Origin of the sequence: Pauljensenia sp. UMB9872 (assembly GCF_030212665.1) — a bacterium.
GTDB classification, from domain to species: Bacteria; Actinomycetota; Actinomycetes; order Actinomycetales; family Actinomycetaceae; genus Pauljensenia; species Pauljensenia turicensis_B.
The window spans coordinates 1-57,671 of the sequence record NZ_JASOER010000001.1 but is presented as its reverse complement, the minus strand read 5'-3'; the positions used below and the strand labels follow the sequence as shown (position 1 = coordinate 57,671).

General features: G+C 60.8%; 52 protein-coding genes and 2 tRNA genes (1 of these 54 running past the window's edge). 18 read left to right on the top strand and 36 right to left on the bottom strand.

All coding sequences use genetic code 11. The features are described 5' to 3' along the window. Positions 1–384, top strand: partial view of a phosphohexomutase domain-containing protein gene (locus QP109_RS00270; RefSeq protein WP_285022572.1) — the 3' end only. 726 nt of this gene lie to the left of the window's left edge; 384 of the gene's 1,110 nt are visible here — the last part of the coding sequence; its start codon lies beyond the left edge, outside the window; it ends in the stop codon at positions 382–384. A gap of 72 nt (positions 385–456) precedes the next feature. Here the strand turns inward: QP109_RS00270 and QP109_RS00265 are convergent, their stop codons facing one another. The 5 genes from QP109_RS00265 to QP109_RS00245 form a co-directional block, all read right to left on the bottom strand. Beyond that, positions 457–1,041 carry a hypothetical protein gene (locus QP109_RS00265; protein ID WP_133122002.1) on the bottom strand — a complete coding sequence of 195 codons (585 nt, stop codon included), beginning with the start codon at positions 1,039–1,041 and terminating at the stop codon, positions 457–459. Positions 1,042–1,339: 298 nt separating this feature from the next. Further along, positions 1,340–1,933, bottom strand: coding sequence for a 50S ribosomal protein L25/general stress protein Ctc (locus QP109_RS00260; RefSeq protein WP_285022571.1), 594 nt, complete (start codon positions 1,931–1,933; stop codon positions 1,340–1,342). Positions 1,934–2,094: 161 nt separating this feature from the next. Then, a complete protein-coding gene (locus QP109_RS00255; RefSeq protein WP_101627987.1) occupies positions 2,095–3,066 on the bottom strand; it encodes a ribose-phosphate diphosphokinase in 972 nt (323 codons plus the stop codon). Between the two features lie 37 nt (positions 3,067–3,103). Then, positions 3,104–4,144, bottom strand: a complete 1,041-nt coding sequence (locus QP109_RS00250) for a bifunctional UDP-N-acetylglucosamine diphosphorylase/glucosamine-1-phosphate N-acetyltransferase GlmU (RefSeq protein WP_285022569.1) — start codon at positions 4,142–4,144, stop codon at positions 3,104–3,106. A 39-nt stretch (positions 4,145–4,183) separates the two neighbouring features. Further along, positions 4,184–4,254: transfer RNA gene (locus QP109_RS00245), tRNA-Gln, on the bottom strand. Positions 4,255–4,376: 122 nt separating this feature from the next. Between QP109_RS00245 and QP109_RS00240 the strand changes: the two genes are divergently transcribed. Genes QP109_RS00240 through QP109_RS00230 form a run of 3 tightly spaced genes read left to right on the top strand, consistent with a single transcriptional unit; the run spans position 4,377 to position 5,859 of the window. Beyond that, entirely contained in the window at positions 4,377–5,012 is a 636-nt protein-coding gene (locus QP109_RS00240) for a TetR/AcrR family transcriptional regulator (RefSeq protein WP_270771555.1), read from the top strand. Next, a complete protein-coding gene (locus QP109_RS00235) occupies positions 5,009–5,542 on the top strand; it encodes a MarR family winged helix-turn-helix transcriptional regulator (protein ID WP_285022568.1) in 534 nt (177 codons plus the stop codon). Before QP109_RS00240 ends, QP109_RS00235 begins: the two co-directional genes overlap by 4 nt. 2 nt (positions 5,543–5,544) lie before the next feature. Continuing rightward, positions 5,545–5,859 (top strand): DUF4298 domain-containing protein, encoded by a 315-nt coding sequence (locus QP109_RS00230; protein WP_285022567.1) that lies wholly within the window; start codon positions 5,545–5,547, stop codon positions 5,857–5,859. A gap of 85 nt (positions 5,860–5,944) precedes the next feature. Here the strand turns inward: QP109_RS00230 and QP109_RS00225 are convergent, their stop codons facing one another. From QP109_RS00225 to QP109_RS00175, 11 genes are all read right to left on the bottom strand, one after another. Beyond that, positions 5,945–7,876 (bottom strand): ABC-F family ATP-binding cassette domain-containing protein, encoded by a 1,932-nt coding sequence (locus QP109_RS00225; protein ID WP_285022566.1) that lies wholly within the window; start codon positions 7,874–7,876, stop codon positions 5,945–5,947. Next, positions 7,877–8,857: a 4-(cytidine 5'-diphospho)-2-C-methyl-D-erythritol kinase gene (locus tag QP109_RS00220; protein ID WP_285022565.1), complete on the bottom strand. Its 981-nt coding sequence runs from the start codon at positions 8,855–8,857 to the stop codon at positions 7,877–7,879. After that, entirely contained in the window at positions 8,850–9,941 is a 1,092-nt protein-coding gene (gene rsmA / locus QP109_RS00215; RefSeq protein ID WP_285022564.1) for a 16S rRNA (adenine(1518)-N(6)/adenine(1519)-N(6))-dimethyltransferase RsmA, read from the bottom strand. Before rsmA ends, QP109_RS00220 begins: the two co-directional genes overlap by 8 nt. Positions 9,942–10,046: 105 nt before the next feature. Then, positions 10,047–11,462, bottom strand: coding sequence for an aggregation-promoting factor C-terminal-like domain-containing protein (locus tag QP109_RS00210; protein WP_285022563.1), 1,416 nt, complete (start codon positions 11,460–11,462; stop codon positions 10,047–10,049). Between the two features lie 247 nt (positions 11,463–11,709). Beyond that, positions 11,710–12,834 (bottom strand): resuscitation-promoting factor, encoded by a 1,125-nt coding sequence (locus tag QP109_RS00205; RefSeq protein ID WP_350224198.1) that lies wholly within the window; start codon positions 12,832–12,834, stop codon positions 11,710–11,712. A 216-nt stretch (positions 12,835–13,050) separates the two neighbouring features. Further along, the gene (locus QP109_RS00200) at positions 13,051–13,959 is read right to left on the bottom strand and encodes a TatD family hydrolase (RefSeq protein ID WP_101627997.1); all 909 of its coding nucleotides are present in this window, start codon (positions 13,957–13,959) and stop codon (positions 13,051–13,053) included. A 1-nt stretch (position 13,960) separates the two neighbouring features. Next, on the bottom strand, positions 13,961–15,400 hold the full coding sequence (locus tag QP109_RS00195; protein ID WP_285022562.1) for an alpha-amylase: 1,440 nt from the start codon (positions 15,398–15,400) through the stop codon (positions 13,961–13,963). A gap of 1 nt (position 15,401) precedes the next feature. Next, positions 15,402–16,064 (bottom strand): DJ-1/PfpI family protein, encoded by a 663-nt coding sequence (locus QP109_RS00190; protein ID WP_285022561.1) that lies wholly within the window; start codon positions 16,062–16,064, stop codon positions 15,402–15,404. Between the two features lie 159 nt (positions 16,065–16,223). Beyond that, on the bottom strand, positions 16,224–18,065 hold the full coding sequence (locus tag QP109_RS00185) for a cation:proton antiporter (protein ID WP_285022560.1): 1,842 nt from the start codon (positions 18,063–18,065) through the stop codon (positions 16,224–16,226). A gap of 43 nt (positions 18,066–18,108) precedes the next feature. Beyond that, positions 18,109–21,759: an efflux RND transporter permease subunit gene (locus QP109_RS00180; protein ID WP_285022559.1), complete on the bottom strand. Its 3,651-nt coding sequence runs from the start codon at positions 21,757–21,759 to the stop codon at positions 18,109–18,111. A 245-nt stretch (positions 21,760–22,004) separates the two neighbouring features. Then, positions 22,005–22,919 (bottom strand): immunoglobulin domain-containing protein, encoded by a 915-nt coding sequence (locus tag QP109_RS00175; protein WP_285022558.1) that lies wholly within the window; start codon positions 22,917–22,919, stop codon positions 22,005–22,007. Positions 22,920–23,427: 508 nt separating this feature from the next. On the opposite strand from QP109_RS00175, the gene QP109_RS00165 reads away from it, so the two are divergent. The 6 genes from QP109_RS00165 (at position 23,428) to QP109_RS00140 (ending at position 32,392) form a co-directional block, all read left to right on the top strand. Beyond that, the gene (locus tag QP109_RS00165) at positions 23,428–25,098 is read left to right on the top strand and encodes a choice-of-anchor M domain-containing protein (RefSeq protein ID WP_285022557.1); all 1,671 of its coding nucleotides are present in this window, start codon (positions 23,428–23,430) and stop codon (positions 25,096–25,098) included. Further along, positions 25,095–26,741: an anchored repeat ABC transporter, substrate-binding protein gene (locus QP109_RS00160; protein WP_285022556.1), complete on the top strand. Its 1,647-nt coding sequence runs from the start codon at positions 25,095–25,097 to the stop codon at positions 26,739–26,741. The genes QP109_RS00165 and QP109_RS00160 overlap by 4 nt, the downstream gene beginning before the upstream one ends. Further along, positions 26,738–27,736, top strand: coding sequence for a choice-of-anchor M domain-containing protein (locus QP109_RS00155; protein WP_285022554.1), 999 nt, complete (start codon positions 26,738–26,740; stop codon positions 27,734–27,736). Before QP109_RS00160 ends, QP109_RS00155 begins: the two co-directional genes overlap by 4 nt. Beyond that, positions 27,733–28,455, top strand: a complete 723-nt coding sequence (locus QP109_RS00150; RefSeq protein WP_285022553.1) for a metal ABC transporter ATP-binding protein — start codon at positions 27,733–27,735, stop codon at positions 28,453–28,455. Before QP109_RS00155 ends, QP109_RS00150 begins: the two co-directional genes overlap by 4 nt. Continuing rightward, positions 28,452–29,330 carry an anchored repeat-type ABC transporter permease subunit gene (locus QP109_RS00145; protein ID WP_285022552.1) on the top strand — a complete coding sequence of 293 codons (879 nt, stop codon included), beginning with the start codon at positions 28,452–28,454 and terminating at the stop codon, positions 29,328–29,330. The genes QP109_RS00150 and QP109_RS00145 overlap by 4 nt, the downstream gene beginning before the upstream one ends. Positions 29,331–29,632: 302 nt before the next feature. Beyond that, the gene (locus tag QP109_RS00140; RefSeq protein WP_285022551.1) at positions 29,633–32,392 is read left to right on the top strand and encodes a choice-of-anchor M domain-containing protein; all 2,760 of its coding nucleotides are present in this window, start codon (positions 29,633–29,635) and stop codon (positions 32,390–32,392) included. 521 nt (positions 32,393–32,913) lie between these two features. Here QP109_RS00140 and nagB read toward each other — a convergent pair. From nagB to QP109_RS00095, 9 genes are all read right to left on the bottom strand, one after another. Continuing rightward, positions 32,914–33,687: a glucosamine-6-phosphate deaminase gene (gene nagB, locus QP109_RS00135; protein WP_270771531.1), complete on the bottom strand. Its 774-nt coding sequence runs from the start codon at positions 33,685–33,687 to the stop codon at positions 32,914–32,916. 57 nt (positions 33,688–33,744) lie between these two features. Beyond that, complete coding sequence (locus tag QP109_RS00130) at positions 33,745–35,154, bottom strand: alpha/beta hydrolase fold domain-containing protein (protein ID WP_285022550.1); 1,410 nt, start codon at positions 35,152–35,154, stop codon at positions 33,745–33,747. 80 nt (positions 35,155–35,234) lie between these two features. Continuing rightward, positions 35,235–35,912: an N-acetylmannosamine-6-phosphate 2-epimerase gene (locus tag QP109_RS00125; RefSeq protein ID WP_101628008.1), complete on the bottom strand. Its 678-nt coding sequence runs from the start codon at positions 35,910–35,912 to the stop codon at positions 35,235–35,237. A 64-nt stretch (positions 35,913–35,976) separates the two neighbouring features. Continuing rightward, the gene (locus QP109_RS00120) at positions 35,977–36,918 is read right to left on the bottom strand and encodes an ROK family protein (protein WP_285022549.1); all 942 of its coding nucleotides are present in this window, start codon (positions 36,916–36,918) and stop codon (positions 35,977–35,979) included. Continuing rightward, entirely contained in the window at positions 36,915–37,829 is a 915-nt protein-coding gene (locus QP109_RS00115) for a dihydrodipicolinate synthase family protein (RefSeq protein WP_101628010.1), read from the bottom strand. The genes QP109_RS00120 and QP109_RS00115 overlap by 4 nt, the downstream gene beginning before the upstream one ends. After that, positions 37,826–38,644, bottom strand: coding sequence for an ABC transporter ATP-binding protein (locus tag QP109_RS00110; protein WP_101628026.1), 819 nt, complete (start codon positions 38,642–38,644; stop codon positions 37,826–37,828). The genes QP109_RS00115 and QP109_RS00110 overlap by 4 nt, the downstream gene beginning before the upstream one ends. Beyond that, positions 38,644–40,674 carry a dipeptide/oligopeptide/nickel ABC transporter permease/ATP-binding protein gene (locus tag QP109_RS00105; RefSeq protein ID WP_101628011.1) on the bottom strand — a complete coding sequence of 677 codons (2,031 nt, stop codon included), beginning with the start codon at positions 40,672–40,674 and terminating at the stop codon, positions 38,644–38,646. Before QP109_RS00105 ends, QP109_RS00110 begins: the two co-directional genes overlap by 1 nt. Before the next feature lie 2 nt (positions 40,675–40,676). After that, positions 40,677–41,630, bottom strand: coding sequence for an ABC transporter permease (locus QP109_RS00100; protein WP_101628012.1), 954 nt, complete (start codon positions 41,628–41,630; stop codon positions 40,677–40,679). Between the two features lie 195 nt (positions 41,631–41,825). Beyond that, on the bottom strand, positions 41,826–43,394 hold the full coding sequence (locus tag QP109_RS00095; protein WP_285022548.1) for an ABC transporter substrate-binding protein: 1,569 nt from the start codon (positions 43,392–43,394) through the stop codon (positions 41,826–41,828). 187 nt (positions 43,395–43,581) lie between these two features. On the opposite strand from QP109_RS00095, the gene QP109_RS00090 reads away from it, so the two are divergent. Then, a complete protein-coding gene (locus QP109_RS00090; RefSeq protein ID WP_285022547.1) occupies positions 43,582–44,307 on the top strand; it encodes a FadR/GntR family transcriptional regulator in 726 nt (241 codons plus the stop codon). Positions 44,308–44,978: 671 nt separating this feature from the next. On the opposite strand, the gene QP109_RS00085 is transcribed toward QP109_RS00090, so the two are convergent. Further along, positions 44,979–45,497: a ClbS/DfsB family four-helix bundle protein gene (locus QP109_RS00085; RefSeq protein WP_101628028.1), complete on the bottom strand. Its 519-nt coding sequence runs from the start codon at positions 45,495–45,497 to the stop codon at positions 44,979–44,981. Between the two features lie 721 nt (positions 45,498–46,218). Then, on the bottom strand, positions 46,219–46,953 hold the full coding sequence (locus QP109_RS00080; RefSeq protein ID WP_101628014.1) for a hypothetical protein: 735 nt from the start codon (positions 46,951–46,953) through the stop codon (positions 46,219–46,221). A 317-nt stretch (positions 46,954–47,270) separates the two neighbouring features. Between QP109_RS00080 and QP109_RS00075 the strand changes: the two genes are divergently transcribed. The 3 genes from QP109_RS00075 to nhaC are packed head-to-tail and all read left to right on the top strand — an operon-like array spanning position 47,271 to position 50,663. Beyond that, positions 47,271–47,945, top strand: coding sequence for a helix-turn-helix transcriptional regulator (locus tag QP109_RS00075; protein WP_285022546.1), 675 nt, complete (start codon positions 47,271–47,273; stop codon positions 47,943–47,945). Beyond that, positions 47,942–49,165: a MalY/PatB family protein gene (locus tag QP109_RS00070; RefSeq protein ID WP_285022545.1), complete on the top strand. Its 1,224-nt coding sequence runs from the start codon at positions 47,942–47,944 to the stop codon at positions 49,163–49,165. Before QP109_RS00075 ends, QP109_RS00070 begins: the two co-directional genes overlap by 4 nt. Positions 49,166–49,181: 16 nt before the next feature. Then, the gene (nhaC, locus tag QP109_RS00065; protein WP_285022544.1) at positions 49,182–50,663 is read left to right on the top strand and encodes a Na+/H+ antiporter NhaC; all 1,482 of its coding nucleotides are present in this window, start codon (positions 49,182–49,184) and stop codon (positions 50,661–50,663) included. A 467-nt stretch (positions 50,664–51,130) separates the two neighbouring features. Here the strand turns inward: nhaC and QP109_RS00060 are convergent, their stop codons facing one another. Next, positions 51,131–52,384, bottom strand: a complete 1,254-nt coding sequence (locus QP109_RS00060) for an LCP family protein (RefSeq protein WP_101628016.1) — start codon at positions 52,382–52,384, stop codon at positions 51,131–51,133. Between the two features lie 242 nt (positions 52,385–52,626). Between QP109_RS00060 and QP109_RS00055 the strand changes: the two genes are divergently transcribed. Then, positions 52,627–53,361, top strand: a complete 735-nt coding sequence (locus QP109_RS00055; RefSeq protein ID WP_285022543.1) for a hypothetical protein — start codon at positions 52,627–52,629, stop codon at positions 53,359–53,361. 274 nt (positions 53,362–53,635) lie between these two features. On the opposite strand, the gene QP109_RS00050 is transcribed toward QP109_RS00055, so the two are convergent. The 3 genes from QP109_RS00050 to relB are packed head-to-tail and all read right to left on the bottom strand — an operon-like array spanning position 53,636 to position 54,262. Continuing rightward, the gene (locus QP109_RS00050) at positions 53,636–53,764 is read right to left on the bottom strand and encodes a hypothetical protein (RefSeq protein ID WP_279352835.1); all 129 of its coding nucleotides are present in this window, start codon (positions 53,762–53,764) and stop codon (positions 53,636–53,638) included. A gap of 11 nt (positions 53,765–53,775) precedes the next feature. Next, positions 53,776–54,045, bottom strand: coding sequence for a type II toxin-antitoxin system RelE family toxin (locus QP109_RS00045; RefSeq protein WP_101628362.1), 270 nt, complete (start codon positions 54,043–54,045; stop codon positions 53,776–53,778). Beyond that, positions 54,029–54,262, bottom strand: a complete 234-nt coding sequence (gene relB / locus QP109_RS00040; RefSeq protein ID WP_101628363.1) for a type II toxin-antitoxin system RelB family antitoxin — start codon at positions 54,260–54,262, stop codon at positions 54,029–54,031. The genes QP109_RS00045 and relB overlap by 17 nt, the downstream gene beginning before the upstream one ends. Before the next feature lie 259 nt (positions 54,263–54,521). Between relB and QP109_RS00035 the strand changes: the two genes are divergently transcribed. Both QP109_RS00035 and QP109_RS00030 read left to right on the top strand, forming a co-directional pair. After that, positions 54,522–54,713, top strand: a complete 192-nt coding sequence (locus QP109_RS00035) for a hypothetical protein (RefSeq protein WP_101628364.1) — start codon at positions 54,522–54,524, stop codon at positions 54,711–54,713. 188 nt (positions 54,714–54,901) lie between these two features. After that, positions 54,902–55,075: a hypothetical protein gene (locus QP109_RS00030; RefSeq protein ID WP_165778234.1), complete on the top strand. Its 174-nt coding sequence runs from the start codon at positions 54,902–54,904 to the stop codon at positions 55,073–55,075. A gap of 90 nt (positions 55,076–55,165) precedes the next feature. Here QP109_RS00030 and QP109_RS00025 read toward each other — a convergent pair whose 3' ends face one another. Next, entirely contained in the window at positions 55,166–55,432 is a 267-nt protein-coding gene (locus QP109_RS00025) for a helix-turn-helix domain-containing protein (protein ID WP_101628365.1), read from the bottom strand. Between the two features lie 79 nt (positions 55,433–55,511). Between QP109_RS00025 and QP109_RS09225 the strand changes: the two genes are divergently transcribed. Further along, positions 55,512–55,853 carry a helix-turn-helix domain-containing protein gene (locus tag QP109_RS09225; RefSeq protein ID WP_133122019.1) on the top strand — a complete coding sequence of 114 codons (342 nt, stop codon included), beginning with the start codon at positions 55,512–55,514 and terminating at the stop codon, positions 55,851–55,853. Here the strand turns inward: QP109_RS09225 and QP109_RS00020 are convergent. From QP109_RS00020 to QP109_RS00005, 4 genes are all read right to left on the bottom strand, one after another. After that, positions 55,813–55,886, bottom strand: a tRNA-Ile gene (locus QP109_RS00020). The two genes, QP109_RS09225 and QP109_RS00020, sit on opposite strands and share 41 nt — an antisense overlap. A gap of 78 nt (positions 55,887–55,964) precedes the next feature. Continuing rightward, the gene (locus tag QP109_RS00015; protein ID WP_285022542.1) at positions 55,965–56,138 is read right to left on the bottom strand and encodes a hypothetical protein; all 174 of its coding nucleotides are present in this window, start codon (positions 56,136–56,138) and stop codon (positions 55,965–55,967) included. 135 nt (positions 56,139–56,273) lie between these two features. Next, positions 56,274–56,528, bottom strand: coding sequence for a hypothetical protein (locus QP109_RS00010; protein ID WP_285022541.1), 255 nt, complete (start codon positions 56,526–56,528; stop codon positions 56,274–56,276). A gap of 577 nt (positions 56,529–57,105) precedes the next feature. Next, on the bottom strand, positions 57,106–57,671 hold a 566-nt coding region (locus QP109_RS00005), incomplete at its 5' end, for an LPXTG cell wall anchor domain-containing protein (protein WP_285022540.1).

Here is a 57,671-nt window from a genome sequence, read left to right as displayed (position 1 = left end):
GTTGGACTCCCTTTTGGTGGGGATAATCCGCACTGGGAGTACCTCGACAACGATATGGTCGCCTACCTGTTGGCATCCGAAGTCGCGCGACGCCACGCGATGGATTCCGACGCCGTGCTGGTTGCCGCCGAGTCGTGTTCGGATGCGCTTGAGCGTGTTGCTACGCGTTTCCACGTGAGCGTGGCTCGTAGTGCCGATTCGATGTCGCACGTTGCGCGCACGCCAGGCATCGTGTTCGGGTGCGATGAAGCTTTCGGCTATTGTTTGGATCCGGCGATGGTGCGTGACGCCGACGGCCTGGCAGCCGCTACCACTTTCGCGTTACTCACGGAAAAGTATGTGTCACGAGGCCGCCTTCTCTCAGACGCGCTCCCAACTTTCTAAAAGGGCAAAGCTTCTCGGTCTCGCATGTGCCTGATACAACCCGCACTCCGTTTAGTACAACCCACACTCTGTTTACTCAGTCGGCGCAACCGCGCAGAGTACGTTCTTCCAGTGCCCCATCGAGGCGCGAGCGCTTGGGGCTCCGGCGTAGAAATCGTCCGCATTCACGCGGAACACCGTGCCACTTGAAGGCTCAAACACCGCGTACATTCCCCTATCCGTGCCACCCGCAAGCAAAAGCACCACATGCCGTGGGATCCACGCCGACCCGGGCGTATCCCCGCCACCGGTGAAAACCAAGACATCCCGGCCTCGGCAAAGAGCGGAATCGACAGCCACACGAAGGTGCTTCCCGCGCACAACAATACGGTGGCGCTCCCCCGTCGCTTTCGAAGCCAACTTCGCCAGCGCCCACGGCGACGTACCCAGCGCCTGAGGCCACGGCACACCCACGCGCGACGCAACACGATGCAGATGAATTTGCGCGCGCTCACGCTTATCAGGTGGCAAAGACAAGTACACGGGATCCGCGTTCGCACGGGCAGCAAGCACAGCAAGCGTCGCAATCCCACACGTCGTTGGATCAGCCTGCTTGGGGTACGAGGCCGGGATCTTCACACCACCCACCGCCGGACATGGCCCGGATGTTTCACTCACTCGTGTTCTCGCTTCGACTCGCAGGATTTAGTTTCACGATTCTTTCAGGCTGTAGCTCGCACTCAATCACTCGCAGTGGGAGTGTGCCCTCGCTTCATAGTCTACGCAGACGTTGAAGGCGGGCGAGGCGACAAAAACAGCCCCAAGAACGTCGCCTCACACGATAAAACTAGACACCCGCCTTCTGGGGCCACTGCTTACCCCGGCAACGATCCGCTCCATGTTCCCCTGGACACAGCAAGGCGGGCGAGCCGCACATACGACCCGCCCGCCTTGAAAGAAAACGCTACGCGCTAGTTCACTCAGCGTCGCCTTCTTCTTCAGCTTCTGCCGGAGCTTCTTCTTCAGGTTCTGCAGCGAGCTCGGAGATAATGACGACATCCTGCTCGGCGTCGAGTTCGCACTCAACGTTGGCCGGCAGAACTAGGTCGGAGACGCGGACAACGGTGCCAGCTTCGAGGCCGGTCACGTCAACCTCGATAGACTCGGGGATGTCGGTTGCCGGAGCCTTGACGGTCACGGTGTGCTCTTCGACATTGTGGGTGGTGCCGGGGACTGCTTCGCCGACGACGACGATTGCGACCTCGACGTCAACCTTTTCGCCAGCCTTGACGGCCAGGAAGTCAACGTGGAGCAGGTTGCGCTTGACCGGGTGACGCTGAACGTCCTTGACAAGTGCGAGCTGCGACGTACCGTCGATTTTAAGCTCAACAAGAGCGTTCTTGTTACCACGAACGATCAGGAACAGGTCGTGTCCGGGAAGGTCAAGGTGGGTGGTTTCGCCGTGGCCGTAAACAACGCCCGGAACCATCTGCGCACGGCGAGCACGACGCGCGGCGCCCTTACCGAACTCGGTGCGGGTGGTGGCGACAAGGATCGGGTTATCGCTCATAAGAAATGTCCTCCTGAGTATTAATGTTTCACGCTCAAGCGTCGAAGAACCCAGGCGACCGGTAAAGATCCGAAAGGCCCTGTCGATAACGGCGGAATAGAGAAACCGCCCTCGCCGGAGCAACTCAATCAGAGTACCCGACGAGGGCGGTGAAAAGCGAGTCAGTCGAACAGTGATGTGACCGATCCGTCGTCAAAGACCTCGCGGATGGCGCGTGCCAACAGCGGTGCGATCGACAGAATGGTCAGAGTCGGGAAGCGCTTCTCGGGCGGAATCGGCAGGGTGTCGGTGACGACGACCTCGGTTGCTCCACATTCAGAGAGGCGACGAGTTGCCGGATCAGAGAGGATGCCGTGCGTTGCGGCGATGACAACCTTCTTGGCGCCTGCGTTGTTGAGGACCTTGACGGCCTCGGTGATCGTGCCAGCAGTGTCGATCATATCGTCGACCAGAACACATTCCTTGCCTGCAACTTCACCGACGACACGGTTGGCGATGGCAACGTTCGGGCGGGTGGTATCGCGGGTCTTGTGGACAAATGCCAGCGGGCAACCGCCGAGCTTCGAAGACCACTTTTCGGCGACGCGAATACGGCCAGCGTCTGGGGACACCATGACGGTGTTGGAAAGGTCGAGGCGCGAACGGACGTAGTCAACCAAAACCGGCATTGCGAAGAGGTGGTCGACCGGCCCGTCGAAAAAGCCCTGTTCCTGCGAGGCGTGCAGGTCAACGCTCATGACGCGGTCAGCGCCGGCGGTCTTGTACAGGTCAGAGACCAGGCGAGCCGAGATCGGTTCACGACCCTGGTGCTTCTTGTCCTGCCGCGAGTAGGGGTAGAACGGCGAGACAGCGGTAATGCGCTTTGCTGAGGCACGCTTGGCAGCGTCAATCATGATGAGCTGTTCCATCAGCCACTTGTTGATATCGCCTGTGTGTGACTGAAGGACAAAGACGTCTGCGCCACGAACGGATTCATTGAAGCGGACGTAGATTTCGCCGCTCGCAAAATCGTAGGCGGTCACTTGCGAAAGCCCGCACCCGATTTCTTTGCCGACCTCTTCGGCAAGTTCCAAGTGCGCTCGACCCGAAACGAGGACGAGGCTCTTCTCTCCACTGGTGACCAATCCGCTCATGCGGCGTTCCTCCCCTTGCTTAAAGAACCCGGATCGGTCAGTCCCGACTGGACTGTCCGATGACGCTGAATGGTGTAACCATCGTATCGGGTGCAACCGATACGTTGAACACGCATGCGTTGTGGATAACCGCACGATTCCCGACAATCGCGGTATCGAGGGTCACTGAGGGACCGATCTCACACTCGGATCCGATCACCGTCGCACCACGCAACACGGTTCCTGGCCAGATTGTTGTGTCGTTTCCGATCTCGACATCAACGCCGATCCACGTGGAATCGGGGTCGATGATGGAAACGCCTTCGCGCATGTGCTTTTCGCAGATGCGTCGGTTGAACTCAGCGCCGAGTTCTGCAAGCTGGACGCGGTCATTGCACCCCTGTGCTTGCCATTCATCGAGAAGTTCCATGGCGCCCGCGCGCTTTCCAGCGGGGGTGGCCGCCGCGAGGACGTCGGTCAGGTAGACCTCGCCCTGGTCGTTGTTGGTTCCTACGTTGGCGAGGGATTCGCGCAGGTAGTCAGCGTCGAATGCGTAGATACCAGCGTTGATTTCGTTGATGAGGGCCTGTTCTTCGGTGGCGTCACGCTGCTCGACGATGGCGGTCACGCGACCGCCGGCATCGCGAATAATGCGACCGTAGCCCGTGGGATCATCGACGCGCGAGGTCAGGACGGTGACGACATTTGCCTGTTCGACATGGGCATCGACAAGGTCTTTCAGAGTCTCGGTACTCAGCATGGGGACGTCACCGTAGGTGACGACAACAATGCCGTGGATCTGGCCAACCTGGCGTTCCAGCTCTTCCAGGCCACATTGAACGGCTCGTCCGGTGCCGGGGATTTCATCCTGATCGGCGATGATAGCGGTGGGGCTGACGCGCTTAATTTCAGCTTCGACAAGCTCACGCTGGTGGCGCACAACAGCAACTAGGTGCGCGGGGTTCAGGCCTTCGCCTGCTTTCAGGGCATGTCCAATCATGGAACGACCGGCAACGGGGTGCACAACCTTGGGAAGAGAGGACTTCATACGAGTGCCTTGACCTGCGGCGAGGACAATGACAGCTGCAGGAACGGTCATAATTTACCTTCCAAAATCGTGGCGGCGACCCACTTGTAGCTCCGCCCCCAGGACTCGAACCCGGACCAAAGGCACCAAAAACCCATGTGCTGCCGTTACACCAGGGCGGAAAACGCCTTTTGATTCTGCCATATTTACCCCTTGCCTCGCCACGTCGGCCAGGTGCAGAAGGCTCGTTCGCGCCACACCTCACACCTTCCGCGCGACCCGATTCAGATGACATACTGACCGTATGAGTGAAAAACGCACGCGAATGAGCGGGTTCGAACGGCGCGAACAACTAGTTGAAATTGGACGCTCACTTTTCGCTCAAAAAGGCTTTGATGCTTCGAGCGTTGAAGAGATCGCATCGAAGGCAAAAGTGTCGAAGCCGGTCGTCTATGAGCACTTCGGTGGCAAGGAAGGCCTGTATGCGGTCATCGTGGACCGTGAAGTTCAGGCGCTTGTGACGAAGCTTCACACGTCGTTGGAGTCCAGCGCCCGGCCTCGTATCCTTTTAGAAAACGCGACACTCGCCCTTTTGGACTACATCGAATCGCACACGGACGGCTTCCGCGTACTGGTTCGCGACGCACCCACCGATCGCACGCAGGGCTCGTTCTCTTCCGTGCTCGGCGATGTCGCGTCGCGCGTCGAATACCTGTTGGCCGAGCAGTTCTCGCACACGGACATCAACGCGAACCTCGCTCCCCTGTACGCGCAGATGCTGGTCGGCCTCATTGCGCAGGTTGGACAGTGGTGGTTGGACGATCGGCGAATGAAGAAGGACGAGGTCGCCGCACACGTTGTGAACCTAGTCTGGAACGGCATTCGCAATATGCGTCCCAGCCCATCGCTGGTCGTCCGATCGGAGGATTGTGTGCAATGACTTCAGCTGATCGCACTTCCTGTCCGGCTTACGAGGCGCACGATGAGGTCGCTCGCATTGTCGAAGCGTGGACGAACGAGCGCCCAGATCTGGATCCCACGCCGATGTTCGTTCTGTCGCGAGTAACTCGTCTGGCCAAGCACCTCGACCGCGCCCGCCGAGCCGCATTCGCCAACCACGGCTTAGAAACGTGGGAATTCGACGTTCTTTCGTCCCTGCGTCGCGCGGGGGAACCCTATGTGCTGACTCCGGGTGATTTGATCGCCGAACACTTGGTGACAAGTGGCACGATGACGAACCGTATTGACCGCCTACAGGCAAAAGGCCTGGTCACACGCTCTTCCACACTTGAAGATCGTCGCATCGTTCAGGTGAAACTGACCGAGGAGGGCAAGACGAAAGTTGATACCGCGCTTGCGTCCCTACTCGATTCTGAACGCAGAATCCTGGCTCCTCTGTCATCTGGCGAGCGCGAAAAACTCGCTGATCTTCTGACAGTTCTACTGGCTCCCTTCGAAACTGAGGAATGACTGTGACCCGAGAATCTGAAGCGCTGGAGCGCCTGCGCCACATGGAAGAGCGCTACAACGAAGCGTGCGCGCTGATGGATCAGGCAGAAGTTGCGCTGGCCACTATTGAGGCACTGGAACAGACAATGATTCCGCTGATGGATCAGTATTCGTCGTCGTGGATGAACGACCGCGAGATCGCAATCGAAGCTGGTGAACACCTTGTTGTGACCGGCGAAGACGAAGTGTGGAACCTCTATGGCCGCCAGTGCGCCCTCATGGCCAAACTATTGGCGGATTCCAGCCGTTTCTTCACCGACGATCTGCTGGGTGACTGAGCTCTTCGTCCTCATCGGTGGCTGAGTCCTGACGACGCCTGGGCTGAGTCCTGGCGGTAGCTGAGTCCTGGCCGCCAGCTCCCAACTAATCCAACAGTTCCGCCACTTCCAGCCACGCTATTTCAAGTTCGTCGATCTCGTCTAGAATCTGGCGATGTTCGGTTGCCACCTGTGTCAGTTCGTCGACCAACGAGGCATCCGTGGCAACACGGGCGCTCAGATCGGCGAGGCGATCAGACAGTTTTGTTTCCGAGGCGCGCAGTTTTTCGAGTTTACGTTCGATACGATCGGCGTCTTTCTTCGCCGTCCTACGAGCGGCGGCGTGAGAGATGGTCGGGGCGGCCTCGTTCCCCGCGGAATTCGAAGCAGAATTGCCCGCAGACTTACCTGCCAAATTCCCGGATACATTCGCCGACACTGAGCGCGCATTACTGCCGGAAGCCGTGAGCCCCAGAGCCTCTTCGCGCATGGCAAGGTACTGTTCGACACCGCCGGGCAGGGCGCGCAACTTTCCATCGCCGAGCAGTGCGACCTGGTGGTCGGTGACGCGCTCCAGCAGGTAGCGGTCGTGCGAAACAACAACGAGCGTGCCCGGGAAGGAATCCAGCAGGTCTTCCATCGACGCCAGAGTATCGGTGTCGAGGTCGTTCGTCGGTTCGTCAAGCAGGAGCACGTTCGGTTCAGCCATCAGCAGGCGCATCAGCTGCAGGCGACGGCGTTCGCCACCCGAAATCTCACTCATTCGCGTGTAGGCGCGCTGACGGGTAAAGCCCATGCGTTCCGTCATCTGCGCGGCACTAACCTCGCGCCCGTCGACGATCGAGGTCTGCGCAACCTGGGCGACAGCTTCGACGACTCGCATATCCGCGAGCGCATCCAGTTCATGCGTGTCTTGGGACAGCGTGGCCACTTCGACGGTTTTACCGCGCTTGACGCGACCGGAGTCAGGCTGGATGTCTCCGCGCAGAAGGTTCAGCAGAGTTGTCTTTCCTGCGCCGTTGACACCGACGATGCCGACTCGTTCGCCGGGCGCGAGGCGCCAGGTGACACCGTCAAAAATGATGTTCGCCTCGCCGTTCGGGCGCGTGAATGCGATCGAAACATCCTCAAGGTCTAGGACGTCTTTGCCTAGGCGCGCGGTCGCCATTTTCACCAGTTCAACGGTGTCGCGCGGTGGTGGCACGTCGGCGATCAAGGCTTCTGCGGCAGCAATATGGAACTTTGGCTTTGATGTGCGCGCGGGCGCGCCTCGACGCAACCACGCGAGCTCTTTGGTCAGCAGATTCGCGCGCTTTTGGGCAGCCACATCGGCTTGGCGGACACGTTCGGCGCGAGCCAGCGTATAGGCGGCGTAAGAACCGTCGTAGATTTCGACGTGGCCAGCGATCTGTGGACGGTCGCCACCCGGGTCGACTCCGGCGACGACTTCCCAGATGTGTTCGCACACGGTGTCGAGGAACCATCGGTCGTGCGTGACAACCAGCAGAGCGCCATTCGTGCCGGGCTTTGCGAAGCGCGCGTTCAGGTGGCGGGCCAGCCATGCGACGCCTTCAACATCGAGGTGGTTCGTCGGCTCGTCCAAGCAGACGATGTCTGATTCGGTGGCGAGTACTCGGGCAAGTGCAACGCGGCGCCTCTGCCCACCCGACAGTGTTCCGATCAGTGCGCGCGTGTCGATGTCGGACAGCAGACCAGCGTGGATGTCGCGGATCGCTGGGTTCGAGGCCCACTCGTATTCTTCAAGCCCGGGGTGGACGGCGTCGACAACACTCATCTGCGGGTCGAGCGAATCCACCTGATCCAACACGACGATGCGGACACCGTCGCGCTTGGTGATAAGCCCAGAGTCCGGTTCCTGAATCCCGGCCACCAGGCGTAGCAAGGTCGACTTTCCAGCGCCGTTCGGGCCAAGAATACCGACGCGCGACCCATCGAACAGGCTGACGGTGACGTCATTGAGCAGTTTGCGCGATCCCGCCATTGCGGCCAAGGATTGTGTTCCTAGAAGGTGAGCCATTTATGCGTTGTCCTCGTGCTCAATCATTGCGCCACGCGCAGCCCCCCACGTCGTGGGCGCTGCGGAGACGCTCGGGAGCTGGGCAAGTTCGTCGGCAATGCGCTGGGCGTCTTCCGCGCTGGTGGCAAGAGCGGCGATTGTCGGACCTGATCCGGAAAGAACCACGGCCAGGGCGCCAGCATGACGCGCGCCAGCAATCGTCTTAGCCAGTTCGGGGCGCAATTCAAGTGCCGCTTCGGTCAGATCATTGACGAGGCAGGGCGCGGCTTGCTCAGCAGAACCTGTCAGTAGAGCGCCCGCTTCATCACTGAGATCTTCAAGAAGCTCCCACTTGCCTGCAGGCCCGCCCATCTGGTCAAGCTGACGGAAAACAGCTGGCGTTGATAAACCCCCGTGTGCCAAGGCGATCGCCCAGTGGTGACGCGGTTCGTCTGAACCGTCGGCAAGCAGACTCATGCGGTCGCCTCGACCGGTTCCCAGCGCGATACCACCGGTCAGGCATGCGGGAACGTCAGCACCCAACGCTCGCCCCATCATCTCAAGCTGATCGCTGTTGAGGCCCAACTCCCAGAGTGCATTGCAGGCGACAAGCGTCGCGGCAGCATCCGCGGACCCACCAGCCATACCGCCAGCCATCGGCACATGCTTTTCCACGTGGATCTCAATGCCGGCAGCCGTGTGTCCCCACGGTCCCATCGCAGCAAGTTTTTGCAGGCTACGTGCAGCTTTGACGCACAAGTGGTTTTCGGGATCCAAGTCCGCCATTGCAGCAGTCGTCGCTTCATCAACCCGGCCGTTAGGCAGGTACGCCGTTGTTGTCACGTGAATACCAAGACGGCGGGACGTGCGAACTGTGACTGTCTCGCGCATATTGAGCGCTTCAAAGACCGTGACCAGCGGGTGATATCCGTCCTCGGTGGGGTGTCCCACGCGAAGAGTCAGATTCACTTTGCCCGGAGCGCTCGCCGTAACTTCACGCATCGGCAGAATCCTGCTGTTGAGCGCCCACCGACTCCGCCCCATGGTCAGCGCCAAGGGCTGCAGTGGAGGCGGCCTGGTCTATTGAGGAAAAACCCACGGACTTGCCTGTACGCGGATCGACGCGAGCAGCAAGCACCCCACACGCACGCAGGTCGAGAACCGCGCGACCAAGGCGCACGAATTCTTCAATGCCGAGTGCTTCACCGCGGGCAGTCGATTCCACTCCGGCAGCGTCCAACAGCGCTTCGGCGGCAGCGGGCGAACCCGCCCATGTCTTCAACGCGGCGCGTAGAGTCTTTCGGCGCTGACCGAACGCCACATCACAGACCTCGAAGGTTGCGTGACGCAGTTCTTCATCGCCACGAGGCTCTCCATCGCGGCGCAAACGAACCAACGCAGAGTCCACGTTCGGAACCGGCCAGAAAACACTGCGACCGATCGTGCCCGCACGCTCAGCCTGACCGTACCACGCGGCCTTCACCGACGGCACGCCATAGGTGCGCGACCCGGGGCCTGCGGCCAAGCGATCAGCGACCTCAGACTGGACCATGACAAGAACATCCGTCAGCGTCGGGAACCTCTCTAGCATCGCCAGAAGCACCGGAACAGCAACGTTATACGGCAGGTTCGCGACCAGCTTCGTCGGAGGCGGCCAATCCACACCGAAGTCATCAACACCGTTGATCTTCGTCGCATCCGCGTTCACCACGTGCAAACGATCAGCAGCTTCAGGCATACGAGCAGCAACAGTCTGCGGAAGAGCTTGAGCCAGTGGCGGATCAATCTCGACCGCCCGCACGCGCGCACCGGTCTGAAGAATCGCCAGCGTCAGCGAACCAAGGCCGGGGCCAACCTCAATGACCTCGTCCCCCGCTTCCACGCCACCGGCGCGAACGATGCGACGAACCGTCCCCGCATCGTGTACAAAGTTCTGCCCCAAAACTTTCGTCGGGCGAATACCGAGCGCATCGGCAATCGCTTTCACTTCAAGCGGGCCAAGCAAGCCGGTTTCAGACGGCTGGGCGCCCTCTGGAAGGGTCGGATCCAGGCGAGTATTCGGAGTGCGGGTACGAGATCGAGTCACCCTGTCATTCTACTGGTCAGGCAGGCTGGACCGTGGCGCGGAAAGTGTGCACTAGGTTGCGCTCGCCATGACAGTGAACGTTGCCCGCACAATTCACGCGGAGGATTAGTACCAGCCGACAGACTCAGAATGAGCCCATGCACCACACGGGTTCTGGTAGCGACCCTTGATGTACTTCAGACCCCATTTGATCTGAGTTTCTGGGTTGGTTCGCCAGTCATCACCCTCGGACGCCATCTTCGAGCCGGGAAGCGACTGCGGGATACCGTAGGCGCCCGAGCTCACGTTCTCTGCTCTGGGGTTCCAGTGAGATTCGCGAGTCCACAACTTATCAAGGCACTGGAATTCACTGATGTCCCAGCCAAAACTGACCACTAGTTCCTGGGCAATGCCACGCGGATCGCCAGCGGCATAGGAAGCGACGCTGACACCGTACGCGGACGCAGCGCGAGCCTTCGCACGATCCGTCGCGCTTTCAATCGATGCAATAACAGCGTTCACTTCGTCTTCGGTAGAGATCGTTCCAAGCTTTGCCGTGTATGCGGTGATCGAGTTGCCCGCACTGTCCGTGGTTGTCTCCAGCGTGGCCTTCGGGTCGATTCCGGCGATAGCAAGCGCCTGAGGGGTCGCTTCCTTTGTACCATTCGACCTGACCTGCGCGGTGGGAGCGGTTGTCACCGATTCACTGATCACGGCGGAAACAACGGGCGTGCCGTTCACACTTTCCTGCCATTGCTTCTGAGTAGCAACACCTTGAACACCCGCTTGGGTAATCTTCGATTCTCCCTTGAACAGGTCCGCAGACTCTTGGGTGGTTTCGCTGAATTCAACGGGGACATCCACATCAACGTATCCGCGAGTCACGCGGTCCACGTTAATTTTCATCGATCCATCAGGCTGGGCACTCACGTTCAGGCGGTCATTGGGAGCCAACTGGACTCCAGCCTGCGCGACGATGTCATCGGGATGCTGTTCAGGAGAGGCCTGGACCGTAGTATGCTGGCCGTCAGCCTGGATCGTGATGTTCTGTGAACGCTCGACAATCTTCGTCATGTCTTTCCTGACAGACCTACGATCCGCCGCAACGGCAACATCGCTACCGAGGGACGTTGAACCTGCAAGAAGAGCCTGCACGGAGGAAGCGGTCGACCAAATCGTCGTCGGCGTCCCATCAACGGTTAGCTTGTATTTCTTCGCGGTACGCACGATGATCGTTCCCCCATCGGGAGCAACCGTGTTCAACGACGGCTGAATCAGATCGTGTTCGCCAACCGCGACACCCGCGCGCGCCAGAACGGACGAGACGCTTCCACCCCACGTCGTGATCGGCTGAGAAACCCCATCGACTTCGAGCGTCAGCTCGGCGCGAGACGACATTATTCCACCGGCAGCAACAACCGCCATCGTCGCAGACGCCACCCATGCGGTGGCAACGACTGCCTTGCGCGTTGGGTGTAATCCGCCCAGGAAAGCACGAGTGGGGTGCAGGACGGTTTCAGAAAGCATCGAACGTGAAATCACGGGGTCGGTGGCTCCTTGAGTGGAATGTGAGTAGTTCACCGGTGTCCACGGTACGTGATTCCAGGGGCACTGCATAGGTGAACAGGTGCAAGGTGATCCTTTACACCCCACTTATTTTAAGAAAGTCAACGCTCGTCTGTGGCGTGTTGAGAATCAATGCTGTTCAGCAACGCGGATTCTACTGACGCTAGCAGGCAGAATCTGTCAGTTCAGCCCACATTACCGGTCAGTACAGGCCCGCTACCCGTCAGTACAGACCCATTGCTCGGGTGCACGCCGGCCACTGGCCCCAGCCTGCACGCGCCTGCAATGCTTGAGCTCGGGCAGTTTGTTCTTCAGCGGATGCGTCGGACGGAAGCCCCGTACCACCAACTGACCGCCAGGTCGACAAGGAGAACTGGTAGAGGCCGTAGTATCCGTTTCCCGTGTTCGTTGCCGGGTTACCGCCCGACTCACACTGCGCAAGGGCTGTCCAAACACCAGAAGAATCAGCAGACAGTGAGTATGCGCTTCCAGTGCCAGCAGAAGCGGTAGCGGTTGAAGCGGTGCGCTCCTTGGTTCCCTTGGCAACGATCTCGTTAGTTGCCTCGGTCTTGGTTTCAGAAATTACGCGGTTCACGGTGACCTGCCCGTCGACTGTTTCGCGGAACAGCTTGCGGGTGATAGAGCCGTTCACACCGGCCTGAACGACCGAAGTTTCGCCCTGGTAGAGGGTGTCATCTTCACGCTCTTCGGTCGAGTAGGCAACCTCCTCGGTTTCGGTGACGGTTTCTCGGCTCACTCGGGTGACCTTCAGCGTGGTCTTACCTTCGCTGAAGATGTAAGAGAAACGATCGAATTCGCCGAGCGTGACACCGGCGTCTGCGAGGACCTTGTCAGCTCCCTTACCGGACGCGGTGATTTCGGTTTGTGTGCCATCAACGTCAAGAATGATCGGCGTACCGTCGGTAACAACGGGCATTTCAGAACGCAACTTGGAACGATCCGCAGCCAACGTAATCGTAGACGCGCTGTTGATGGAGTCCAAGACGCCGTCAATGCTGTCGGCGGTTGACCATGCGGTCAGGTCTTCGCCGTCAATGTTCACCGCGTATGCGGAGGCCATGCGGACTACGATCATGTCGCCGTCGCGGACGCGAGTTGAGGTCGCGGGAGCAACAAGGTCGTGCTCGCCAATATTCACACCTGCGGATTCAAGAACATCGTCAACAGTGGTGTAGAAACCTTCGACCGGCAGTGAGACACCGTCGAGTTCGAGGGTGACCTGATGATGAGCGGAGGCAACTCCGCCCGCGGTGATTCCCACCATTGCAAGGGCAAGCGCGGACGCGCCAGCGATGACGGTTCGTTTGCTCGGGTGTGAAATGATCACGTGGCTCCAGACTTTGCAGGTTCCGCTCGGGTGACTCGATGCGCGCATCGTGTGAGCCGATAACGGACTAACACACTTACCGTAACCGTTTTGTTATCTGTGTGCGCCAGTTCGTGTCTATCTTCACGAAACAAATTGACGAGGTTCATCACCGATCTTGATGCCTCATGGGACGAAGCTAGCGCGTTCTCAACCGCCAAAAAGGCGCACCCACCTCTACTTTCCGTAGACTCTGAACGAGTTTTCCATCAATCGACAGCAGGCCTCTTCTTCACTGACTTCCCAAAGATCGGCGATAAATCGGACGGTGTGAGCCATCACGTACGAAGAGTTCGGCGAACCACGATGTGGGACGGGTGTCAGATAGGGAGCGTCCGTTTCGACAAGAACAAGTTCGCGGGGCATCCGGAGAAGCCCCTGGCGAAGGTGATCATTGGCGGGATACGAAATGGGGCCCGCGAACGATGCATACCAGCCATTCTTTGCCAGGATGTCTGCCAGTTGCCCATCTCCGGAGAAGCAGTGGAAGACAATCAGCTGATCCGCGTGCGCCACGTCATCAAGGACGGAAACCGTGTCATCGTGAGCGTCACGATCGTGGATCTGCAGGGGCAGGCCGGCTCGCTCAGCCATCTGAATGTGGGCGGCAAACGATTCTTTTTGCGCTTGCTTACCTTCGTCTGCGGTACGGAAGTAGTCCAACCCACTCTCTCCGACTGCGACGACCGTCGGGTCACTTAAACGTCGTTCAACTTCTGACAGCGCTTCATCAAGGGGAATGTGATGATCGCGTTGAATCGGGGTTAATCCGTCGGGGGACGGGACTTGGACTCCAGCGTGAAGAGCGGCTTCGTTTGGGTGGATCGCCAGCGAAACCTGGACGCCGTGGAAGGATCGAGCGATCTGAATCATCGGATCGAAGTCAGGGAGCTCGCAGGCAGAGGAGATCTGGCGGGTGATATTCACCGATCGAGCACGCTCAATCTGTTCTTCAAGAGACAGCTTCACACCGTCAGCTTTCGGAATTTCGCCCTCATGAACGGGAAGGTGTGTGTGATTATCCATGACCGGACCCGCCAGCGGAGCTGGAATCTCTGGCCATGTGCGAGGACGTCGTTTACCCACGTCAGACTCCCTTCGGAGAATAGACGGACAATCCGGAATCTGGAACCGGGAACAAAGCAAAACCATCGTCACCGATCTGGACGGGTTCACATCCGCCGATCACGCACTCCCAGACCTGACCAGTATGTTGAGCTCCCACATTCAGGGTCTTTGCGCTTTTGCCAGAATCAGAAACAACAACGCCAACACCGTCACTGGCGTCATCCGCCTGCCCTTGTCTCGCCCAACCGACCACGTGAGAATCGTCGAACGCATCCCACTGGACACCGTACGCGTGCGTCTTACGTAGCTTCATCAGGGTTTCTAGGCCTTCAACCGGAGCAATAGGATGCTCACCTTCGGCTCCAAATAGGTCGGCGTGGAATACGCAGGGGTAGCCGGCCTCGCGAAGAAGGATCAGCGCATAGGCTGCGGGCTTGAACCAACTATCGACCGGCGACGCCAGCGATTGCCCATCCTGAGTGTCATGATTCTCCACGAAGGTGACTGCCATCGTGGGGTCTGCATCCACCAGCGTGCCATTGAAGATTCCGCCCATGTCGAAGGCGCCATTGGCGCGCGACGCGTGATGAAAGTTGAAGTGGAGCGGGACATCGAACAGGCTCAGTCGGCGATCATCACCAATGAACGCCCGCAGTTCACCAAGGTCAGCGCTCCAGTATTCGCCGACCGTGAAGAGCTCCTTGCCGGAAACATCACGCATGCGGTCGAGCCATGCCATCGTGAAGTCGCGTCCCATATGTTTCAACGCATCCATACGCAGGCCGTCAACACCCGTTGTTTCGAGATACCAGGATCCCCATTCGACCAGGTGATCCATGACTTTGGGATCGGTCAGGTGGACGTCGGTGCCCATCAGGTAGTCAAAGTTACCGAACTCGTCATCGACGTTTTCGTCCCACTTTTTACCTTCGAACAGCCAGAGCCCCTTGCGCCCGGTCGCTTCATCCCAGTCGGTCCCGTGAAAACACGTCCAGTCCCATTCAAAATCCGAGTACGCGCCAGCGCGACCTGGGAACGTGAATCGCGTCCAGACCTGGATCTGTTCAGGGTTGCCGACTTCAATGGTGCGATTCTGCTGATCGATCGGGGTTGCGGTTACCGTTTCTGACGCGTCTGCGCCCATCTTGTGGTTGAGAACCGTGTCTGCAAGCACTTGGATCCCGTGAGCGTGCAAGGCCTGGATAGCCTCCAGATACTCTTCGCGCGTCCCATACTTCGTACGAACAGCACCCTTCTGGTCAAACTCCCCCAAATCCCACAGGTCATACACGCCGTATCCGACGTCATTGATGCCCGCCTGGCCCTTATATGCCGGAGGCAACCACACGGCGCTGACTCCCAGGTCAGACAGGTTCTGCGCCCGATCAGCAATCGAACGCCAATGCGAGCCGTCATTGGGCAAGTACCACGAAAACCCCTGCAACAAAGTGCCGTTCATGTCAGTCGTCCTGTTTCACGATTGCGATTTCAACCGCCTTAGCGGCCTCTTCGCCCAGCAAATGGTTCACGAGGCTCAGACCAAGCTGGATAGCCGTCCCCATTCCGCGCGACGTGAACACGTTGCCGTCCACGACAACCGAATCGGTCAGAGCGTGCGCCCCGCCCATTTCGAGGTCCTTCATAAAGCCCGGGTTCGCCGTCGCGTTTCGACCGTCGAGGAATCCAGCGTGAGCCAAGATCGAAGGAGCCGCGCAAATTGCAGCGACAGGCTCGCCGAAGGCGATGCGACGAGCAATCTCTTCACGAATCTTCGTGTTTTCTTCAAGGTTCACGGTGCCCGGCATACCTCCGGGCAGGAACAGCACGGTGTATTCAGACAGGTCTGCGTCATCAAGATGCAGGTCACACACCAATGTGATGCCGTGCGACGACGTGACGGACAGGGAACGGGTAGTCGACGGCAACGACGGTGCGCTAGCAAAAGGATTGGAACGAGGTTCTTCTACGGCCTGGTTGTCTGGTGCCGGAACGGCAATCAGGTCAGCGCGCACTCCCGCCCGATACAGACAATCGACGACCGCGAGCGCTTCCACTTCCTCTAGTCCGGGTGCGATAAGGACGCCGACGGACGCATTGGTTGTGACAGTGGTCGGGGTTGGCATGAAGACCTCCTAGTAGCTTTCTGCCTTCAAGTATCGCGCCGACCATGGACGAATTCAGTTGTTGCAAGCGTGAAACACGCCTACTCCCCCGCGTCTACGCGTCGAATTACTCACTTTGCAGGGCTTCGACGAGGTCTGGGTTGCAACTGATCGGTAGATTTAGCCGATGTTGAGCATGATTTCTTCTTGGTCCAGGCGCTTCATTGCCGTTTCGAGGGCGTCGGATGAGAACACGCCTTCATTACGTGCTTCGAGCAGAGCTTGACGCTGTTCGCGGATCGCTTCGAGGGCAAGGACTCGTATCTGTTCGATGGTGAGGGCACGTTGCTCGGGCATCATCTCCGAATTGGAGCTGGCGGGCACCAGGTCACGCCCGTCGGTTTCACCAGTGGGAGCAGTTTCTGACGCTCCGTCTGTGACGCTCGCTTGGATGCTGGTCGCTCCGATTACCCCACCGAAAGGCATGGGTGTCTTGAAAGCGGAAGAATGCAGGGCCTCTGCCAGAGCGCTCTCTTTGAGAGAGGAGTGCATGACGTGGAGGAGGTGCTCGCGTTCTTGTTCATTCACTGCATCTGCTGCCATCTGAGGCTTCACCAAGCGGATTACCCACGGCAGGGTCAAGCCCTGTAGCACCAACGAACCGCCGGCCACGACCAGTGCGATCAGCAGGAGGACGTTACGCATCGGGGTCGCGAAAGGCAGGGTCTGAGCGGCCGCCAGCGTGACGGCGCCTCGCATGCCTGCCCACACCAGAATCGACCCCTCGCGCACGCCCAGGGGTTGGGCGTTGAAGTATTCCAAGTCGTTTCCGCGACGCCTATGTTGTCGCCACCCGCGTTCGACCTTGCGGTGCCAGCGTTCAACAGCTACATTCCATTGGTCGGGGCTCATGTTTCGGGCTTCAAGGAGCTCCGGATCAACGTCGCACGCGTGCGCTAGGCGCTCTTCGTGCAGACGCAGGCGTTCTTCGTCACGTTCCATTCGCGCGCGAGTATGCGTTTGACGGTGGTTCAAGAAAGCCAAGAGAGGCGCAAGGAAGAGTGTGCGAACAACAACCGTGATGAGGCCAAGAAGCAGGGCGAGGAGCAGGGCGTAGCCGAGGCCGATCTGGCCTTCCTCAACCTTTTCGAAGATGCCGAAGGCTTGGATGCCTATGATCAGGAAGACGAAGCCTTCCAAAACCAACTCCACTGTGTGCCAGTTCTGCTCAGAGAATCGCCTGTTCAGAGCAGGCATACGCACGTTGCGGTTGTAGGAAACGATCAAACCCGCGACGACGGCCGCGACCAAGCCTGAACCACCCAAGTGTTCAGCGGGGATCGAGGCAATGAACGGCATCGCGAACGAAAAGACGGTGTCTGCTGCAGGCTGTTTAATCTTCGAACGCACGCGGATACCGACTTCGCCTACCACCCAGCCAACAGCAACGGCGATCAGTAGCGCGATAACAAAATCGCTCAACAGGTTCGCGGGGTTGAGGGCATCCGCGTCAACCAACAGTGCGGCCGACGTTGCCGACGACAGCAGGACAAGTGCCGTCGCGTCATTGAATAGGCCCTCGCCCTCCAAGATGGTGATGATGCGTGGAGCGACACCTTGTTTCTTCGCAATCGACACGGCGACCGCGTCAGTCGGCGAGAGCACCGCGCCCAGCGCAATTGCCCACGGGAGCGAAATAGCTGGGACCAGCCAGTTCAAGACGAAACCGATGACCAAAGCGCTGATGATCACCAAGCCGATTGCAAGGGCTGCAACCAATCTGAGTTCGCGCCGGAAATCCATGATTGGCATCGACACTGCGGCCGCGAACAGGAGCGGGGGCACGATGACTTCGAGGATCAGATCGGGTTCCAACTCGATTGGATCAACCCATGGTAGAAAGCCGATTGCGATACCCAGTGCAAGCAATATCAGCGGTGACGCCACGCCCACTTTCTGCGACACCTGCGCAGCAAAAGCGATAGTAATCAACGCGACAACGGCAACCAGCAGGATGTTCATACCCTCATTTTATTGAGAGAATCGTAGGGTTTCTCGTTGTGTCTTAGCGCAGGCGCTCACGGCCGGCGAAGAACCTATCCCCCAAAGCAAGTAATGCCGGCAGGACAAAGATAATCAGCACGGACGCACACAACGCGCCAATCGAAATGGTGCGACAGATCTGCGCGATCGTCGGGTTCTCAAACAGGAAGCCAAGAATGCCAGTCACGAGAATCATGATCGACCCGGACGTTGCGATCGTGTGCATCGAATTGTCGTATGCGCGAGCCAGCGCATGGCGGATATCAAGTTCTTTCCGGGCCTCGCGATACTGGCTTGTCAGCAGGATGCCGTAGTCGATCGTCGCACCCATCAAAATGCACTGCACCATCAGCTGAGCCAAATAGTAGTTGTCGTATCCCTGCAGGCCGATCGTGGCAATCGTCAGGAAAACGCCGCACTGAACCAGCAGAACCAGTAGCAGCGGAACCGACAGCGACAGGAAGGTCAGCGCGATGACAAGAAAGATCGAGCCGGCAGTCAGCCACTGGATCAGACTCATTTCCGAATCGAAAGACGACTTGAGCTCGTGCACCAACACCGAGTTGCCGACCAGGTAGCAGTTCCCGCCCAGATCCTCTGCGCACGCCGATTCCAGTTGGCCGATCAACGCTTCGGTCGCATCGGATTCTTCAGGCAGGGTCGTAGTGATGACCATCCGCGACCAGGTGTCCCCGACCAGTTGAATTCTGGCCTGTCGGATCTGGTGTGACGCGTCGGTGATTGCCGTGCGCGTCTTGTCATCAATGAACGAAGCAAAGCGCGCATCATCCAAAATCTGCGTATTCAGCGTGTCCACCAATTGTGCGATCGACAGAGTCTGACCAGCGGTTTCACCTCGATCAGTTGCTCTTTGTGCGCCATGAACCAGGTAGGCAAGCGCGACATGGTTCGTATCGAGCGAGCGACTTGAAGCGGTCAGCGCCGAAAGCTGTCCCAGCAGGCTCGTCATCTCAGTTGGGTTCAGCTGACTGTCATCAACGACAGCGCGCATGACCTGACGCAGGGCACTCAGCTGGCTCACCTGGCTTTCACTGAAATTCCCGGAGGTTTGAGGGTCGTACGCCATCGTGTCGAGGATGAAGCTCACGGCGTCATAGGCGCTCATATTCCACGAACTCGTATCGCCGTGCATCGAGGTGTGGAGCAAGGAAAGCTGACGAACTTGGCTGGCGTCCATGCCGAGGAAATTCGCCAATTGCCTGGGCGTAAAGTGGGTACCCGCAACCGAAGCATCGATGATCGAACGCAAGGTGGAGACCTCGGCTCGCTGTTGTTCTGACAGAGACGAGTCATTCGCCAAGTCAGAGGCAATCATCTGCGGCGTGTAGAGCCAGTCGGTCGCATGCGCGGGCGAGTCCGCAATCGCCATGACCAACTGAAGCTGAGCCGAGTTCATCGACACGATGGACGCGAACGTCGACAGTGGGATCTGCTGACCGGACAGAGCAAGGGAAGCGATCTGATACATCTGCTCGATGCCCGCTTTTTGGTCGTCGGTCAGAGAGCCCGCCAGCGGGGATGCGTCTCCCTGCGTGTTCAGGAAATCGATCATCTCCCACGGGCTGGCCGTAGTCGCGGTTGCAGGGTCTTGACCCGAAAGCATGGCGCGCATCGCAAGGATCTGCCCCACCTGTTCGGGCTCCATTGACAGGAACTGAGCCAGCCCCTGCGCATCCATCGGCGTAGCGAGCGTTGCGGTATCAGTCAATGCCATCAGGCTTGCCAGCTGCGCTGCCCTCTCCCCCATTTGGGCACTGACCTGCGGTTCGTTTGTTGCAACCGCGTTGAGCGCTTCAACATAAGCCCTCAGTGTTCGCGAATCGTTCGCGTACTCCCCCGCTTCAGCTTTCTTCTTCGCGTAGAGCAGGCGCACCTGCGACGAATCAACACCCAGCAGATTCGCCATCTGTTCCGAATAAATAGGAGTAGTCATCGCCTGAGCATCGGTAAAACGTTGCAGATTTTCCGCTTGGGCTCGCGCATCGCCACTGACCATGGGCGCGTATTGAGTGTTCGGCAAATCGTTGACAATGAAGTCAGCGAACTGGCCAAGCGTCATCGAATCGGCTGAAATACTTGGGTTCGAGATCGCGTGATACAGGTAGATTCCGCGCGCCTCCGATTCGCTCATCCCCAGGAAGTTCGCCAAATCTGCGGGGCCTCGCACCCCCAACAGAGCATCACGGTCAAGATAGGGCTCCAGCTGCGCCAGCGAATTCAACGTGTCTTCATCCGTGCGTGACACGATCAGTCGATTATTGCGAATGAAAGAAATGAACGCCGGCAGACTCATACGCTCAGTTGCTTGGCCGTCATGCGCTAAGAAGTAGACTAGAGACAGCAAGTCCGAGTCGAAACTCAGGTCCTCATTCCCCATTTCGCTCAGGGCAACAGACATATCGTCGACGGAACGCTGGCGTCCGATCGTCGTCGGTTGAGACATGACAGAACGAACCCCATCAGTATCGGAAATACGCTCAGCTAGCTGGCCCGCAATCGCATCATCGCCATTGCGATACAGAAGAACAATCGAGTTTTCCTTCTCGAAAACATCCGCAATCGGATCCGCCTTCGCCAGCGTGTACGCTACCGGCGTGCCTCCGGCCATCGCACCACCGCCAGCGAATAAAGCAATGAAGGCGACGAGGATCGGAATACGAGCTTTATATTCGAACCGGGCAAGAGGATGAAAGTTTGCCCGAAGATAAGGCTTCGCGGTCTTCTCAATCGCCTTATCGCACCACAGGATCAGCGTCGGCAAAATCGTAAACACGCTCACCATCGACAAGAACACGCCCTTGGCCAAAGCAATACCCAAATCCATGCCGATCAGCAAAGACATGAAACAGAGCATCAGCAGGCCAACAACCGTGGTCATCGACGAAGAAACGATCGACGAAAAAGCCCCTCGAATTGCGCGCACCATCGCCTCTGGGCGCGAGCCATCAGGAGTCTTCTCCTGGCGGTAGCGATTCATCAGGATGATCGAATAATCCATGGACAAGACCAGCTGAAGGATCGCTCCGATCGTGAAAGTCACATCTGCAATCGACCCACGAATCAGGTTCGTCCCCAAATTCAGGACAACGGCCATACCTATCGTGACCAAGAACAGAATCGGCTCAAGCCAGGACGCGCACATCGCAAACAGGATCAGTGCAAGCAAACCAACAGCAACCATCACGATCCACAATGGAAGCTCTGAGGTCGGTGACGGGTTATCCGACTCAATCAACGCACCCTTGGTCGCGAATTGATCGGTGAGTGCCTGCTGGATCGCCGCATCTTCTGCCGACCCATAAGCATGCTTGGATTCAACAATGAACAGAGTGTGATCGCCCTGGTGATAAATCCCGTCTGAATCCTCAGTCCGAGCCTCGTAGGCCACCGAATCAACATTCGGGATCGCCTGAAGCTTCGCCAAAGTCGACTCTTCTTGGGAAGCTGTCAGGCCGGTGAACATGACACGCGTCGACGACGTGTCTATGGAGCCGGGGAACTCAGCCTCCATAATGTCGGTGCCGGCACGCATCTGGGAGGTCGCGGGCAGGAACTCCACCATGTCATTGATGACGCCAACCCTGGGAGTCAAGACAGCGCACACACCGGTCGCCACCACCATGATGGCAAAGATCAGGTGGTGGAACCTCACCAAGAAATTGGCACTTGCGGTCAGCACTGACGACTCCGTTTGCTCCATGACATGCGGATACTTACACGGTACCTGGTGGCGCGTGCGACACGCTAGTGAATCGGGGCAGGTGAGGGCTCGGTTGGCGGGTCACAATGCTCTGCTGCGCACCGCCAAACACTCACAAATCTGGCAATGCTCCGCGCATGACGAAGCGGGTCGCCCCGAGGGGCGACCCGCTCACACCGCTTTTTGCGACTACTTGCTCAGCTCCTGCGCTTGGCTCGCGTCGAAACAACGGCTCCAGTCGTGGCGAAGAGCGCGATGAGAGCCATAAGACCCGCCACATCGGCGCCGGTCTTGGCAAGCCCGCGACCCTTCTTGGTCGTTGCGGCCTCGACGAGGAGAGGCGCCTTGGTGCTGGCCCCGGTCGCCACATCGGTGAGGATAATCTCATGGGATCCGGCCGGCGTCGTCGCGGGAATCGTGTACGAGAAGCGCACAACTCCGCGCGCGTCCGCGACTGCGGTACCAATCGTGATCGGATCGGAGTGGAGAACCGCGCTGATCTCGTGACCGGCAGTGAAGCCCGTTCCGACGATCTCGATGCTCTCGCCGACCTTCACGGAGCTCTTCTCGAGGGTAACGGTCGGGGCGGGGTTCGGGTTCGGCCCGGGGTTCGGGTTCGGCCCGGGGTTCGGGTTCGGGCCAGGGTTCGGATTCGGCCCAGGGTTCGGGTTCGGCCCAGGGTTCGGGTTTGGGCCAGGGTTCGGGTCGGGCTCTGCGGTCTTCAGCTTGAGCTCGACGATCCCGGACTCGGCGGTTCCGACGGAGTTCGTCGCGAGCAGGCGGATCGAGGCGCCGTCGGTGCCAGCGGTGACGGCGATCGACGTGGCCAAGCCGGTCTCATCGTCGAGGTCGACCCACTGGTTCAAGCCCTTCTCTTTGATCTGCCACTGAAGATCCGGGGCGGGATCGCCCGTCACATCGGCTGTAAGGTCGAGGATCGTATTCTCGGGCGCGGTGACGGTGCGGGACTGATCGTCTCCCGCGACCTTGACCTTATCCATATCGTCCGACTCGATCGAAATCGGCGAGATGTGCGGCGCCGTATTGCCGAGCGCAAGATTCTCCGGAGCCGCGAGGGTCGGGGATGCGATGCCCGCGAGCGCGAGTGCCACAGCCGTCGCTCCTCCCAGAATAGTTCTCGTGAAGTTCACCTTCTTACCTTTCGAAATGTTTCGCGCCAATGAACTCTGTCGTCGGCCAATCTTTAATGAAGCGTTCCAACGATAGCGGTTGCCGATCCATTATTACAGTGTTTGAAAGAAGAATCACATGGTACTCACGGCTTTCCCCTAGGTGTATTGATCGGGGCGGTTGGTTAATTGTGTGACGGGTGGTTTGTTGTCGCAGGCTGAGTGGGGTGTGTGGTGATTGTCGAAGCGGATCTAGGAGTTCAAGGCATTGCGTCGTTGTTGTTCGCAGGTGTAACAGCGCGCCTAGGCTCGCCCCGCGGTCTGGAGGAGGCGAATAGGAGCGTCTAGATGTTGCACTCTCGGAAGGCATCCCACATATAGAGCACGGCATCCCCCTCGACAGCATTGATCACTCTTCTCACATCCTTACACACGGTGAGCGTGATCCAGACCTCACGCTGGCGGTTGCGCGGTTCACAGACAACCCTGTATGGTAATGCAAGCCATTCTCATTATCACTAGAAGGTTCGTCATGCGCGCCACCCACCGCGGGATTCATCCCCTCCTCGCCCTGTTCACCGCGCTCCTCACCCTCGCGCTCTTTGCTACGCCGACGATCGCCACACCCGACCCACAGAGCGGAGAATCAACGACGAAAGCGCTCCTCACCCGCGGGCACGCCGACGTCTTCGCCCTCGTCCCCAACGGGCCGACGATCTCCCTCGTCGCCAAAGAGGACGTCACCACCCCGGGCGCGCCGACCTACCACAACCCCGCAAAGCTGATCCTCGGCGTCACCGACGCCGCGAAGACGAGCGCGACCGAAAAGATCGAGGGCGTTGGAACCGCCGGCTACGCACTCCCCCAGTCCGAGAATCCCGCGCTCCTATGGCCCGGTTGGGACTCGAACGCCCTCGCACCTCTGCGCCCAACCGCGATCCGCCTCGTCATCGACGAGGTCTCCGGGCCTGGCCGCATCCTCCTCTGGCGCTCGGCCGCATTCGGCGCGACCTCCCCGATCTTCGAGCAGGGCTCCCTTGAGGCCGCTCCCGGGCGCTCGATCCTCCAGAGCGCACCCGCCCACGAGCACGCGAACTGGCTCTTCACAGCCGCAGGCACCTACTCTCTCACTCTCCACGGCGAGGTCGATACCCCCAACGGGCGCCTCGTCTCCGACCCGGCCGCCTACACTTTCGCCGTGGGCGCCACCGCGATCGCGCAGGCCACCCCCGGAGCGTCGGCTCCCGTCGAGCCGTCGACGCCCGGCACCGGATCGACCCCGCCCCCCGCGCCAGCGCCTCAGTCCACCGCCCCCCAAGCGCCCGTACAGCCAGCCGCCGAGCAGTGCCTCCCCACCCCCGTCACCTCGAACGGGAGTGGCACGGCAGTCGGCGGATCCCACACGATCCGCGCGAACACCCACGTCCACCCGAACTGGGTTTTCACCGCCCCCGGCGTCTACAAGGTCTCGATCACCCAGACCGCGACCCTGAAGTCCGGTGCCCGCGTCTCGACCTCCGGCATCCTCTCCTTCAACGTCGGCGGTGCCGGAAACGCCGACTCCGGCCACTTCGACATCGGGACGAGTGCCAGCCCCTCGTCGATCTCCATGCTCGTCAAAGACGACCGCTCGCAGCCCGCGCGCTGGGTCGCCCCTTCCTCCCTCGTCTTCGGACTTGGTTCCGCAGCCGAGACGACTGCACCCGCCGGTATCGAGTTCATCGCGAAGCAGGGTCAGAGGATCTGGATGATCTCTTCAAGCCAGGTCCCCTCCGTCCCGTGGCTCGGTGCAAATACGATGCACCCCAGCCTCCTCGCCCGCACGACCGGCGATGTTACCTGGACGCTCAACGGCGTCTCCGGCCCCGGTTCACTCGCCGTCTTCGAGTCCGGCAACTTCGGCTCGCTCGTCGGCACCCGCTGGTTCGGCGGCATCGGCTCAGGCTCAACAACCGTCTACGTCGGCCGCACCGCCGATGGGCGCCCCTGCGAACTCGACCAGGCGACGATCGATCGTCTGCGCGCCGAGGGTAAGATCGTCGATGGCTCGGCCCTTCCCGGCGGTCTCGCGACGACCGGCGCGCGCGCCGCCACCCCGGTCGCCCTCGCCTCGCTCCTCGCCCTCGCTGGGCTCGCCACACGACGGTGGGCAAGAAGGTGAGGCGCACCCGAGCGCGTCGCCCTGGGAGTGCCTTCGCGCTCTCCCTCCTCATCGGCGCTCCTTCGCTGCTCCTCGGCGCCTGTGCTCCCGCCCTCGCGAACAGCGGATCTGCCGAGGAGACTCCCGGCGCGCGATCAGAGTCCGTTGCACGTAGCAGCGGCGATGTGGCCGATGACGGGTCGCAGCCTCGGATCGTTGCGACGACGCCGATCATCGCTGATCTCGTGCGCGCGGTCGCCCCGCGAGCACGCATCGCGACGCTCGTCCCCGCAAGCGTTGATCCGCACTCCTTCGAGCCTTCGATGGCGGCACTCCGCGACATTGCGCACGCCGACATCGCTTTCTCCAACGGGCTGCTCCTTGAGCAGAGCGCACTCACCTCCTCCATCGACGCGAACCTCCCAAAGGGCGCCCAGCACGTCGCCCTCGGCGAAGAGTCCGTCCCCTTCGGTGCGCGTCCGATTCCCCTTGTCGAGGACCTCTCTCTTGCGACGATCTGGCTCGGGCTGCGCGTCGACGGACGCGCCTCAACCGACTCAACCGTCTCCTTCGAAGCAGTCTCGGCGACGGGCCCCGGTGACCTCGCCGCCTTCACGACCGGCACCTTTGGTGAACCGCGCCCGTGGATCGCCTCGAAGGATGGGATCGACTCGAACGACCGCGTCGAGCTCCCGACTAACGCTCACACCCACATGTCGTGGGGTTTCACCGATCCCGGTGTCTACTCCCTCTGCCTGCGGGCGACGCTCCACTCGCCGACGGGCGATACTCCGCTCGGTGAAAAGACTCTTGTCTTCGCCGTCGGTGTCGACCCGCACTCCACCGGGCGGAGCGTCCTCGACTCCGGGCACGCCGATCTCACCGCGAAACTTGAGGGTTCGATGACCCTGCGCGCAGACGCCCCCGCGGGCGACCTCGACCCCGACCGGATTGTCATCGCCGTCCCGGACACGACGACGACCACGATCCCCGACAACCGGTGGCGATTCCTCGCCGAACCCGGCGCCTCCGCTCGAATCCTCGCCCAGGCCGTGATCGGAACCCACGTACACGGTGAGATCGACCCGCACATGTGGCACGACGTGAAGAACGCCATTGCCTACACTGACCTCGTCGCCGAGCGCCTCGCTGCCCTCGATCCCTCGCGCGCGGCCGAATATCGGGCGAACGCCACCGCCCGCGACGCCGAACTTGAGGCCCTCGACCGGTGGATTCGCGAAGTCGTCGCCACCATCCCTGAAAAGAGCCGTGCCCTCGTGACTGCGCACGACTCCTTCGGTTACTACGCGAAGGCCTACGGGCTGCGGATCGGCGGGTTTGTCGCACCGAACCCGTCCCTTGAGCCCTCGCCTCTCCAACTCGCCAATCTGACGCGCGTCCTTGAGCAGACGCCAGCCGCCGGAGTCTTCCTCGAGCCGACCTCCCGCTCCCACCTCGGCGAGCTCGTCGCACTCGCGCACACGACCGGTAAGTCCGTCTGCTCGCTCCACTCCGACACGCTCACGGACGAGGTTCCCACCTACCTCGACCTCATGGTGTTCAACACGCGCTCAATCAAATCCTGCCTCGACCCCGCCTCGCTGCCCGCCTGGCCTTTCGAGTCGGAGGCGCCCATCCCGAATCCCACCCGAGGAGACCAGTGAAACTCACGCACGCACTCGCGCTCGCCGCCGCGACTCTCATCGCCGTTGCCCCCGCCTCGCTCGCCACAGACACGACGACGCAGGACCCTTCCCTCACCCAGGTCGTCGAGTCGAACGAGACCGTCGCCCCCGAAGGTACACCTGTCGAGATCTCCGCCGGGCACGTCGACCTCGGACCGAAGTTCCTCGACGGCGCGTGGACCTTCCTCGCCCGCGACGACTCCGGTCAGACGCCGACCTGGCGCCATCTTGACGACGTCGTCCTCCGCGTCTCCGACGCCGCGAAGCTCGAACTGCCCGCCGACGACGACCAGTACTCCTTCATCTCGGCGAACGGCCCGGTCTGGGCCGTCCCCCAGTCCGAGATCGCCAACGTCGTGTGGCTCGGCTGGAACACCCAGGACCCCGAGGTCGTCGGCAGGCTCGCCCAGGGCGCGACCCTCGTCTTCGAGGGACACGAGGGCGAGGGGGACTTCCACGCCTTCGTCCAGGCCGGAAACTTCTCCGGCCCCCAAGAACTGTGGAACTCGACGAAGCCGAACTCGCAGCCGATCCACGTTGACGCAAACACGCACACCCACGCGAACTGGGTCTTCACACAACCGGGGATCCACCTCATCCGCCTCAGCCTCCAGGCCCAGCTCACCGACGGCACCACTGTCGAGGACACTCGCGTCCTCCGCTTTGCCGTCGGGGACGCCACCGACGCGCAGAAGGCGCTCGAAGCTCAGTGGACCGTCTCGAACGCCCCTGAGTCGCCCGCTCCCGTCGACTCGCCGTCACCCCTCGACCGCTCGACCATGCTCCCGCTGTGGATCGCCGCGGGGCTCGGCGTTGCAGCCCTCGTCCTTGTCGCGCTCGTCCTCATCGCCCGTCGCCGTAGCCACGAGCGCGAGCGGGCCGCTGAAAGGATCGTCGAGGGCGGGGCTTCCGGCTCCGTCGAGCCAACCCCGGAAGCGTCCGATGACGGCGACGACCGGGGGTCTCAGCGATGAGCCGCGCGCTGGAGGTGTCCGGCCTGCGCGTCGACCTTGGCGGGCGGACGATCCTTGAGGATGTGTCCCTTCGAGTCGACGAGGGCGAGCTTGTCGGCCTCATCGGACCGAACGGGGCTGGCAAGACGACGCTCATGCGCGCGATCATGGGACTCATCCCCTACCGCGGGAGCATCGAGGCGAGTGGCTCGGTCATCGGCTACGTCCCGCAGCGCCAGGACCTCGACTGGAACTATCCGATGAGCGCCGCCCAGCTCGTCGCGACCGCCTTCACCGGTCGGCGTCGCGCACCTCAAGGCGCGGCGCGCCTTGAGGCCGTCTACCGGGCTCTCGACGCTGTCGGCATGTACGCGTACCGCAACCGGACGATCAACGAGACCTCGGGTGGCCAGAAGCAGAGGATCCTCGTCGCCCGGGCGCTCGTTGCTTCGCCGCGTCTGCTCCTCCTCGATGAGCCTTTCACCGGGCTTGACCACCCGAACCAAGACGCACTATCGCGCCTCTTCGTTGACCTCACCCGCTTAGGAGTCGGAATCCTCATGTCGACGCACGACCTTGGGCAGGCAGTCGATATCTGCCACCGACTCGTCATGCTCAACGGGACTGTGAGGGCCGAGGGCGAGCCCTGTGAACTTAGCTCGCCGGAGCCGTGGATGGAGACCTTCCGCGTCTCTCAGGACTCCGCGCTCCTGCGCTCCCTCGGGATGGTGCGCCGATGAGCCTCCTCGACTTCCTCTCCGACCTCGCGAACCCCTCGCTCGCTTTCCTCCCCAGGGCACTCCTTATCGCCGTCCTCTCCTCACTCGTCTGCGGTCTCGTCGGCGCGCACGTCGTCTTGCGCGGACTCTCCTTCGTGGGCGATGCACTCTCACACGCCGTATTCCCCGGAATCGCGATCGCCTTCGCGCTCCAGGGGTCGATCCTCCTGGGAGGAGCCGCAGCCGGGATCCTCGTTGCGATCCTCATTTCCGTCTTCTCCCAGAACCGCCGGGTCGGCGAAGATTCCGTTATCGGCGTCTTCTTCGCCGCCGCTTTCGCCCTTGGCCTCGTCGTCGTCGCTCGAACACCCGGCTACACGGGGTCTCTTGAGTCGCTCCTCTTCGGGTCGCTCACCGGCGTGACGAATACCGATGTCCTCATCTCTCTCGGGGCGTGCGTCGCGATCGGCATCGCCCTCGCCCTCTTTCACGACCGGATCGTCCTCGTCAGTGTCGACCGTGATTTCGCGATTTCGACGGGCCTGCGCGTCGGACGCATTGATGTGCTTCTCCACCTCGCCATCGCGACTGCCGTCGTCGTCTCCATCCAGACGATTGGGAACGTCCTCGTCCTCGCGCTCCTCGTCGCTCCCGCGGCGACCGCGCGACTCCTCACTGACCGTGTCATCCCCATGATGCTCATCGGCCCGGCCATCGGCGCCGTCTCTGCCTTCCTCGGCATCTGGGCCTCCTGGTCGCTCGACATTCCCTCGGGCGCGGCGATCGTCCTCGTCGCGACCCTCCTCTTCGTCCTCGCCCAGCTCCTCTCGCCCGGGCGCGGACTCCTCCTTCGCGCCCGACCGGCGGCGCAGACCACAGAAAGGACACTCGCATGAGGACCCTTCCGTTCACCGGCCTCCTCACCGCGGCCGCCCTGCTCGCCGCACCGATACTCGTCGCGCCCGTGACGCACGCAACCCCGTCAGAGACGGTCTCTCCCACGGGCTACACTTCCGACGCCTCAGGCTCGACCAACGCCGAGGCCTCGCCCTCGTCCCCCGGAGCGCCCGACGATCCCGAGCACCTGCCCGGAGAGGCCGGCTACGGGGACCTCGTGCCCGCCGACCTCACGGTTCCTGCGGGCTCGCCCGGCGCCGACCCGGAGGCGACCCCCGGGCCCGACGGTCGCGTTCCCCACGTGTGCGCTGGCCGCAAGCTCCTCCATCATGCGCACGTTGACGCCGCTTACGTCACCCGTGTCGACCAGACTTTCACCGTGACCGTTGTCGACGGGCGCAAAGTCGTCAAGGACCCGAACTCCGTCTGCGTCCGACTCGCCCCCGACGCGCGCTCCTCCGACTCCCAGGAGGTCTCGCGCATGGTCGTCCCCTCGGGTGGCCTCTTCGACTTCATTGGTAAGCCCGGCGACATCGTCTGGCGCGCCCCTCAGGAGCAGATCGATAACTGGCGTCCCGTCTGGGCTGGCATCGGTGCCTTCGACACGGCGCACGAGGTCGCCCAGCCTGAGGGGATGCTTCTTGACGAGGTGAAGCTCTCGATCGCGAACTCCTCCGGACCTGGAGCCGTCGAGGTGTGGCGCACCATCGGAACGAACTCCCTGAGCCGAGGGCTCTCTTCCGACCCCTCGCTCGCACCGCTCTCCCTCCAGGCTGGCTCCCACGGCCACTGGAACTGGACCTTCTCGAAAGCGGGCGTCTACCGGCTCGACATGGTTGCTTCCTACACGTCCACCTTGTCCCAGAGAGCCGTTAATTCCTTGCCCTCGACTATCACGTGGCTCGTCGGCTCTGACGACGAGGTTGGTCTGCCCGCAGGCACCACGACCTCCCTCACTCCGATCAGAACGACTGCCGAGCAGGTAAAGGAGAAGATGATTGCCTCCGGCGAGCTCTCCACCGAGGAGACGCCCGCCGAACCCGAGCCCCCCTTCACCCAGGCCGAGGCCCGCAAGCAGATCGAGGCACTCTTCGGCTCTGCTGCGAAGGCGCCAGCCTCGCCCTCGTCCCCCTCCCACTATGTCTACAAGGGGACCTTCAAAGACGATGTGCGGGCTGGCGTGCCGATCAAGCGGGTGACCCTCGACGTGAGCGCGAACGGCACGTCGATCCCCGGGGAACCAATCCTCGAAATCCCTGACTCACTCAAGCAAACGACCGCCGACGGCGACCGCTGGGTCCTGCCTACCTCCGGCGAACACGGATCGCTCGGATTCGACTTCACCGGAATGCCCGCCGAGCTGCGCTCCGAGCCAGCCGTTTACTCCGTCGACACCTTCGACGGCCCCAAGGGCGGCCGCTACATCGCGGGAACCGTCACCAACGGGGCGATGAACGTCACCCTCGATACGACGCGCGACCCCAACCGCGGCTTCACCGTCGATGCAGCCGCAGTTCCCCTCGCCCACGTCTTCACGAAGCCAGGCGTCTACACCGTCGGTTTCAACATCGAAACGCGCGACAAGGACGGGAACTTCTCCTACAAGTCCCGCTCCGCTCACTTCGTCGTCGGCGATGCTGCGATCTCGGCGCTGCGCGCGATCACCGCGGAGAACAACGGCGAGGCGCCCTCACCCGCGCCCTCGCCGAACCCTGCGGACCCGGGTGCCGACGCGCCGCCAAGCGGTGGCGCTCAGCCCGGCAATCCCTCGACACCCGATCCCGCCAACCCGTCCACCCCTTCCCGTCCCGGCGACTCGGCGATCCACATCATCACCGAAGGCCACATGGATCAGGCGATGTCCCTGAAAGACGGAAAGGCGGAAGTCTTCGTCGATGACACCGCCGACCCGCGTCACCCCGTCCGCCGTGCCTCCGGAACCTTCGCCTACGCCGTCCCCGACTCGACGCATGCGAAAATCCCCGCCGGCGCGAAGGGCTACAGCGAACTCGCTGCTGCGGCGCCCGAGGGCGTGTGGAGCCTGCCCGAGACCCAGCTCGAGGGTATCCCCTGGGTCGGCTTCTCAACCCAGCGGGTCGACTACTCGCAGCTCTCAAGCAAGGGCGTCGAGGTTGCGATGAGGAACTTCACCGGCCCCGGTCGCCTCGTCACCGGTGTCTCCTCTCTCTTCGAGGGATTCACGCCCCGACTCGACTCGACGAAGCCCGACATGGTCCTCCACTACCTCTTCGGGTCGCACGACCACCAGGCTTTCTACTTCACGAAGCCTGGGCGCTACTCGACCGACTTTGTCTACACCGCGCACCTCGCTGACGGCTCCACCATTGAGAAGACGCTCCATGCGATCTTCCTCGTCGGCGACGAGGCCATCAAGAGGGGCGCTGAGCCAGACCCCGCGCCCGCACCAAACCCGGAGCCTGCGCCCAGCCCGGAGCCCGGCGCACCCCTTCCCATCGACGAACTCGTCGCGAAGCTTAACGCCGAGTCCCACCAGAACTGGACGAACCCGAACACCGGCACGCACCGACCCGGCCAGCCCGCGCCGGGCACCTCCCCGTCACCCGGATCACCGTCCACGGGCTCCCACTCAGCAAGTGCGAGCACTCCGGACTCGCCGATCGGGAACCCGACCGTGGCCGGCGCGCGCCTCGGAGAGGGCGCCGGGCAGACCGGAACCCCGGTGACCGGTGGGTCGACCGTGTCCGGCTCGCTGCTGTCGTCGAACTCGGCGGCTGGCGCGGGGGCCGCGAGCTCCGACTCCGACGCATCGGGCACTTCCAGCGCCGACGGCTCCCAGTCGAGCGGCGTCGAGGGTCTGGACTTCGCGGATTCCTCGCAGTCGGGAGCATCCACGACGCGGGCGCTCGCCAAGCCCGCTGCCCCCGTGAGCGCCCTGCTCAACCCCGAGCGCGGGTCCGCCTCGTACGGGAGTGGTTCGGACTGGTGGCAGTGGGTCCTCGTAGGGATCTGCGGCAGCGGACTCGTCGGAGCGGGCGCTTGGGCGCTTCTCCTGCGCAGGCGTTCATCGGTGGGCAAGTAGAGTTCACTGACGCGTCTCTCGGATCACCTGGCCAGCCAGTGACTGAGTGAAATGCGAGCGGCGGCTCGGACCTTCCCGGTTCGAGCCGCCGCTTCGTCGTCTACTTCTTCGTTTGCGCCTCAGCCTACTTCTTCATCCGAACGAGCCGCTAGCAAACTTGGCGCTGGCGTTGATTTTGTGGTGGCGCTGACTTTGACTTTGAGTCTGATTTTGGCACTGGCACTGGCACTGGCACTGGCACAGCCTCCACCCGCCTCCGCGTCCCGCAGGCAACACCGGCTCTCCTTCGGTCGAGCTTCTCCCGAAGCATTTCAGCCGTCGCGCGTGAAATTAAGCCCGTCCCCGTAGTGGCCGTGGGCTCGCATCCTCCAGCATCGCATCCAACAGAGGGCACGAAGACAGACACTCGCAAACCTGGGCGTACGTGACACGCCCACAAGAACAGCTACCCTCTCACCCGCGACAACACAAAACGGGGTCCCGCGCTCGTTTCCGACGCGCAGGACCCCGCGAGAGTGGGATCAGGCGTGCTCCTTCTCCCACACCTCCTTGTAGAAGTCCTTGAGTTCGAGCTCGCTGGCGGCATCCTCGTCAAGGAGGACAAGGACGTCGTCGTGGTACTGGAGAGCCGTCGCGGGCCAGCGCTGCGAAACACCGCCCTCAATCATCTCCTTGACCGCGCGGGCCTTGCCCTTGCCGGTCGCCATGAAGACGTGCGCCTTCGAATCCATGATTGTGCCAATGCCCTGCGTCACGCAGTGCGTCGGAACCGCGTCGATGTCACCATCGAAGAAGCGGGCGTTGTCGCGACGCGTCTGCTCCGTGAGGACGCCGACGTGCGTGCGCGACGTCAGCGAGCCACCGGGCTCATTGAAACCGATGTGACCGTCCGAACCGATGCCGAGCACCTGAATGTCGATGCCGCCCTCGGCCTTAATCGCCTCGTCGTACAGGCGGGCGCCCTCGTCAAGATCCTCGCACCAGCCGTCCGGGCCGTGCGCCGCACCCTCAGGCATATCGACGCGACCGACGAGATGCCGGCGGATGAAATTCATATAGCCTTCGAAATGATCCTTCGGAAGACCGACGTACTCGTCGAGGTTGTAGGAGCGAACCTTCGCAAACGAGATCTCACCTGCCTCGTAGCGACGGACAAGCTCGTCGTACAGGCAGATCGGCGACGATCCTGTCGCGAGGCCGAGGACAAAATCGGGCTTGGACCGGTATACCTCTTCGATCCGGTCCGCCGCGAGGCGCGCAATTTCCTCGGGAGTACTGACGATAGCGATTCGCATGGCGAGTCCTTTCTTAGTTCATATGCGGAAGTCTGATGCGATGCGGTGGCCCGGCTCTCAGGCTAGGGACCCGGGCTCCTCTTTGAGGCAGAACTCGAAGAATGAGCGCATTTCGCCTTTCACTCTCTCCCAGATCTGGGTGCCCGGAACGGAGAGCCAACCGTGCGTCGTGCCCGGGAAGGAATGGAGTTCGACCTTGACACCCGCACGGGCGAGATCAAAAGCCCACTCCAGCGCCTCATCCCTCAAAGGATCCGCCGCGTTGACGAAGACCTGGATGGGCGGGAATTCGGCTGGCAGCTCGCGCACGGGAGGATGGATCTCCCAGGGCTTGGCGTCATCGCCGAGATAGGCCCGCCAGGAGTCGACGGCGAGTTGACGCGTCCACCCGGGTCCCTTGCGGTTTTCCCAGGTCGAGAGTGAGTCGAACGCCGGGTCCAAACAGGGCTCCAGCAGGATCGCCCCGCGGATCCGCTCAAGCTCGACCGAGCCGAGTCGGCGCAGCACCTGGTTCGCCATTCCCGAACCCGCGGAATCCCCGTACAGGATGATCGGTGTATCCGGGTAGCGCTCGAATACGGCGCGGAGCGAGGCGAGCGTGTCCTCAAGCCCCGCCGGATGGGGGTGCTCGGGAGCGAGCGCGTACTCCGGGACGACGGTTGTCACTGCGAGATCCGAGCCCCCGAAAAGCGGGGGCGTGAAGGAGCGAAGGATATCGGCGCACCGCTGGTCCTCGAAACGGGCGCTCCCCATGACGTAGCCTCCGCCGTGGATGACGAAGAGGACCAGCCCGGTTCGCTTCCCCGCCGGGGTCATGATCCGGTTCTCGACACCCGCGAGTTCCTCGATGACGAACTCGCAATCGGCCGGAGGATCCATCGGGGGATTCATGCGCTCGCCGCGTTCGCGGGCGGTCGCGAGGTCCATGTGCGGGGCCTGGGGATTCGCTGCGATCAGCTCTTCGATCTCCGGGAGAATCCAGGGGTGCGCGATCTCGGCTTCTGCCGCGGAATCGAGGAGTTCGCGCAGGGTTACGGGCAGGGCGTCCTCGGCAATGAAGACCGCGGGCGCGCGCACTCCGGGGGCACCCTCGCCGTGGGCGGGGCCAGGCGCCGGACAGAGGGAGGCGCATGCCTCCTCGTCGGTGAGGAACAGTGCCCGGCAGGATGAGGGTAACCCGCGGGCAACCGCTGCTGCGAGGCGGGATCCGACTGCTCCCGCTCCGACGAGGACCGCAACGCCCATAGGGATGCGGCGAAGCTGTTCGATCGCAAAGGCGAGGGCCACATCAGAGGCCACATCGGGGGCGGCCCCCGCAGGCGGAGCGGGAATATCCGCGACGACGAGGCGCCAGAAATCAACCAGCCCCTCGAGCGCATCGGCGAGGGCGAAGGCCCGCCCCGGGTCCGCGAAGGCGATGATCGCCCCTTTCTCAGGCTGGCCCGAGATGATCGCTCGGCTCCTCATTACCTCTCCTTCTCTTTCCGGTACGCGCGTCGGGTCTGCGGTGAGCACGGATGCCACGCTCACCGCAGAGTATGCGGGATTCAGCGGTTCTCGATCGCTTTCGTGAACCAGGTAGTGATGCGGGTCGGGTGGGTGATCGCCGTCCCGACGATCACGGCGAAGGCCCCCGCGTCGAAGGCGGCTACGGCATCGGAGGGTGTGTGGACTCGGCCCTCGCAGATGACTGGCCGGTCCGGGAAGGCCGTCACGACCTCGGTCAGCAGTTCAATATCGGGGCCCTCCGTCTGGGGGCGATCGCCCGTGTACCCGGCGAGTGTCGTCGAGAGGATGTCGGCGCCGGCATCGTAGGCGTTCTTCGCGTCCTCGTAAGAGCCGCAGTCCGCCATGACGAGGGCACCCTCGGCGTGCATGGCAGCCGTCGTCTCGGCGAAGCTCAGGGCGTCGAGCCGCGGACGCGAAGTCGCGTCAATCGCGACGATGTCCGCTCCGGCCATCTGGCAGGCCTTCGCATGGCGGAGCGAAGGCGTGATGTACACGCCCTCGTGTCCCTCCTTCCACAGGCCAATGACCGGGACCTCGACGCGGCCTTTGATGGCTGCGATGTCCGAGAGTCCCTGGCAGCGGATCGCAGCAGCCCCACCGATCTCGGCGGACCGGGCGATCTGTGCCATCGTTTCGGGGTTGCGCATCGGCTCGCCCGGGTAGGCCTGGACGGAGACAATGAGCTTCCCGCGCAGTCCTTCGATGATCGGATGCATATCGATGTTCCTTCTTTTACATGAGTCGCGCACATGAGTCGCGACGACGACGGATGGGGCGCCACTAGTCCTTGAGCGCGGAGCTGTGACGATTGAGGAAGTGGAGGACCGCCCCGAGGAGCGGGGCGTCACCGCCCAGTCTCCCAGGCACGATGCCGATATCGGCGACCCCGTTCATTGCCTGCTCGACGTAGCCCTTCTTGACGGCCTCCCACCAGAGCGGGCCCGAACGCGTCATCGATCCCGACAAGACGATGAGGGAAGGATCGAGGCAGTTGGCAAGGGAGCCAAGGCACTCGCCGATTGCCCACCCAGATTCGGTGAAGCAGGCGTTCGCGAGTCCGTGCCCCGAATCGGCGAGCGCCTGAAGCTCCCGGCCATTCGCCGCTGCGGGGTCACCCGGGCCACGTCGGGACTCGTACCAGGCGGTGATGCCCGAACCGGAGCAGAATGCCTCGATATGACCCTCGCGACCGCAGGAGCAGGGCATCCCCGATCCGAGGTGATGATGGATGTGGCCAAAGTGACCGGCGAGGAAGTGATCGCCGAGGGCGGGCTCGCCGCCGACGATGAGCGCCCCGCCGATCCCCGTGCCGATCGCGAGCACGAGCACCGTCTCCTTGCCGCGCCCCACGCCGAGACGTGCTTCGCCAAGCCCGTGGGCGTGGACATCGTTGAGGATCTCGACGGCGCTCACACCGCTCGCCTCACGCAGGATGCGCGCAAGCTCGGTACCGCCCCAGCCCGGCATCGTGTTTGTCGCCGACACGATCCGCCCCGTCTCGGAATCTACGACCCCCGCACTGGCGACGGCGATCCCCTCGATATCGGGGCGGGTGCCGAGGATGCGGGCCGTTTCAGCTCCGATCCGTCGGGCCACTGCGGCCCCGCCCTCGTGCGCAAGGGTCGCGATCTCCCCGCGCTCCTCGACGGCCAGGTCTTGCGCGTTAACGACCGCCCATGCGACCTTCGTGCCGCCGATGTCGAGGGCGAGGAGGGTACTCACGAGTTCAGACCAACCTCGCGCAGAACTGTCTCGACCCACGCGTAGTTCTCACCCGCGAGTGCCTTGACCGGACGCGGCATCTCGTTGGACTCGAAGACGCCGAGCGCCTTGAGAGCCGTCTTGAAGGCTCCGGCGCCCGCGCCAAAGCCCTGGATGCCCTTGACCTGGACGATACGCATGAGCTCCGCGAGACGGTCCTGTTCGGCGCGCACCGTGGCCCAGTCGCCCGCCCGGTAGGCGTTCCATTGGCGAACGTAAGCTGCCGGGTCGACGTTGCCCAGACCCGGGACGCAGCCGTCGGCGCCCGACATGTAGGCGCCGTCGACAACGACCTCATGACCGGTGAGCAGGCTGAGCGGATGGCCGATCTTCTCGTTGGCCAGGGCAAGCCAGCGGAAGGCGACGTCATCGCCGGAGGAATCCTTGACGCCCTGGAGGACACCCTCGGCACCGAGCTCGAGAAGCAGGGGGTTCGAGAGCTTCCAATGGACGCACACCGGAATGTCGTAGGCGAACAGGGGCAGGCTCGTCTCCTGGCGCAGGATCCGGAAGTGCTCGGCCACCTCGGTCTCGCCCTGCAGGGCGTAGAAGGGCGCGGTCGCCACGATCACATTCGCGCCGAGGGTCTCGGCTCGGCGCATGTGCGCTAGAACGCGTTCGGTCTCCGTGTCGATGACGCCGGCCAGCACCGGGATTCTGCCATCGACAATGCGCAGGGCTTCCTCGAGAACTCGGTCACGGCGCTCGTCGCCCGAGAAGGCAACCTCGCCACTCGAACCGTTGACGAAGAGGCCGTGGATGCCCGCCGCGAGCATCCGCTCGATGTGGCGTTCGAGCGACGGGAGGTCGAGAGTGCCGTCCTTGAGGGGGACGACGAGCGGGGGGACGACTCCCGTAATAGGGGTGTTCATGCGATTCCTTCGATCGTGGGGTGGAGGAGCGAGGGAGCGGCTCCGAGGAGGGTGCGGGTGTAGGGGTCACGCGGATTCGCGAGGAGCTCGGCGGCGGGGCCCTCTTCGACGACAACGCCGGCGTTCATGACTGCGATCCGATCCGAGATGTAGCGAACCGTCTGAATGTCATGGGAAATGAAGACCATCGCAAGGTCGAGCTCGCGCTTGAGATCCATGAGGAGGTTGAGCACTTGGGCGCGAACCGACACGTCGAGCGCGGAGGTCGGCTCATCAGCGATGATCGCGTCCGGGCCGACCGCGAGCGCCCGGGCGATCGCGACCCTCTGGCGCTGGCCACCCGAGAGCTGACCGGGCAAGGTGTCGAGCGCCGAAGCGGGCAAGCCCACCATCGAGATGAGCTCGCGAACTCGCTTCATCCGCTCGGTCTCGGTACCGATCCTGTGAACACGCATCGGGTCAGCAAGCTGGTCGCGGACGACCATACGGGGGTTGAGGGCGGTCGCCGGGTCCTGGAAGACGACCGAGACGACCCGACCAATGCGCCTGCGTGACTCTGCGGTCCGCTTCGTCACCTCCTCACCCTTGAAGAAGACCTTGCCGGAGGTCGGGGCGACGAGGCCGCACATGACGTTTGCGGTCGTCGACTTGCCGCAGCCGGACTCGCCGACGATCCCGAGCGTCTGTCCCTTCTCGACGCGCATGGTCACGCCGCGCACGGCCTTGACCTGGTTCGGGCGGAACAGGGAGCCCGTTCTCGAGGCGAAGGTGACGTGGACGTCCTGGAGTTCGATGATCGGGGTGCTCTCGCTCATCATTCAGCCTCCTTCGCGCCAACGAGGGCGCCCGGTTCGGGCGGCAGGGCCGCATAGACGTGATCGGGTCCAACCTCGGTGAGAACCGGGCGGATGTCGAGGCCGTAGTCCGGGTGCGAACTCCGCGGGGCGAAGCGGTCGCCCTTGGGGAAGTCTCTCGGCGAGGGGACAGAGCCCGGCACCTGGTGGAGCCTGCCCTTGCCCGCTTCGATCGAGAGGACCGCACCGAGAAGGCCACGCGTGTACTCGTGGGTCGGGTTCATGAGGAGTTCGGAGGTCGGCCCCTGCTCGACGACCTGGCCCGCGTACATCACCGTGATCGAGTGGGCGACCTCGGCGACGAGGGCAATGTCGTGGGAGACAAAGATCATCGCGAAGCCAAGCTTCTCGCGCAGGTCGTTGAGGAGGGCGATTACCTGCTTCTGGACGGTGACGTCGAGGGCCGTGGTCGGCTCATCAGCGATGATGAGCTTCGGGTCGCGGGTGAGGGCCATAGCGATGAGGACACGCTGGCGCTGGCCACCCGAGAGCTCGTGCGGGTAGGACTCGAGGGTCCGCTTCGGGTCGAGGCCAACGAGTTCGAGGAGTTCTTCGGCGCTCCGGGTGCCGCCACGGCTGGTCAGCTGTTTCATCTGGGCTTTGATGAGCATGGCCGGGTTGAGAGAGGAGAGGGCATCCTGGTAGATCATCGCCATCTCGTTGCCGAGAAGACCCTGGCGCTCCTCCGGCTTCATCTCCAGGAGGTTCCTCCCCTGGTAGAGGATCTCCCCCGCGAGCTTCGCCTTCGGGTTGATGAGCCCCATGATCGACAAGGCGGTGATCGACTTGCCACATCCAGATTCGCCGACGAGGCCCATCGTCTCGCCGGGCTTGACGGCGAAGGAGACGCGGTCGACGACGTCGACCTCCCCGTGATTGGGGAAGCGGATGCTCAGGTTCTTCACCTCAAGGAGAGGCGCCGCCTCGGACGCCGGGGCGAAGCGGTCGTCACGCTTCTCCTCAATGCTCTCGAGCGCGTCGAGGCTGGCCTGGAGGGACTCGGCCTGCTCGGCGTGCGCGCGACGCGGATCGAGAAGGAGGCGGTCGGCCTCACGCTCGGAATCAGAGGAGACCTGGGCGACGGCCGGCCCCTTCGGGGCGGCGACCATGGCGTCGGTAATGCCCTCGGAGAGGATGTTGAGGCAGAGGACGGTCGCAGTGATAATCATGCCCGGGAAGAAGGCGGTCCACCATTTGCCGAGCATGACCGACAGGTTCGAGGAGGCTTCAGACAGGACGTTGCCCCAGGTCGGAACCATCGTCGCGGGCAGTCCTGAGCCGATGAAGGTCAGGGACGCCTCGAGGATGATCGCATCGGCGACGAGGACCGTCGCGAAGACGAGGACGGGGGCCGCGGTGTTGCGCATGACGTGCTTGACGAGGATCCAGGGCGCTTTCGCGCCCGAGACGATGACCGCGCGAACGTAGTCCTCGCCGTAGGCCGCTATGACGTTCGCCCTTACGATCCTCGCGAGTTGGGGGATGTAGACGAAGGCGATGGAGGCGATGATGACGACAACGAGGCCGACAGCATTACCTGAAGCCTGCAGCGTGCGGCCGAAGACCAGAACCGTGACGGCGGCCATCGCAATGCCGGGGACAGCCATGATGACGTCAAGGATGCGCATGATGAGTTCGGCGAGCGACTTGCGCACGACTGCGGCGATCGAGCCGATGATCGCGCCGAAGAGGAGGGCGATGAGCATCGAGAACAGGCCGATCATCATCGAGTAACGCCCGCCGTACAGGACGCGCGCGAGGATGTCGCGACCGATGTGATCGGTGCCGAAGATGTGGGCGGCGCTCGGAGCCTCCCACTTCGTGAAGATCTCCTCAGGAGAGTAGGGGGAAATGACAGGCGCGAGGAAGGACACGAGGAGGATGAGGGCGAGGACGAGGATCGAGATCTTCGATCCGAGAGACATCGCTGAGATCCGCGTGAAGCGTGAGCCTGGGCGTGTGACCTTGTCGAGTTTAAGCTTCTGATTCATCATCACACCGATCGGATTCGCGGGTTAATGAGCAGGTAGAGCATGTCGACGATGATGTTGACGACGATGAACGCAATCGCGACGACGAGCGCCCCGCCTTGGACGAGGGTCACCCAGTTTTGCTGGATGCCTTTGAGGAGGACCGCCTTGCCCATGCCGTCAATCGAGAAGATGATCTCGATGACGACCGCGCCACCCATGAGGTAGCCGATCCTCAAACCGAGGACGGTCACGGGGGTGATGAGGGCATTGCGCAGGACGTTACGGGCGACGACGATCCATTTCGGGATACCAGCGCCGAGGGCGGTGCGAACGTAGTCGCGATCCAGCTCTTCGACCATCGAGGTGCGCACGACCCGGGTCATCTGACCGACGACGGGGACGGCGAGGGCGATGGAGGGCAACAGCATGCGCAGGAACCAGCCGATGGGATCGTCGCTAAAGTGCGGGAGAGCACCGGAGACGGGGAGCATCTGGACAAAGGTCATGACGAGGAGGGCGGCGAGCCAGAAGGAGGGGGTGCCGATCGCGATGACGGAGAAGACACGGATCAGCTGGTCGGGCCAGGAGTCCCGGTAGAGGGCAGCGAGCACGCCGAGCGGGAAGGAGATGAGGATCGCGAAGAGCAGGCCGAGGAAGGTGAGCTGCATGGTGATCGGGAGCGCGGTGCCGATGAGGTCGGAAACCCGGTTTCCGGTGCCGACCCCGTATGTGCCGAGGTCCCCGTGGAGCATTCCGAGAAGGTAGTTGCCGTACTGGACGAGCAACGGGTCCTTGAGCCCATGCTCGATCCGGTAGGCCTCGAGGGCCTCGGGGCTCGCCGTTTCACCGAGCGCCGAATAGGCCGGGTCGATCGGTGAAAGCGACATGATGAAAAAGACGAGGGCGGAGACGCCGATAATCATGATCGGCAGGGCGAGCAGACGTCGCCCGATAAGTCTCAATAGATTGTTCACTGCTTCACTCCTGGAGACGGCACGGCTTCACTCCTGATTCGTTCGTCCCGCAACATGAAGGAGGGGCGGCGGCGCGGGGCACACCGCCCCTCCTTCATGTATTCCGGTTGTCGTTCCGGCCGAGCACGTCCCTCATCGTGGCTCAGATCGTCTAGCGATCAGGAGCCGAGGGCGCGTCCCCTGGCCGGGGTCAGCTCACTTGACCTTGACGTCGATGAGCTGAATGCCCGTCGCAGCGATCGACTTGAAGCCGTCGAGCTTCTCGCCGTTGTATGCGGTGAGCATGTTCTTGTGGAAGAGGGGGTAGACAACTGCCTGCTCGGCGAGGAGGTCCTGGGCCTCGCCCCACTTCTGCTTCGCGGCGTCACCGTCGAGCTGGAGCGCGTCTTTGAAGAGGGTCTGGAATGCCTGGAAGCTCTCCGGATCTGCCTGCTGCCAGAAGGTGCGCTTCTGGGTCCAGACGTTGTCGCCGTTCCACCACGAGAGGATGATGCCCGGATCGGCGCCGAAGACCGAGGGGTCGCCGGGGGCTAAGACGATGTCATAGGTCGGCTCGTCAACGTCGGTGACGTTCGCGTAAAGGTCCGCTGAGGCCATCGGTGAGTGGTTAACGGTGAGGCCGAGGGCTTCGAGGTCGGACTTGATCTGCGGGACGAGGTTGGTGATCCACGGGTGATCGGTCGTCACGAGGTTGACAGTAAGGCCGGAGACGCCCGCCTCGGCGAGGAGAGCCTTGGCGCCCTCGAGATCGTAGGAAAGCTGAGTCGTGGTCTTCTTGTAGGCCGGGTTCGACTCGGGGAGGAAGGAGGTTGCCTCAACGGCCTCGCCTTCCATACCGACCTCAATGAGCTTCTGCTTGTCGATTGCCTTGTGGATCGCTTGGCGGACCTTCGCGTCGTTGAAGGGGGCCTTCGTCATGTTGAACATGAGGAAGGGGTTGCCATAGCCGGGCACGGAGTCGACCGTCCAGCCAGCGGCCTTGAGCTGGTCGACCGCAGAGGCGGGAACCGCTTCCATGACATCGGTCGTGCCGTCGAGGGCGGCGGCGAGGCGCGCGGAATCATCCTTGAGGACGTGCCAGTGAAGAGTCTTGACGGTGGCCGGGTGTGCGCCGTTGTAGAACTCATTGGGCACCGCGGTGATCTCGGTCGGCGTGATCGACTCATACTTGTAGGGGCCTGTGCCGATCGGGTGCGCCTTGAGTTCGTCGTCGGTCATGGCGGTCGGGACGACCTTCATGTCCGCGAAGCGGGCGGCGAGGTTGGGGAAGGGATAGTTGAGTTCGACGGTGATCGTCTTGTCGTCTTTGGCGGTCACGGACTTCACGAAGTCGAAGAACTGGCCGTAGATCGAGCCTTCGGCGGTCGTGCGGCCGTAGGAGCTCAGGACGTCCTCGGTGGTGACATCCTTGCCGTCGGAGAACTTCGCACCGTCGCGGAGGGTGATCTCGTACTCGGTGTCGGAGATCGCCACCGGGTCGCCGCTCGCGAGGGCGGGGAAGGGCTTGTAGGTGGACATGTCGAGCTGGTAGAGGCCTTCGAGGACCTGGAGGTTCGATCCGACGGCGAGCGCCGAGGAGGTGATCGAGCTGTAGTCGGTGGTCTCGTAGGCGACACCGGCGTTGATCTCGCCGCCGAGTTCGGTCGCAGGGGCGTCACCGCTGGCCATGGTATCTGTCGTGGATCCGCCGCCACAGGCGGCGAGTGTCAGTGCGGCCGTCGCCATGAGGGCGATGCCCCCGGCGTAGCGTTTTCCAATCCGCATAAGTTCTCTCCTCATCATCGAGTGTCGAACGGTCACGAGGGGATGTCTCGCTTCCGATAGAAAATGACTATATGTTGTCTGACAACTTTGCGCAAGCAGTTTTCTACCGAACGGGGGCCACACAATATATCAATTTGATAACGGCAGCGCTTACCCTCGGGATTATGCGACTGATATGCTCTCAAAGGTGAAGAACTCGACGCCCGAAGACCCTTCAGCGAACCGCTCCGCGATGACGATGGATGCGATTAAGCGCTATATTCTTGCCCACGAGCTTCAAACCGGGGACCCTCTGCCCACCGAGGCGGAGCTCTGTGCGGATCTCGGTGTTTCGCGTTCCTCCGTGCGCGAGGCCATACGCAAACTCGATGCGCTCGACATCGTCCACTCCCGGCGGGGATCAGGAAGCTTCGTCGGCGCGATGTCCCTCGACCCGCTCGTCGAGACCCTCATCCTCCGCTCCGCCCTCGACGCCGGCGACGGCTACAAGTCCCTTGCCGAAGTCGTCGACATCCGCAAGGCGCTCGACCTCGGCATTGGCGTCGATCTCGTCAGGGCCATACGGGGAACGCGCAACCCTCAGCTCCGGCGTTGCGTCGCCAACATGCGCGAGCGCGCTGAGAAGGGCGAGAGCTACTACGAACAGGACATCAACTTCCACCTCGGACTGCTGAACTACCTCAACAACAGGATCCTCAGTCAGCTCACTTCGGCCATGTGGCTCATCCACCGGACCGTCGGCCCCACCCTGCGCCAAGCCGAACGTGAAACCTCCATACTCACGGCCACAGCCCACGACGCGATCCTCGACGCCTGCGAGAAGGGCGACCTCGACGACTACTACGCCGCGGTCGAACTCCACTACGCCCCCCTGCGCGACCTCCTCGACCAGCCCGACCCGGCACGGACATAGCCCCGCACTCACCCGGTCCGACCCGGCACGGATATCACACGAGGACTTCCCACTGAATTCGCAGGGCAGACGAGGATTTGCGGATCCAATTCCGACGCAATCTCCGACTTGTCGCCACAGAGCCAAAAGGTGGGTTATAGGACAAAATGTGTTGCTCGAAGGTTAGTCCCAGTCGTTTCGGTAGGGGCTTGTTCGCTGGATGTCTCCAACGCGCAGATGTTGTGGCATTTGAGGGCGTCGGTGCCGACGATGCGCACATGGCCCACCCGGTTCCTGGACAAGCGTCTAGATGGGCTGGCTGATAAGCACGGACGGGTCGTCCTGTGCTGATGAGTGTCGAGCATGTTGAGTAGCTCGCGGTCGATACGCTGAAGTCAACGCTTGCGAACGCGACACACTGGTTCGGAGCGAAGATGGCTGAGCACTGTGGGCTGCCGAAATCAGCACTCGGGCAGATGGGGAAGACGTTCGGTCTGTCGATCAGCCGATCCAACTTTTCAGCCGTCCCAATGGAGTGTCCTCATTGACCACACTGTCAGAAATCCCGTTGGATTACGAAGGTCAGGCGCCCCAATGGAGGACCCTCATTGACCACATTGTCATCGGTAAAGACAAGATGGTTCATCTACATGAATACATGAACCGGGCACCGAAATCACCATGCCACTCGGCTAGTAGCCTCCCAGTTTCTTCCACTTCCGAATCTTGGCGCGAAAAGTGGTAAACGGAGCCACCGTGTTGATATGAACCCATTTCCATACTGGCCACTGTGAGGGCGTAGACGACGCCCAGGCTCGCTGACCGGGCTCAAACAACTCCGAGTCAGTCATACCGCCCGTCATTTGAATTACTTCATCGAGCAGAATCCCGAACTGGTCAATCAAATCTTCAGGCGAGGCCTGTTCCCAGCGTCGATAAAACTGCTCATACAAGCCACCCAATTGATTCCACTTAAAACCAGGAGCCGGCGTCATCACCTGCTTGCCTGCTTGCTCCCCGCGCTCCCAACCAAGCAGCAGCTCCATCCAACCAAGCTGATATGCAACCATCTGCCGAGGCGTACGATCAACCCCATCAACCAGACGATCCCAACCGGCATCAGACACGTCCGTGAACTCAGCAATAAAAAGCTTGCCACACTTCATGATCTGAGCAGTCAGCTCGTCGCCCGACTTATAGGTTCTCACCATACCCCCTTGAGGCACACCCGCTAACGCGAACGCCAACTCATCAAATCGACACCCTAGTGTAGCCACCTGTGGGAATCGAACCCTTGACCTATTTCATTACGGGTCGGGCAGAGGGTTCCACTCATTTTCGGCATCGCAACCACACTGGCTCTACCCTTCACTTTTCTTTCTACTCGTATTGCCAGCAACTATGGCAATGCTGGCCGCTATGGCACTGCCGGCAGTGATGGCAGTGCCAGCAATGCTTGTTTTTCAATAATTGGGCATGTTTGTCAGTGGTAATGGCTGAAACTTCAGTCATGCTCAAAACTGTTATTCCCTTTGAATAGCTCGCTCGACTATGGACTGTAGAGATGTCCTCACGCTCTCTATCAGTGAGGACGATTGATGAACGACTACGTGTCGTAGACCAATTCACTCGACGCGCTACGCCTGCGAACAACAACGACGCGATGCCCTGGACGGCTGACTCCACTTCCCCAATCACCACAAACCCCACTCAGGCCTGCGACAGCAAACCCCCATCACACAATTAACCAATCACTCTGAACAGTACATCTAGTCCATTCATCTCAGGAGCAGTCGTTCCAAGAATGACGAACACGCACGTCACGCCCTACGGAACACCCACCTCGAAGGTCTCCTGCAAGACTTGTGGCCCCGATTCCGAAGAATCGGGGCCACACGTTCAGAGAGCGGGAGAGATCCGCTCAGATGTAACTCAGGCGCGCTTGCGGGCGACCATGACGCCACCCGCGAGAGCGATGGCAGCAGCCGCGCCCATAAGAGGGGCGAAGCTCGCACCGGTCTTGGCAAGGTTGCCTTTACCCTCCTTGCCCTTGGCCTTGGGGGCCTTCACATCAGTAGCAGGCTTCGGGGTATCGGAGTGCGAATTGTCGGGAGCAGTACTCGGAGTATCGGGGGTGACCGCCGGAGCATCGGGGGTGGCGTTAGAGCCAGCGCCAAGACGCGCCTGCGCGTCCGCGCACTTCACCATGTCGTAGTACTCAGTACCCTCAGTGCAGAACCAAGTGACATCGAGTTCGGCGTCCTTCTTCTCAAGATCCTTGATCTGTGCAGTGAGGTTAGCGCACTTCACCATGTCGTAGTACTCAGTACCCTCAGCACAGAAGTACTGGGCATCGAGCTTTTTATCTGCGAGATCAGCCTTCGTCTGGTCCGGGACCGGAGAGGCGACATCGGCAGGCGCGGCAGCAGCAGCCTTAGCGGCCTCAAGTGCCGCGTTCGCTTTGGCGAGAGTCGCCTCGGCATCCGCACACTTCGCCATGTCGTAGTAGTCAGACTCCGTAGTGCAGAAGTAATCGACATCGAGCTGCGCGCTCTTCACCGCAGCCTCGGCATCCTTGACCGCATCCGCAGCGAGCGCCGCAGGCGTCGCACAGGCCACAGCGACCAGGCCAGCCGCAAGGGCTACGCCAAACTTCTTGACAAACATTCTTCCCCCTAGGGATTCAACTCACACTGTGTTCAATGAAACTTCTTCTTGAATGCTTCGGTGCTATAGCGCATACACGCTAACCACACTCCACACAAACAGGAGTCTTTCACTCCCCCCCCCCCCCCCGCTGTCAAGATTTCGTGCAGACATTACACCCCACCCCGTCTGCGCACCACATAAACCGGGGAGGCGGCAAGGCAACAAGAGGGCGGGACAGCGAACCGCAGACACAACTTATTTCAACAGTTTGTTGACGTGGGCCAGTTTTGTAACTAAGATAACCGAATTGAAAGAGCCAAAACCGGGGGTTCTCCATGACCGCTTCATCGTCGAAGCTGAACGAGCACGATCAAATTATCTCCACCCTTCAACAGCTGGTTGAACCAATGCGAGCAACACTCGTCGGACCCGCCGAGGTCATCGTTCACGATCTCACTCAGCTCCCGAACTCGATCATCGCGATAAGCGGCGATGTCACCGGTCGATCGATCGGCGATCCGGCGACCGACAAGCTCCTCGACGCCGTTGCCTCCGGAAATCTGCGCACCAGCATCGGATACCGGACAACGTCTCCGAGCGACAAAGAGCTTCTCTCAACAACTGTCATCATCCGCGACTCGACCAACCAGCCCGTCGCTGCCCTGTGCATCAACCGTGACATCTCCGGCTGGGAGGCCCTTCACTCCCTCACGGGCGCGCTCGCGGGCCTCTCGCTCCCAATGTGCGCCGAAGAGGAGCAGGTGACGACCGAAGTTTTCGTGAGAGACGTCGACGAACTCGCGACGCTCCTCCTCTCAAGGGCCGTTGCAGAGTCGGGGGTTCGGGTCGACGAGATGAGGAAGGAGCACAAGGTCGAGGTCGTTCGACTCCTTAAAGCGAGGGGCTTCTTCCTCCTGCGGGACGCCGCGGAAATGGCCGGCGAAGCCCTCCACTGCACGCGATTCTCCATTTACAACTACCTCAACGAGATCGAAAGCGAGAAGAAGTGAGCCGTCCAGAATTCGATTTCACGAGCCACCTTGATCGGCGAGGCACCCACAGCGCCAAGTGGGACCTCCTCGCAGCTCCGCTCGGAACTGACGCCTATTCCCTGTCAATCGCCGACATGGAATTCCGCACCTGCCCGGAGGTCGTGGCAGCTGTGGTCGCCGCCGCCAAGCACGGCACCTACGGATACACTGAGGTCTTCGACGACTTCGCCCGCGCCGCAAGCGCATGGCAGTCTCGTCGCCACGCATGGGACCTCGATCCCACCGACGTCCATTTCTTCCCCCGAGTCGTCAACTGCGTCTCCGCCCTCGTCAACGACATCATTCCCCACCAGACGAAGTCGCCCGCAAAAGTCTGCACTCTCGATCCCGCCTACTCGCCCCTCCTCGAGGTCTGCGATCGCGCGGGCGCCACCATCGAACGCGTGGAGATCCTCGATTCCGCCGGCGACGCACGCGTCGATTTCGCGGCGCTCGAAGAGGCGATGAGTCGGGCAGATATTCTCCTGTGGACGAACCCTCACAACCCAACCGGTCGAGTGTGGACGCGAAAGGAACTCGAAGGGGTCGCCGACCTCGCGCGCACCTATGGGACCCTCATCTTCTCCGACGACATCCACGCCGACTTTGAACGGCCGGGCCGTTGTCGCTATACGCCGATCGCCCTCGTTGCCCCCGACCTGTGGGAGTCAGGGCGGATCATCCAATGCGCCTCGCCCGGCAAGACATTCTCGATCGCGGGTCTTGAGGCGACCGCGATATGCGTTCACGGCGCTCTCGGGGAAACACTCGAGATCGCGAAGCGACGCGCCGGGCTCCACAACCCAAATTACTTCGCCATTCCCGCAGCACTCGCCGCATGGACGAAGGGCGACGCGTGGGTCGATGCACTCCTCATGCGCGTGGACGCCAACCTGCGTGCAGCCCGCACACTCCTCGCCGAGCGCCTTCCGCGGGCGACTATCTCAGATCCGGACGGCACGTACCTGCTGTGGATCGACGCACGCGACTATCTCAAGGGATCCGCCGAACTCGAGGACGCCTCCACACGCTCTCGGGTCGCCGTCAGCGACGGCGCCGATTTCGGAGCGGGATTCTCCGGTTGGTTCCGAATCAACGTGGCACTGCCCGAATCCGAACTCCTTGACGCTCTCAGTCGGCTTCTCGACGAGTTCCCCCCACTTCTCACACACAGCACCACCGATGTCAGCACTCGCTGACCTGCACGAAAGGACGATGATGTCACTCGATTCCCCCACCCAATCCGCCCCGCAGACTCCGATGCCCGATTCGCACCGAAGACCGTCGATCGCTATGGCAGCGATCCCCGTTGTCACCCTCATCGTACTGCTCGGCGGTGGCTACATCTTCGCCGAGCTCCCGGTCGAACCCCTCCTCATCGCCTCGGCTGTCATCGCTGGCCTGGTCGCCTGGCGTCTCGGGTACTCGTGGAACGAGATCATGGACTCGGTCGCGGAGAAGATCGCGAAGACGATGCCCGCAATCCTCATCCTCATCTCCGTCGGCATGCTGATCGGAACGTGGATGGCTGGCGGCACAATCCCGATGCTCATTTACTACGGCTTGAAGATCATTGACCCACAGTTCCTCGCCGTGATCGCCCTCGTCGTCACCGCGATCGTCTCCCTGTGTACAGGAACCTCCTGGGGCTCCGCTGGCACGGTCGGCGTCGCATTCATGGGAGTCGCCGTCGGAATGGACGCAAACCTCCCGATGGTCGCGGGCGCGGTCGTCTCAGGCGCCTACTTTGGCGACAAGCTCTCTCCCCTGTCCGACACGACGAACATCGCGTCGATGGCAACGGGCGTCAACCTGTTCACGCACATCCGCCATCTTCTGTGGACGACGCTTCCGTCCTTCCTCACGGCTGCCCTCGTTTTCCTCATCGCCGGACTCGGTCTCAAGGGCGGAGAGGTTCCGGCAAAGGTCGCAACGATCCTCTCAACCCTCGACTCCGCGTTCTCCTGGAACCTGCTCCTCCTCGTTCCCGTAATCATCGTCCTCGGCGGCTCAATGTGGAAGAAGCCAACAATTCCCGTCATCCTCGTGTCCAGCGCCGTCGCGATGTTCAACGCTGTCGTCTTCGAGGGCATCTCCTTCAAGAACACCGTCGTCGCTGCCGTCAACGGATTCGATGTCGAGATGGTCGGGAAGGCCGGATTCGACGCCTCGTCCGTCATCGAGGATGTCACGCGACTCCTCAATCGGGGCGGCATGAACTCGATGATGTCCGTCCTCCTCATCTGCTTCTGCGCGATCACCTTCGCTGGCGTCGTCTCGGTCTCCGGATCGCTCGACGTGCTCATCTCCACCCTCCTCAAGCCGGTTAAGGGAACCTTTGGCCTCATCGTCGCGACTATCGTCACGGGCCTCGCAACAATCGGCATCACCTCGAACGGCCAGGTATCCCTCCTTATCCCCGGCGAGATGCTCCGGGGTGAGTACATCAAACGAGGGCTCGACCCGAAGAACCTCTCACGGACGATCGAGGACTCGGCGACTCTGTGGGAGCCGATCCTCCCCTGGACGTCTGCTGGCGCCTATATGGCGGGCACGCTCGGAGTCGCCACCCTCGCGTACCTGCCGTGGGCCGTGTGCAACTGGATCGCCATCTGCTTCGCGATGCTTTGGGGGGCGACCGGCATTGGAATCGCGCGCCTAAGCAAGGAAGAGAAGGCAGCCCTCCAGGAGGCCTAAGCCTCTATCACACGCCGTTCCTCATGGACGGGAGCCACAGCATCGAGCGGGGTCCGAAGCTTCGGTTTCGGGCTCCGCTCGTCGGCGTTTGAGCCTCTCGCGTCGATACGCGGCTGATGGCAGGGCGTTCGACCTGTTCCGCACGAACTACCTCGAGGTCATTCAAACGGCGCTGCGACCGTCACCGCCTTCGTTACGCGTCGCCGCCCCTGATCCCCACTCTTTTTTCTCAAACCAATAACCACGGCCGGCTGGCACAGGACTTCAACCTGTTGCCAGCCGGCCGTGGTGATGACGATCCTCAAGCGCCCCGCTCATAAGACCAGAAGTGAAACGTCCTAGTTTAGTTCCTACCTCAGCTAAGGCTGGGCAGACCACTCAACCACCCCGACATGCCCGAGAAAAGACACATATTCGGGGTATTAGCCCACAAATCCTCAAGACTCCTCAGTCACCAAAGACACTACTCAGCGAGCTTTAGGCGGACAAGCTAGTGACTCACGCGCGCCGGACTCCGGCGACACTTCGTGTGTCACGTCAGCTGAAGATTCAACTTGATCCAACAAAGGCTCCTCCTCCACCGCAGCCGACCGACCATCGCCCGCGAGATACCCAATTCCGTCGACGAGCGACTCATCATGACGAAGAGAGTTCCAAAGCTGAGAAGCATACGGCTCTTGAGGCTGATCTCGATTAGGATCTTCCTCCCAAGGCTCACGAGGCATCGTGATGAGGCGCACGTTCTGCGGAGGAATATTTGCAACCGCACCCAACAAAGACAGATCCGCTTCAAAAGACGCGAGCTGAGGAGAGACATACACTGCTGCCAAAACACTCCGAACAAAAGTCACAAGAGTCGGCAGATTACCGCTCGACACCTTGCGAGACACCTCACGCACAAGCGCTGCAACAAGCTCCTGCTGCCGTCCAATTCGAGATGTATCAGACCCATCGCCAAGCGACTTACGAGCGCGCGCATAGCCTAATGCCTGTTCACCATTTAAGAGCTGACACCCTTCCATAAGATAGGCATTCGCTTCTGGATCAGCAACATCCTGAGGAACATCAAACCAAACACCACCAAGGGCATCCACCACATTCTCAAACCCCTTAAAATCAAGGACCACATAGTTATCGATTTGAAGCCCACTAAGGTTCTCGATGGTCGACTGCGCACAAGCGACACCGTAAGCAATATCGTAATTCGCACCAGATCCCAAGGTCATCGCAGAATTTACCTGCCCATAGGACGCCGACAGCTCCTCTCCATTCGAAAGAAGGCAGTTCGGAATCTCCACCATCAAGTCCCTCGGAATGGAAACCATTGTCATTGAATCGCGCCTACCCGAAACATGCACAAGAATTGTCGTATCGCCACGAATGCCTTTAACATCTTCAACAGAACCAAATTTTGGAGCCTGCTCTTTTCTCGAGTCAATTCCTATGACCAGAATATTCAGCGGTTCACCGGGAGCAAGGGGAGTCACGTTTTCTTCGCGACCAGATTGATTTGAGACTGTCCGACGAATTTGCGCAGTATCAAGAGCTCTCTCGCGAAGATCATGCGACAAATCAATCCAAACGAAGCCTGTAGCGGAAAGCAGAAATAAAACAACAGAAAAAATAAACAAGACCACCGCCCGCAGGGGCTCGCATCGACGAGGATCTTGAGCTCGATGGAGTGCCGGTCGCCGTCCTAACCGCCAGGTATCAGCCTTCATGTAACCATGCTAGAGGATTCTACTCCACCCGACTAGGTAGCTATGGCGCGGCCCAAAATCTATTGCCGTCAGATCAACTTCGCCCCAGTTGAGGATCATCAGCCGGCGAAGCCACAAGATGTCCCATCACGTCGCCGTAGACGCCGCCTGCGCACCGACACTGCCAGCGGAGCAGTGCCCCAAGTCGGGCTTGAACCGACGATCGAGCGATTGCTGATTTGGCGGTTGAGACGATTGAGCGATTGCGTGCGCTATCTCCTGGTGACAGAGTTGGTTTAGCGAATGTCGCAAGCGATCTAGCAGGCGCGTATGCTGCGCTTGCCTTTGATATGGGCAACACTCATCCTCATATCGCTGCGACTGCGCGCGCGTTCGGGCGTCTTGCTCAACTCAAAGATGACCCTCGTCAACATCGGGTTTCATCGCTGGCAGTTCGTAATGGTGTGCGCGCTCTGCGCGCAAGCCGAGCGTTCGGTAAACACAATCGTGGTGTGGCTATTGCCGCGTCCATGATTGAGATTTCTATGGCGCTCAGTGAAGCGGTGCGCTACCAAAAACAACGTGATACTGCCTTGCGTATCATTGGCGAAATTTCGAACGTGCAAAGTGCGTGGGATATGCACGACCTGAGTGCTGCCGATGAGTTTCGCACCTACATTGCCGAGCGTCGCTCGCAGGCGACTCAGGGGCGCAAACAGTCGAATGTTGGCGTCTTGGAGCGCCCTGTTGTGTTGGAAACTGATGCGCCCATCAACACTGTCACACCCATTGACACTGTCACACCCCAACCTGGGGCTGATGAGGTGAGTACTGATGGGGATACCAGACGCATGACAAGACAAGAGTTCTTAGCGACCAACCGCTTCTTGAGCGTGCTGGGAAGTAAAGGCAAGAGGCAAGGTACGCCCACTCCCCCGCCGTGGGCGGGTACACCTCCTCGTCCCCGCCCGCAACCCCCTCAAGGGCGCGCGAGATAAAGAGTCGAGAAGGTGCGTGGTGTGCCTATTGGGGGAAGTGTTGGCTGGCTTGGCACGATGAGGCAAACTCATTGGCAACGCAGTTCCCCCACCATTCGGTAAACACGTTGGAACGCTTATGCTGGGTTGTGCTATCAACGATGAGGTTGCCGAACGCTGAAGGCTTCGTATGAGTACTCCAAACACCAGTTTCTCGTTTGAAATTTCGTTGACGGTACTCAATCACCTTGGACGGCAGCTGTATCGCAATTTATCCCCCTGCGGGGAGCATTCTCTAGGTTGGTGGGCAGTGGTGGATACGTTCTAGATGGCCTGTCCATGACTCTGATTCAAACTCGGTGCAGAGCTGATCGATGTCTGCGTCAGTGATCGTGGTGCCGTTAGCTAGCGTGTATTCGCTCATTGGTGATGTATTCACGTCTGCTTATAGATATCGCGGCGGTGGCCTATGCGCACAACGAGCACTATTAGAACCTGTGCTTGTATGTGGCATACTACGCGGTAGTTGCCTACCCGGTAGCGCCACAAGCCCCCAAGGGAGCCTGTGAGAGCTTTTCCGCGCGCCTGCGGGTTATCAAGGGACTCGATCTGAGCGAGGTAGTTCAAGATACGGTTCGCCTGCTGTTTATCAAGGCGTTTTAATTCCTTATCAGCCTCAGCAGTGAACTTAATCGTGTAGGCCAAGGCGCTCTCGCATCTCGTCTAGGCTGTATGTCACGCCGGTACGGTGGGTTTGTTCTAAGGACTGTATGCCAAGGTAGTAGTCCTCTAAATCGTCAAGATACTCATCTAAGGCCTCACGCACGTACACCGACGCAGGCCTGCGCGTGCGTGCACTTAGCTCATCAAGTCGCGCTTTGGTTTCATCTGGCAATCGTAAACTCAGCACACCGCTACTCATGTAAACAAGTATACGAATAGAGTCTATAGGTGTCTAGGGGTTTAATTCTTCAGTCTGCAAAGGTACTTTGATGATCCTGAACTGACGGTGAGACAGCCCAGGACTCCCCTCTTGATGTATAGGTGGGGAAGTAGCCAGCTCCCCCACCTACCAAGAGACAGGACCACAGAATCCCATCTCTCAACCCGGAACGCAGACACGTTCCGGTTGCAGCCGAGGAGAGACCACGACTGCCACCACCAACAGAAAGGACACCAACATGTCTGAATACTTCATGTCTATTGATGGCAAGTTCAAGCGAATCAATCGATTCCGCTACCGCAGAATCCTGCGGAAGATCGAACAAGAAAACATCCCATACCGCGAAAGAATCATGGATGACGGACTGGTATTGCACACGATCTTTGAAGACAAAGGAAAGACCATCATGCTGATCGATTCCAGCTTCTAAACAAACCACTGATCGCTGATTCTTCGAGAAAAGCACAAAACCTAACAACATTTATGCATCCCCGCTCGACGTGTTGTGCGGGTAGGGAAGGCGGATGCTTCCCTACCCACTAGGAGACAAGAGGAGCAACTCTTGCCTCCCTCAAGGCGACAACAGAGGGACTGTTGTACCCCGAAAGGAGAACCCCAATGGAGTTCATTGGAATCAATGGCATCAGGTACCAACTGAGCCTGGAGGACCTTGAAGCCCTCCAATCTGAACTCGACACCTTCACAGCAACAGGTGCTGCACACCTGAAATTCAAAGATCTCGAGGTCAGAGACAACAACGGAGTTGTCATAGCGACACCACGCCGCAGCTGACTGCGCACACACGCCGCCCAGGCACACCAACTGGGCGGCGTACCCCCGCAGCACACCTACAACTTTCACACCACAAAGCAAAAACATCACTCACACCGCCACCACAAAACCAGACAAGGGAACATCCTCAAAAGGGCGAGGCAATTCCCCCTCCTCATCTTGAACAGCCCGCGGCTGCAACAAAGCTTCAATGTCGCGTCGATAAAACATCACTCTGCCGTTCGGCAGAGCCAAATGAGGCAACTTTCCGATTTTTGCCCAGCGTTGAAAGGTCCTGGGAGTACCAAGATTCGTCAGTTCAGAAGCCTCCCTAGGGGTGAGCAAATCTGCACGACTAGACATTTTATGACTACTCATGCCTATATGATGCCAAAGTACTTAATTTTCGTCACGCGCCAGAGTTGTCACTCTGCGACTACTTAGGTATATTAGGAGTATGTCAGATACGCTAATCACAGCAAACTACACGGTAAACGAAGCCATTGGCTCCATCGTGAACCAGTATCTTTTCGACCGGCGACTAACAAAAACTCGCCTGGCGAGCGCTCTTGGTATCGCCCAAACAAACGCCTCAAAAAAGGTGCGCGGAAACGTCGGCTGGAGCGCTGAAGACCTCATCGAAACAGCAGATCTCCTCGAAGTTGAGGTTCAAGACCTGCTACCCACACCCGATGGTCACGGCGGATGGATCCCTGCCTCATTCAAACCGGGGCACCGTGCCCCCGCCTACAAAAAAGTGCCCCAAGTCGGGCTTGAACCGACGACCGACGGATTATGAGTCCGTTGCTCTGACCGACTGAGCTATTGGGGCTCTCAAAGACTACCATCTCACGACGCCCACCTTCAGTTCATACCTGCTCGCGTGGCTCGGCGCTTTCACTTGCACCCCTCACCCGGGAACGAGTTTCACGACGAAGTCCGCGTTCTTCACATCGACGAGGCCACGCAGTTCCGCTCGCACCAGCTCACTGCCAGATCCCGGCTGGCGTCCTGAGCACTCTCTTACGTCAGTGTTGTCTACATTGGGTGCGCGTGAGGTTCCGCGATTTTCATGTTCAGTCACTCGCCCATTGCACATCAGGGCGCGCAGGCAACCGGGGCTTTTCGTGGTCGGTAGACACCCGCGCATAGGCCGCTACCCTCAACCTGTGCGGCCTCACGAGTTTGGCTGGGATCACCCTCATCTCACCCGCGTGCTTCACTCTCCTTCTGCCGCTCGTTCCCCTTGTTGGCGAGAGGTTTGGCTGTTGTATCCATGTACGCTCTCAACCTGCGTTTTATCCAGTCGAACCCACACTATCAGCGCCCCCACCACCGCAGCCGACTCCTTCGCGATCCGTGCTAGAAATGTGTTCGTTTCTTGAGTGGTGAACGCACCGGCCTCAGCAAGTCGATGAATGAAAGCGACCTGTCGGGCGAGGTCGACTTCGGCATCGAACATCTCTCCCATCATGGCCTGCAGCCACGAGTGCCAAAGCGGTGGCGGATATAGCACGGGTGCGAGCAGTACTTGCGGTGCTCGTTTCCGTAGGCGGTAAAGGGCGGTAAAGGTTTGTCCGCAAGCAGTTGCAGGTGAAGGTGTAGATCGCTTGCCGGTTCAGCAACGGCGGTGATCACGCGCGAACTCGCGCATCCGCACACGCAAGGACACGTACTTATCAGGTGCGCGATCAGGGGCTCTGGCACGCCGATAGGCACTACGAGAGAGCCCAACGATCTAGCGGGCATATCTTTGGGAGTAGCCCAGCTCGACCAGATGCCGCACGGCATCATGATGGCGAGCGGGGCTTAGAAGTTTCCTTCCGATAATTCCTTCCACGCTGCCTTTTCCAGCTCCGCCTGGCCCGAGGGCCGTTTGTGGCAAGTGTTCTCCTCACGAAGACGCTGGAGCTCTTTGGCTTCGCTCGTGCTTCATCGGCCCATACGTTGGCTACCACTGATTCAGCGTTGTTTCACTGATCCCCAGCTCGTTGATAATCTGAACCGTTGTCGACTCATATAGGCAGTTTCGGCTACTTTAACCTCTTATTTTAGTGCTTTCTGGTTTTCTTACTACCAGCGACAAGTAATCCGCCAGCAACAAGAATCATCGCTGCAACTTGATACGGCATCCCAGCATATCCAGTTTTCGGGAGTTTCCCGGAATTACGGGATTTAGACGCTTTAGTGGCGCCATCGCCATTGTTGTTGCTTCCACCATTCGGGTTATCAACCGGAATCTTCTTCCAAACAGCCTTCACAACCGTGTCACCATTAACAGTAATCTCGGTACCCGGCGCCACTTCCTGACCATCAACCAACCAAGCCTTAAATTCCTGGGTGTCATCCGGAGCAGTAAAACCATTAGGCAACACCGTGTACTTACTACCCTTATCCACAGTCGCGCCATCCATACTGCCGCTACCACCATTAGCGTCGTAACGAACAGAAACCGGAATCTTCTTCCAAACAGCCCTCACAACCGTGTCACCATTAACAGTGATCTTGGTACCCGGCGCCACTTCCTGACCATCAACCTCCCAAGCCTTAAATTCCTGGGTGTCATCCGGAGCAGTAAAACCATTAGGCAACACCGTGTACTTACTACCCTTATCCA

What these genes read in the sequence shown, in the direction of transcription:
- QP109_RS00260 (WP_285022571.1), bottom strand. Translation starts at nt 1,933, where the DNA reads ATGAGCGATAACCCGATCCTTGTCGCCACCACCCGCACCGAGTTCGGT.
- QP109_RS00255 (WP_101627987.1), bottom strand. Translation starts at nt 3,066, where the DNA reads ATGAGCGGATTGGTCACCAGTGGAGAGAAGAGCCTCGTCCTCGTTTCG.
- QP109_RS00250 (WP_285022569.1), bottom strand. Translation starts at nt 4,144, where the DNA reads ATGACCGTTCCTGCAGCTGTCATTGTCCTCGCCGCAGGTCAAGGCACT.
- QP109_RS00240 (WP_270771555.1), top strand. Translation starts at nt 4,377, where the DNA reads ATGAGTGAAAAACGCACGCGAATGAGCGGGTTCGAACGGCGCGAACAA.
- QP109_RS00235 (WP_285022568.1), top strand. Translation starts at nt 5,009, where the DNA reads ATGACTTCAGCTGATCGCACTTCCTGTCCGGCTTACGAGGCGCACGAT.
- QP109_RS00225 (WP_285022566.1), bottom strand. Translation starts at nt 7,876, where the DNA reads ATGGCTCACCTTCTAGGAACACAATCCTTGGCCGCAATGGCGGGATCG.
- QP109_RS00220 (WP_285022565.1), bottom strand. Translation starts at nt 8,857, where the DNA reads ATGCGTGAAGTTACGGCGAGCGCTCCGGGCAAAGTGAATCTGACTCTT.
- QP109_RS00195 (WP_285022562.1), bottom strand. Translation starts at nt 15,400, where the DNA reads ATGAACGGCACTTTGTTGCAGGGGTTTTCGTGGTACTTGCCCAATGAC.
- QP109_RS00190 (WP_285022561.1), bottom strand. Translation starts at nt 16,064, where the DNA reads ATGCCAACCCCGACCACTGTCACAACCAATGCGTCCGTCGGCGTCCTT.
- QP109_RS00185 (WP_285022560.1), bottom strand. Translation starts at nt 18,065, where the DNA reads ATGAACATCCTGCTGGTTGCCGTTGTCGCGTTGATTACTATCGCTTTT.
- QP109_RS00165 (WP_285022557.1), top strand. Translation starts at nt 23,428, where the DNA reads ATGGTAATGCAAGCCATTCTCATTATCACTAGAAGGTTCGTCATGCGC.
- QP109_RS00150 (WP_285022553.1), top strand. Translation starts at nt 27,733, where the DNA reads ATGAGCCGCGCGCTGGAGGTGTCCGGCCTGCGCGTCGACCTTGGCGGG.
- QP109_RS00145 (WP_285022552.1), top strand. Translation starts at nt 28,452, where the DNA reads ATGAGCCTCCTCGACTTCCTCTCCGACCTCGCGAACCCCTCGCTCGCT.
- nagB (WP_270771531.1), bottom strand. Translation starts at nt 33,687, where the DNA reads ATGCGAATCGCTATCGTCAGTACTCCCGAGGAAATTGCGCGCCTCGCG.
- QP109_RS00130 (WP_285022550.1), bottom strand. Translation starts at nt 35,154, where the DNA reads ATGAGGAGCCGAGCGATCATCTCGGGCCAGCCTGAGAAAGGGGCGATC.
- QP109_RS00125 (WP_101628008.1), bottom strand. Translation starts at nt 35,912, where the DNA reads ATGCATCCGATCATCGAAGGACTGCGCGGGAAGCTCATTGTCTCCGTC.
- QP109_RS00115 (WP_101628010.1), bottom strand. Translation starts at nt 37,829, where the DNA reads ATGAACACCCCTATTACGGGAGTCGTCCCCCCGCTCGTCGTCCCCCTC.
- QP109_RS00110 (WP_101628026.1), bottom strand. Translation starts at nt 38,644, where the DNA reads ATGAGCGAGAGCACCCCGATCATCGAACTCCAGGACGTCCACGTCACC.
- QP109_RS00105 (WP_101628011.1), bottom strand. Translation starts at nt 40,674, where the DNA reads ATGAATCAGAAGCTTAAACTCGACAAGGTCACACGCCCAGGCTCACGC.
- QP109_RS00095 (WP_285022548.1), bottom strand. Translation starts at nt 43,394, where the DNA reads ATGCGGATTGGAAAACGCTACGCCGGGGGCATCGCCCTCATGGCGACG.
- QP109_RS00085 (WP_101628028.1), bottom strand. Translation starts at nt 45,497, where the DNA reads ATGGTGAGAACCTATAAGTCGGGCGACGAGCTGACTGCTCAGATCATG.
- QP109_RS00080 (WP_101628014.1), bottom strand. Translation starts at nt 46,953, where the DNA reads ATGTTTGTCAAGAAGTTTGGCGTAGCCCTTGCGGCTGGCCTGGTCGCT.
- QP109_RS00075 (WP_285022546.1), top strand. Translation starts at nt 47,271, where the DNA reads ATGACCGCTTCATCGTCGAAGCTGAACGAGCACGATCAAATTATCTCC.
- nhaC (WP_285022544.1), top strand. Translation starts at nt 49,182, where the DNA reads ATGATGTCACTCGATTCCCCCACCCAATCCGCCCCGCAGACTCCGATG.
- QP109_RS00060 (WP_101628016.1), bottom strand. Translation starts at nt 52,384, where the DNA reads ATGAAGGCTGATACCTGGCGGTTAGGACGGCGACCGGCACTCCATCGA.
- QP109_RS00050 (WP_279352835.1), bottom strand. Translation starts at nt 53,764, where the DNA reads ATGAGCGAATACACGCTAGCTAACGGCACCACGATCACTGACGCAGAC.
- relB (WP_101628363.1), bottom strand. Translation starts at nt 54,262, where the DNA reads ATGAGTAGCGGTGTGCTGAGTTTACGATTGCCAGATGAAACCAAAGCG.
- QP109_RS00035 (WP_101628364.1), top strand. Translation starts at nt 54,522, where the DNA reads ATGTCTGAATACTTCATGTCTATTGATGGCAAGTTCAAGCGAATCAAT.
- QP109_RS00030 (WP_165778234.1), top strand. Translation starts at nt 54,902, where the DNA reads ATGGAGTTCATTGGAATCAATGGCATCAGGTACCAACTGAGCCTGGAG.
- QP109_RS00025 (WP_101628365.1), bottom strand. Translation starts at nt 55,432, where the DNA reads ATGAGTAGTCATAAAATGTCTAGTCGTGCAGATTTGCTCACCCCTAGG.
- QP109_RS09225 (WP_133122019.1), top strand. Translation starts at nt 55,512, where the DNA reads ATGTCAGATACGCTAATCACAGCAAACTACACGGTAAACGAAGCCATT.
- QP109_RS00010 (WP_285022541.1), bottom strand. Translation starts at nt 56,528, where the DNA reads ATGATGGGAGAGATGTTCGATGCCGAAGTCGACCTCGCCCGACAGGTC.